Origin of the sequence: Paenarthrobacter sp. NPDC018779 (assembly GCF_044391085.1) — a bacterium.
Lineage (GTDB): Bacteria > Actinomycetota > Actinomycetes > Actinomycetales > Micrococcaceae > Arthrobacter.
The window spans coordinates 1-51652 of record NZ_JBIRZS010000026.1 but is presented as its reverse complement, the minus strand read 5'-3'; the positions used below and the strand labels follow the sequence as shown (position 1 = coordinate 51652).

52 protein-coding genes, 3 tRNA genes and 1 pseudogene are annotated in these 51652 nt (G+C 63.6%); 26 read left to right on the top strand and 30 right to left on the bottom strand.

The window, feature by feature from the left end; all coding sequences use genetic code 11:
* The first annotated feature begins 316 nt into the window (after positions 1–316).
* From ACH488_RS19645 to ACH488_RS19635, 3 genes are all read left to right on the top strand, one after another.
* A tRNA-Glu gene (locus ACH488_RS19645) sits at positions 317–389 on the top strand.
* A gap of 84 nt (positions 390–473) precedes the next feature.
* Positions 474–547, top strand: a tRNA-Asp gene (locus ACH488_RS19640).
* A 48-nt stretch (positions 548–595) separates the two neighbouring features.
* Positions 596–671: transfer RNA gene (locus ACH488_RS19635), tRNA-Phe, on the top strand.
* 112 nt (positions 672–783) lie between these two features.
* Here ACH488_RS19635 and ACH488_RS19630 read toward each other — a convergent pair.
* The 3 genes from ACH488_RS19630 to ACH488_RS19620 all read right to left on the bottom strand — a co-directional run bounded on the left by ACH488_RS19630 (position 784) and on the right by ACH488_RS19620 (position 4098).
* The gene (locus tag ACH488_RS19630; protein ID WP_397326238.1) at positions 784–2145 is read right to left on the bottom strand and encodes an ABC transporter substrate-binding protein; all 1362 of its coding nucleotides are present in this window, start codon (positions 2143–2145) and stop codon (positions 784–786) included.
* 76 nt (positions 2146–2221) lie between these two features.
* Positions 2222–3103 carry a carbohydrate ABC transporter permease gene (locus ACH488_RS19625; protein WP_397326237.1) on the bottom strand — a complete coding sequence of 294 codons (882 nt, stop codon included), beginning with the start codon at positions 3101–3103 and terminating at the stop codon, positions 2222–2224.
* On the bottom strand, positions 3100–4098 hold the full coding sequence (locus ACH488_RS19620; protein ID WP_397326236.1) for a carbohydrate ABC transporter permease: 999 nt from the start codon (positions 4096–4098) through the stop codon (positions 3100–3102). The genes ACH488_RS19625 and ACH488_RS19620 overlap by 4 nt, the downstream gene beginning before the upstream one ends.
* A 324-nt stretch (positions 4099–4422) precedes the next feature.
* On the opposite strand from ACH488_RS19620, the gene ACH488_RS19615 reads away from it, so the two are divergent.
* Both ACH488_RS19615 and ACH488_RS19610 read left to right on the top strand, forming a co-directional pair.
* Complete coding sequence (locus tag ACH488_RS19615) at positions 4423–5172, top strand: MgtC/SapB family protein (protein ID WP_397326235.1); 750 nt, start codon at positions 4423–4425, stop codon at positions 5170–5172.
* 29 nt (positions 5173–5201) lie between these two features.
* Positions 5202–6029 (top strand): glycerophosphodiester phosphodiesterase, encoded by an 828-nt coding sequence (locus ACH488_RS19610; protein ID WP_397326233.1) that lies wholly within the window; start codon positions 5202–5204, stop codon positions 6027–6029.
* Between the two features lie 154 nt (positions 6030–6183).
* Here the strand turns inward: ACH488_RS19610 and ACH488_RS19605 are convergent, their stop codons facing one another.
* The 3 genes from ACH488_RS19605 to ACH488_RS19595 all read right to left on the bottom strand — a co-directional run bounded on the left by ACH488_RS19605 (position 6184) and on the right by ACH488_RS19595 (position 8538).
* Entirely contained in the window at positions 6184–6483 is a 300-nt protein-coding gene (locus ACH488_RS19605; protein ID WP_397326232.1) for a DUF4193 domain-containing protein, read from the bottom strand.
* A gap of 368 nt (positions 6484–6851) precedes the next feature.
* Complete coding sequence (locus ACH488_RS19600; RefSeq protein WP_397326231.1) at positions 6852–7841, bottom strand: hypothetical protein; 990 nt, start codon at positions 7839–7841, stop codon at positions 6852–6854.
* Entirely contained in the window at positions 7825–8538 is a 714-nt protein-coding gene (locus ACH488_RS19595) for a DUF6318 family protein (protein WP_397326230.1), read from the bottom strand. Before ACH488_RS19595 ends, ACH488_RS19600 begins: the two co-directional genes overlap by 17 nt.
* A gap of 223 nt (positions 8539–8761) precedes the next feature.
* Here ACH488_RS19595 and ACH488_RS19590 point away from each other — a divergent pair, with 223 nt between their 5' ends.
* The 8 genes from ACH488_RS19590 to ACH488_RS19555 all read left to right on the top strand — a co-directional run bounded on the left by ACH488_RS19590 (position 8762) and on the right by ACH488_RS19555 (position 13112).
* Positions 8762–9223, top strand: coding sequence for a hypothetical protein (locus ACH488_RS19590; RefSeq protein ID WP_397326229.1), 462 nt, complete (start codon positions 8762–8764; stop codon positions 9221–9223).
* A 105-nt stretch (positions 9224–9328) separates the two neighbouring features.
* Entirely contained in the window at positions 9329–9775 is a 447-nt protein-coding gene (locus tag ACH488_RS19585; RefSeq protein ID WP_397326228.1) for an Asp23/Gls24 family envelope stress response protein, read from the top strand.
* The gene (locus tag ACH488_RS19580; protein WP_021471114.1) at positions 9772–9963 is read left to right on the top strand and encodes a DUF2273 domain-containing protein; all 192 of its coding nucleotides are present in this window, start codon (positions 9772–9774) and stop codon (positions 9961–9963) included. Before ACH488_RS19585 ends, ACH488_RS19580 begins: the two co-directional genes overlap by 4 nt.
* Positions 9960–10340, top strand: a complete 381-nt coding sequence (locus ACH488_RS19575; RefSeq protein WP_397326227.1) for a hypothetical protein — start codon at positions 9960–9962, stop codon at positions 10338–10340. Before ACH488_RS19580 ends, ACH488_RS19575 begins: the two co-directional genes overlap by 4 nt.
* Positions 10337–10987, top strand: coding sequence for a DUF6286 domain-containing protein (locus tag ACH488_RS19570; RefSeq protein ID WP_397326225.1), 651 nt, complete (start codon positions 10337–10339; stop codon positions 10985–10987). The genes ACH488_RS19575 and ACH488_RS19570 overlap by 4 nt, the downstream gene beginning before the upstream one ends.
* A complete protein-coding gene (locus ACH488_RS19565) occupies positions 10984–11595 on the top strand; it encodes a hypothetical protein (RefSeq protein WP_397326224.1) in 612 nt (203 codons plus the stop codon). The genes ACH488_RS19570 and ACH488_RS19565 overlap by 4 nt, the downstream gene beginning before the upstream one ends.
* Positions 11596–11769: 174 nt before the next feature.
* Positions 11770–12105: a hypothetical protein gene (locus ACH488_RS19560; protein WP_397326223.1), complete on the top strand. Its 336-nt coding sequence runs from the start codon at positions 11770–11772 to the stop codon at positions 12103–12105.
* A gap of 275 nt (positions 12106–12380) precedes the next feature.
* Complete coding sequence (locus tag ACH488_RS19555) at positions 12381–13112, top strand: DNA alkylation repair protein (RefSeq protein WP_397326222.1); 732 nt, start codon at positions 12381–12383, stop codon at positions 13110–13112.
* Here ACH488_RS19555 and ACH488_RS19550 read toward each other — a convergent pair.
* Positions 13109–13513, bottom strand: coding sequence for a multiprotein-bridging factor 1 family protein (locus ACH488_RS19550; RefSeq protein WP_397326221.1), 405 nt, complete (start codon positions 13511–13513; stop codon positions 13109–13111). The genes ACH488_RS19555 and ACH488_RS19550 overlap by 4 nt on opposite strands.
* 256 nt (positions 13514–13769) lie before the next feature.
* Between ACH488_RS19550 and ACH488_RS19545 the strand changes: the two genes are divergently transcribed.
* From ACH488_RS19545 to ACH488_RS19525, 5 genes are all read left to right on the top strand, one after another.
* Positions 13770–15062, top strand: a complete 1293-nt coding sequence (locus ACH488_RS19545; protein WP_397326220.1) for an ABC transporter substrate-binding protein — start codon at positions 13770–13772, stop codon at positions 15060–15062.
* An 86-nt stretch (positions 15063–15148) separates the two neighbouring features.
* Positions 15149–16168: a carbohydrate ABC transporter permease gene (locus ACH488_RS19540; protein ID WP_397326219.1), complete on the top strand. Its 1020-nt coding sequence runs from the start codon at positions 15149–15151 to the stop codon at positions 16166–16168.
* Between the two features lies 1 nt (position 16169).
* A complete protein-coding gene (locus ACH488_RS19535; protein ID WP_397326218.1) occupies positions 16170–17054 on the top strand; it encodes a carbohydrate ABC transporter permease in 885 nt (294 codons plus the stop codon).
* On the top strand, positions 17051–17326 hold the full coding sequence (locus ACH488_RS19530; RefSeq protein ID WP_397326217.1) for a hypothetical protein: 276 nt from the start codon (positions 17051–17053) through the stop codon (positions 17324–17326). Before ACH488_RS19535 ends, ACH488_RS19530 begins: the two co-directional genes overlap by 4 nt.
* 168 nt (positions 17327–17494) lie before the next feature.
* Positions 17495–18547, top strand: coding sequence for a LacI family DNA-binding transcriptional regulator (locus ACH488_RS19525; protein ID WP_397326216.1), 1053 nt, complete (start codon positions 17495–17497; stop codon positions 18545–18547).
* Between the two features lie 25 nt (positions 18548–18572).
* Here ACH488_RS19525 and ACH488_RS19520 read toward each other — a convergent pair whose 3' ends face one another.
* From ACH488_RS19520 to ACH488_RS19495, 6 genes are all read right to left on the bottom strand, one after another.
* Complete coding sequence (locus tag ACH488_RS19520) at positions 18573–18938, bottom strand: hypothetical protein (protein WP_397326215.1); 366 nt, start codon at positions 18936–18938, stop codon at positions 18573–18575.
* 867 nt (positions 18939–19805) lie between these two features.
* On the bottom strand, positions 19806–20705 hold the full coding sequence (locus ACH488_RS19515) for a hypothetical protein (RefSeq protein WP_397326214.1): 900 nt from the start codon (positions 20703–20705) through the stop codon (positions 19806–19808).
* A 37-nt stretch (positions 20706–20742) separates the two neighbouring features.
* The gene (locus tag ACH488_RS19510) at positions 20743–21549 is read right to left on the bottom strand and encodes an exodeoxyribonuclease III (protein WP_397326212.1); all 807 of its coding nucleotides are present in this window, start codon (positions 21547–21549) and stop codon (positions 20743–20745) included.
* 81 nt (positions 21550–21630) lie between these two features.
* Positions 21631–22197, bottom strand: a complete 567-nt coding sequence (locus ACH488_RS19505) for an HdeD family acid-resistance protein (protein ID WP_397326211.1) — start codon at positions 22195–22197, stop codon at positions 21631–21633.
* Positions 22198–22251: 54 nt separating this feature from the next.
* The gene (locus tag ACH488_RS19500) at positions 22252–22878 is read right to left on the bottom strand and encodes a response regulator (protein WP_397326210.1); all 627 of its coding nucleotides are present in this window, start codon (positions 22876–22878) and stop codon (positions 22252–22254) included.
* Positions 22879–22898: 20 nt separating this feature from the next.
* Positions 22899–24071 carry a sensor histidine kinase gene (locus ACH488_RS19495; RefSeq protein WP_397326209.1) on the bottom strand — a complete coding sequence of 391 codons (1173 nt, stop codon included), beginning with the start codon at positions 24069–24071 and terminating at the stop codon, positions 22899–22901.
* Positions 24072–24257: 186 nt separating this feature from the next.
* On the opposite strand from ACH488_RS19495, the gene ACH488_RS19490 reads away from it, so the two are divergent.
* Positions 24258–24833 carry a heme-binding protein gene (locus ACH488_RS19490; protein WP_397326208.1) on the top strand — a complete coding sequence of 192 codons (576 nt, stop codon included), beginning with the start codon at positions 24258–24260 and terminating at the stop codon, positions 24831–24833.
* 39 nt (positions 24834–24872) lie between these two features.
* On the top strand, positions 24873–25640 hold the full coding sequence (locus ACH488_RS19485) for an ankyrin repeat domain-containing protein (RefSeq protein ID WP_397326240.1): 768 nt from the start codon (positions 24873–24875) through the stop codon (positions 25638–25640).
* A gap of 78 nt (positions 25641–25718) precedes the next feature.
* Here the strand turns inward: ACH488_RS19485 and ACH488_RS19480 are convergent, their stop codons facing one another.
* Genes ACH488_RS19480 through ACH488_RS19470 form a run of 3 tightly spaced genes read right to left on the bottom strand, consistent with a single transcriptional unit; the run spans position 25719 to position 28385 of the window.
* Positions 25719–26933, bottom strand: coding sequence for an acetyl-CoA acetyltransferase (locus ACH488_RS19480; RefSeq protein WP_397326207.1), 1215 nt, complete (start codon positions 26931–26933; stop codon positions 25719–25721).
* The gene (locus ACH488_RS19475; RefSeq protein WP_397326206.1) at positions 26930–27640 is read right to left on the bottom strand and encodes a CoA transferase subunit B; all 711 of its coding nucleotides are present in this window, start codon (positions 27638–27640) and stop codon (positions 26930–26932) included. The genes ACH488_RS19480 and ACH488_RS19475 overlap by 4 nt, the downstream gene beginning before the upstream one ends.
* A gap of 28 nt (positions 27641–27668) precedes the next feature.
* Positions 27669–28385 carry a CoA transferase subunit A gene (locus tag ACH488_RS19470; RefSeq protein WP_397326204.1) on the bottom strand — a complete coding sequence of 239 codons (717 nt, stop codon included), beginning with the start codon at positions 28383–28385 and terminating at the stop codon, positions 27669–27671.
* Positions 28386–28652: 267 nt separating this feature from the next.
* Between ACH488_RS19470 and ACH488_RS19465 the strand changes: the two genes are divergently transcribed.
* A complete protein-coding gene (locus tag ACH488_RS19465) occupies positions 28653–29405 on the top strand; it encodes an IclR family transcriptional regulator (protein WP_397326239.1) in 753 nt (250 codons plus the stop codon).
* A 59-nt stretch (positions 29406–29464) separates the two neighbouring features.
* Here the strand turns inward: ACH488_RS19465 and ACH488_RS19460 are convergent, their stop codons facing one another.
* The gene (locus ACH488_RS19460) at positions 29465–30037 is read right to left on the bottom strand and encodes a GNAT family N-acetyltransferase (RefSeq protein ID WP_397326203.1); all 573 of its coding nucleotides are present in this window, start codon (positions 30035–30037) and stop codon (positions 29465–29467) included.
* A gap of 47 nt (positions 30038–30084) precedes the next feature.
* Positions 30085–30906, bottom strand: coding sequence for an endonuclease/exonuclease/phosphatase family protein (locus ACH488_RS19455; protein ID WP_397326202.1), 822 nt, complete (start codon positions 30904–30906; stop codon positions 30085–30087).
* Positions 30907–31183: 277 nt separating this feature from the next.
* Here ACH488_RS19455 and ACH488_RS19450 point away from each other — a divergent pair, with 277 nt between their 5' ends.
* The gene (locus tag ACH488_RS19450; RefSeq protein ID WP_397326201.1) at positions 31184–31873 is read left to right on the top strand and encodes a fasciclin domain-containing protein; all 690 of its coding nucleotides are present in this window, start codon (positions 31184–31186) and stop codon (positions 31871–31873) included.
* A gap of 85 nt (positions 31874–31958) precedes the next feature.
* Here the strand turns inward: ACH488_RS19450 and ACH488_RS19445 are convergent, their stop codons facing one another.
* The 11 genes from ACH488_RS19445 to purU all read right to left on the bottom strand — a co-directional run bounded on the left by ACH488_RS19445 (position 31959) and on the right by purU (position 46055).
* Positions 31959–32141: a hypothetical protein gene (locus tag ACH488_RS19445; protein ID WP_397326200.1), complete on the bottom strand. Its 183-nt coding sequence runs from the start codon at positions 32139–32141 to the stop codon at positions 31959–31961.
* Positions 32142–32173: 32 nt separating this feature from the next.
* A complete protein-coding gene (locus ACH488_RS19440; protein WP_397326199.1) occupies positions 32174–34189 on the bottom strand; it encodes a BCCT family transporter in 2016 nt (671 codons plus the stop codon).
* A gap of 260 nt (positions 34190–34449) precedes the next feature.
* Positions 34450–35256, bottom strand: coding sequence for an IclR family transcriptional regulator (locus ACH488_RS19435; protein ID WP_397326198.1), 807 nt, complete (start codon positions 35254–35256; stop codon positions 34450–34452).
* Positions 35257–35305: 49 nt separating this feature from the next.
* Positions 35306–36553, bottom strand: a complete 1248-nt coding sequence (locus ACH488_RS19430; RefSeq protein ID WP_397326197.1) for a molybdopterin molybdotransferase MoeA — start codon at positions 36551–36553, stop codon at positions 35306–35308.
* Between the two features lie 107 nt (positions 36554–36660).
* Positions 36661–37878, bottom strand: coding sequence for a formaldehyde dehydrogenase, glutathione-independent (gene fdhA, locus ACH488_RS19425; RefSeq protein ID WP_397326196.1), 1218 nt, complete (start codon positions 37876–37878; stop codon positions 36661–36663).
* 135 nt (positions 37879–38013) lie between these two features.
* Positions 38014–38430 (bottom strand): heme-binding protein, encoded by a 417-nt coding sequence (locus ACH488_RS19420; RefSeq protein ID WP_397326195.1) that lies wholly within the window; start codon positions 38428–38430, stop codon positions 38014–38016.
* 144 nt (positions 38431–38574) lie between these two features.
* Positions 38575–40896: an FdhF/YdeP family oxidoreductase gene (locus tag ACH488_RS19415; protein WP_397326194.1), complete on the bottom strand. Its 2322-nt coding sequence runs from the start codon at positions 40894–40896 to the stop codon at positions 38575–38577.
* A gap of 44 nt (positions 40897–40940) precedes the next feature.
* The gene (locus tag ACH488_RS19410) at positions 40941–41834 is read right to left on the bottom strand and encodes a bifunctional 5,10-methylenetetrahydrofolate dehydrogenase/5,10-methenyltetrahydrofolate cyclohydrolase (RefSeq protein ID WP_397326192.1); all 894 of its coding nucleotides are present in this window, start codon (positions 41832–41834) and stop codon (positions 40941–40943) included.
* Positions 41831–42457 (bottom strand): cyclodeaminase/cyclohydrolase family protein, encoded by a 627-nt coding sequence (locus tag ACH488_RS19405; RefSeq protein ID WP_397326191.1) that lies wholly within the window; start codon positions 42455–42457, stop codon positions 41831–41833. The genes ACH488_RS19410 and ACH488_RS19405 overlap by 4 nt, the downstream gene beginning before the upstream one ends.
* 141 nt (positions 42458–42598) lie before the next feature.
* The gene (locus ACH488_RS19400) at positions 42599–45091 is read right to left on the bottom strand and encodes an FAD-dependent oxidoreductase (protein ID WP_397326190.1); all 2493 of its coding nucleotides are present in this window, start codon (positions 45089–45091) and stop codon (positions 42599–42601) included.
* 46 nt (positions 45092–45137) lie between these two features.
* Entirely contained in the window at positions 45138–46055 is a 918-nt protein-coding gene (gene purU / locus ACH488_RS19395; RefSeq protein ID WP_397326189.1) for a formyltetrahydrofolate deformylase, read from the bottom strand.
* A gap of 135 nt (positions 46056–46190) precedes the next feature.
* Here purU and ACH488_RS19390 point away from each other — a divergent pair, with 135 nt between their 5' ends.
* Both ACH488_RS19390 and pdxS read left to right on the top strand, forming a co-directional pair.
* Entirely contained in the window at positions 46191–46871 is a 681-nt protein-coding gene (locus tag ACH488_RS19390) for a GntR family transcriptional regulator (protein WP_397326188.1), read from the top strand.
* A 34-nt stretch (positions 46872–46905) separates the two neighbouring features.
* Positions 46906–47631, top strand: a pseudogene (pdxS, locus tag ACH488_RS19385) (pyridoxal 5'-phosphate synthase lyase subunit PdxS); the annotation flags it as partial.
* Between the two features lie 127 nt (positions 47632–47758).
* On the opposite strand, the gene ACH488_RS19380 reads toward pdxS, so the two are convergent.
* A complete protein-coding gene (locus ACH488_RS19380; RefSeq protein ID WP_397326187.1) occupies positions 47759–48691 on the bottom strand; it encodes a LysR family transcriptional regulator in 933 nt (310 codons plus the stop codon).
* 159 nt (positions 48692–48850) lie between these two features.
* Here ACH488_RS19380 and ACH488_RS19375 point away from each other — a divergent pair, with 159 nt between their 5' ends.
* A complete protein-coding gene (locus ACH488_RS19375) occupies positions 48851–50155 on the top strand; it encodes an SRPBCC family protein (protein WP_397326186.1) in 1305 nt (434 codons plus the stop codon).
* Complete coding sequence (locus ACH488_RS19370; protein ID WP_397326185.1) at positions 50152–51561, top strand: ferredoxin reductase; 1410 nt, start codon at positions 50152–50154, stop codon at positions 51559–51561. The genes ACH488_RS19375 and ACH488_RS19370 overlap by 4 nt, the downstream gene beginning before the upstream one ends.
* Positions 51562–51652: the final 91 nt, after the last annotated feature.

Genomic DNA, 51652 nt, shown 5'->3' with positions numbered 1-51652 from the left:
CAACCCGTTACGACAAACTCGCCCTCACCTACCGCGGTGGAGCCGTCCTGCGAGCCATCAGCATCTGGCTGACATCTTTAGGAGACACGCCCTAGTCCTGCGGAAGACGGCTGGGCTGGCGGTTTTCGGACGCTTCACGGCAAGAAACTGCCAATGTTTGAAGGCTCCATTTGATGGGTGTTCGAGGTCACACCGTTCTCGATTTTGGAATATGGCCGTCCATGCTCTAAAGTTTTAGAGTCCAGTTCGGACGAGCGAGAACAGAAAAGAACGCGTAAAGCGTTGTTTCCTGTTGCGAAATTCGAATTGAGTTCAGGCCCCCATCGTCTAGCGGCCTAGGACACCGCCCTTTCACGGCGGCGGCACGGGTTCGAATCCCGTTGGGGGTACGCAAGGTAAGTGGTAAATCGGACTGAAAAAGTCTGGTAAGCTAGAAGCCTTGGAAAAAACGCGGTAGAGATACTGCAAAGCAAGGCCCTGTAGCGCAGTTGGTTAGCGCGCCGCCCTGTCACGGCGGAGGTCGCGGGTTCAAGTCCCGTCAGGGTCGCTCTGAGCGCCGGAAGGAATTCCGGTTCTCAAGGTGACTTGTCACCTAGGCTCTGTAGCTCAGTTGGTAGAGCGTTCGACTGAAAATCGAAAGGTCACCGGATCGACGCCGGTCGGAGCCACCACTGGGAAGCATCAGTTCTTCGGAACTGGTGCTTTTCTTCTTTTAACTTTCTGTTTCTGGGATTAAAGGGCGACGTCGGCACCCGCTCTGGATGCCGACGTCGTGCTTTATCCCTATGACTTGAGCTTCGGCTTCACGTCCTTGGTGTAGATGGTCTCCAGCGCTCCCTTGAGATCGGTGAGCGTTGCCTTGACGTCCGCCTTCTCGTTCATGATCTTGGTAGCGGCCTTCGCCAGTTCCTGGTCTCCACCCGGGAGGAAGGTGCGTGCGTAGTCCTGGGTCCTGGTGGCCCTCAATTGGTCCACCACGGTTTGGAACTCGGGTGTTTGAGCCAGGATGGGCGAGATATCGGCGCCCTCGGCCACGGGCGCGTAGCCTGTGGCTGCCGACAAGGTGGCTGTGCTCTGCGCATTGGTGACGAAGGTCATGAACAGTGCTGCGGCCAGTTGCCTCTCCGGAGAGGTCTTACTGGCGATGACCAGTCCGGAGCCGCCGGTGGGGCACACGGGGGACTGGCTCACCGAACCGCCCGGGAGGAAGCCGACGCCGATCCGCATGTTGGCCTCCTTCGCCGCCTTGAGCGTCGCGGCGAGGTCGGCGGACGAACTGATGGTGGCACTGACCGCGCCGGCCTGGAGGTCCGTGATGGCGTTCTTCGAGGAAACGCCGGCCCAGGAGTCCTTCACGATCGAGTCCTGCACCCACTGGAGAGCCTTGACCGAGGCTTCGGAGTCCGTGGTGATGTCCCACTCCTTGGACCACCCGCCGCCGAAGCCCCACAGGACGTTCTGCAGGGTCCACCCGGCGTAGCCTGCAATCGCGGGGTACTGGTACGCATTCTGGTAGCCGGCCAGGCCCGCGTTGGCGGACTTGATCTTGGGAGCCAACTGCGCGAACTCTTCCCAGGACTTGGGTGCCTCTTCAGGGACACCGGCCGCTTTGAAATGGTCTTTGTTGAAGTAGAACAGCGGGGTTGAGCGCGCGTACGGCACGGCCCACTGCTTGTTGTCGTACTTGTAGTCGGAAATCAGCCCGGCAACGTAGTCGGACGTGCTGGCCTTCGCCGCCTGCAGAAGGCTGTCGATGGGGAGGATGGCGCCGGACATTGCGTACCGGAACCACCAGACGTCCGAGGCCACTACAACATCGGGGACATCGTTGCCGGCCTGCGCTGTCTGGAACTTCTGGGCTACTTCCTCATAGTTCGCACCGCCCGTGATGAGGTTAACCGTGATGTCCGGATGCGCCTTCTGGAAGGCCTCGATGAGCTTCAACTCGGTATCCCGTGACTTGCCCGGGTGGCTGGACATGAAGCTGATGGAACTCGCGGGTTTGACCTTGGACCAATCGGTGGCCGCGGTGGTGCTGGTGGAACCGCCGCTTGTTGACGGGCCTGCGCATGCGGCGAGGGCCAGCGTTCCGAAGCTTGCTCCCGCGACGCTGAGGAATTGCTTGCGGGAAAGTGGAGTGGACATGCTGAAGCTGCCTTTCTGTTGGGTGATGGCTTTGTTATGTGATGGCTCTGTTGCGTGCTGCTGTGGGCCTGCTGTCTTAGCCGGTGACCGATCCTTGGGTCAGGCCGGAGACGATGTACCGCTGGAGCGCGGCGAAGATGATCAGGATCGGTACCAGGACAATCACTGCGCCGGCCATGATCATGCCCCAGTTCTGGGTGCTGCCCTCGCTGTTCACCAACTGGGTGAGGCCGACGGGAAGCGTCATCATGTCAGGGTGGTCGGTGACGATCAGCGGCCAGATGTACTCGTTCCATTCCGAGACGATGGTCACCAGTGCCACGGTGGCAATGCTGGGCACCGAGACCGGGACCACGATCTGCCACAACTTCCGCCAGTGTCCGGCACCATCGATTTCCGCGGATTCCAGGATGGCCGGTGGCAAGGTCAGGAAATGCTGGCGCAACAGGAACGTCCCGAATGCAGTTCCCAAGCCGGGAAGGATGATGCCCCAATACGTGTTCAGTCCGCCCATGCTGGCGATCAACACGTAGTTCGGCAGGACGGAAACCTGCGGCGGAACCATGAGGGCCACGAGGATCAGCAGGAAGATGACCCGCTTGAACGGGAACCTGATGAACACCAACGCGTAGGCCGTGAACACGGCCAGGACGCACTTGAGCGTTGAGCCGACGGCGGTCACGATCACGCTGTTGAGGAAGAACCGCGGGAACGGAACAGTGGATGTTGCTTCCACGTAGTTCTGCAGGTTCGGATTCTTGGGCAGAATCGCCAAATCCGTGGTGACAATCTCGCCGGGTGCCTTGAGCGAGGACAGCATCATCCACAACAGGGGGACGAAGACCACCAGCGTGGCAAGGATGAGGGGAACGTAGCCGGCAGCAATGGTTTTTCCGATGTTCTGCCAGGACAGAGGCTTGGTCCGTTCCTGGAAGACGTTCGCCGATTGGGCACTCATGAGTAATGGACCTTTCGCTCAACGAACCGCAATTGGACCGCCGTCATGACCAGCAGGCCGAGGAACAGGACTACGGAGATGGCGGCCGAATATCCCGCCCTGTTGTAAGAACCGAAGGCTTGCAGGTACGACTCGAAAATCAACGTGCTGGTGCCGTTTCCGGACGGCGTCATGATCCGGATGATGTCGAATGCCTGCAGGGAGCTAAGCAGCGAGGTGATCAGCAGGAAGAACGTTGTGGGGGACAGGAGCGGGACAACGATTGAACGGAAGCGTCGGAAACTCGAGGCTCCGTCCAGTGCGGCGGCCTCCATCAACTGGGGTTGGATTGACTGGAGCCCTGCAAGATACACCACGGCGCAGTAGCCAAGGTTCTTCCAGACGTACACCACGATCACCATGACCAGGGCCAGCTTGGGGTCGTTGACCCATTGCGGACTGGCCTGACCCAGGGAGCGGAGGAACCACGACAGCGCTCCGTAGGTGGGGTCGAAGATGAACAACCACACCAGGCCGACGCCCACACCGGACAGCACATAGGGAGCAAACACCACGGCCCGGGCGAACGTGCGCCCCTTGAGCCTCTGGTTGAGGGCCAGGGCGATCAGCAGTCCCAGGGCCATGGCCCCGCCGACCGTGATGGCGGTGAAGATGGCGGTGGTGCCCAGGACTGTTGGTGCGTCCGAGGACGTAAAGAATTCCACATAGTTCCCCAGGCCCGCACTGGTGGCGTTCGCTGCGCCCAAGGTCCAGTCCAGGGTGGAGAAATAGAAGTTGGTTAGCAGCGGGCGGTACGTGAACAGCACTATGAGGATCACGTTGGGGGCTGCGAACAGGACGAAAGTCCAGGCATCGCGGCGGGTGCGGCCATTCCAACGGCGGTTCTTCGGCGGGCTGGACGGCTGGACACCGGCTTTGCCGGGATCTGCCCTGCCACTTCCGCCGGACGACGGGGGCCCACTCTTGCCCCCGGGATTTGCGTCAACAACGCTCACCACAGACCTCTGACTTCATTGTCATTGCCGTCTGGGGGCAGCGTTCATTGAGGTTGGAAAGGATCAAAGGGGCGTTTGACCGGACAATCTAACCTTTTGTCTTGTGCCAAGGTACAGACTGCACGCTGGATGCGCAAGACACCAGAGGCACCCTTGCGGCTAAAGCGCTGATTGTAATGTGCTAATGTCCTTACAAATCTGCCGAGGGGTAGATTTGCAAGAACTGTGCGTGACCTCCTGGAATGCCCCAGCCCCGGGGCTCCGGCTTGGACGGTCACGCCACAGAAAAGGGCTCTTGGTCGATATGCCGAACAGGAGCAAAGAGTGATTTTCAGTGCGGAAACGCAATGGTGGCAGATGTGCGTGGCCCTCGCGGTAGCACTGCTGCTGTCCACCGCGATTGGTTTCGAACGCCAGAGCAAGAACAAGTCCGCAGGCATGCGGACCCACGCCATGGTGGGCTTGGGTGCTGCCTTGTTCATGGTGGTGAGCAAGTACGGGTTCAGCGACGTGCTGATGGTGGACCTTGTGCGGCTGGACCCCTCAAGGCTCGCCGCCCAGGTGATTTCGGGCATCGGTTTCATCGGGGCCGGCCTCGTGTTTGTGCGGCGCAATCAGGTGCGTGGACTCACCACGGCGGCTTCCATCTGGGTCACGGCCGCCGTGGGCACCTCGGCCGGGGCGGGGTTGGTGTGGCCCGCGGTCTTCGTCACCGCGGCGCACTTTGTCATTGTCTATGCCTACCCCGTCATGTCCCGGAAATTGCGCTTCGGTTTGCCGGGCCGTTGGGTCCTGCGCGTCACCTACCTTGATGGAGTGGGTGCCCTGCGCGATGTGCTCAGCACCTGCACGGAAGAAAGCTTCCAGGTACAGGGATTTACAACTACCCGCGGTTCCGGCGAAACGAAACGTGTTGTTGAGCGACTTATACAGCGGGACGAAGCAACGGTTACCGCCGAATTCATCGAGATTGAACTCGAAATCGAAGGCTCCGCGGCTTCGTCGACCATCGTCAGCAGGCTTTCGCAGCTCGGCTCCGTCACCGAGGTCTCCTTGGTTGACGAGGCCGAATAGCGGAATCCCTTCGGTCTAAGGAGAGACTCATGATTGAAATTCAAGGGCATCGCGGGGTCCTCGCGACGCGGCACGGAAATACCTTGGCCGGATTCGTCGAAGCGCTGCGGCTGGGGGTGGGCGCCATAGAGGTGGACATCTGGCTCACGGCCGACGGGCAATTGGCGCTCCGTCATGATGCTGTGGTCGGTTCCCTCGATATCCGGGAGGCCTTGCTGAGGGAAGCCGCGGTGGAGATTCACGCTGCCACCACAACTTCAGTTGACGTGGAGTCCAGGACACCCACCCTCGAGGAGTTGCTGGCCCTCCTGCGTTTTGCCGGTGCCGGGGGAGTGGTCCTGGATATCGAGGTGAAGACTGACAATGCCCCCTGGAACGAATACGGTCAGGTGATCGTGGCTGCCCTGTCCAAGGTGTTGAAGGCCCACGGGCATGAACAGGCACTTCGTGTCCGCAGCTTCGATCCGCAGATCATCCGTGCCATGGCCGCGATGCTCCCGGGCATCCCCATGGTGGCTCTGTGCCGGGAAGTCGCCGTTGCCTCTCTGGGGCTGTATCCATTTGAGCCCTTCGCCCTGATCGAGGCCGCGCTTGCGACGGGTGCCTCTGCGGTGGCACCGGAAATCGGGCTTCTCAGTTCAGAACTCGTGGCCCGGGCGCACACCGCCGGCCTCGCCGTGTACCCCTGGACATTGGTCACCGCCCAGCAGATCGTCGAGGCTGTGGGCCTTGGGGTGGACGGCGTGTGCGTCAACGACGTCGCCATGGCACGCGAATCCTTGGCCGGGCTGGGGCTGGAATTGCCGGTCTCCCGGCCCATCACGCTGCCCATGCTTGAGTCCGCGCGTCTTTGGTAGGGACTCGTTTTGTTTGGGGGAACTCGTTTGGCCTCGCCGGAAGGATCACTGGAAAGTGGGCGGCCGGTGGAGGGAACCAGCGTTGACTGGAGTTGGCCGGCGGCAATCATCGTCGGCCGGAAGTGTGCCTCCGGCCGATGGATCCGCGATCCGCCTAACCCTCGCACTCCGTGCAGTAGAGCAACCCGCCCTTTTCCCGCGCGATCTGTGACCGGTGGTGGACCAGGAAGCATGAAGAGCAGGTAAATTCGTCCTCTTGCGCCGGGATGACGTTGACGATCAACTCCTCGGCGATGAACTCACCGGCGGGACCGCTGGAGTCGGCCTCGTCGCTTTCCTCTACTTCCAGGACTGCGGTCATCGCCGTGGGGGCTTTCGCTGTCTGAAGTGCTTCGAGGGACTGTTCCTGGGCTTCTTTGACCTCTGGACGCAGGTCGTCGTAATCCGTTGCCATGACTGCGCTCCTTTTCAACGCTCGGGCGAGCCGATGTGTCGGCTCGGTGCTCTATTGTAAGCATGCTGATGATTTAGGCAAGTCCTGCTCTGGCCAGTGATGCGGCCGTGCGGGTGTCTCTGTCTCGCGTCAGGCCGGGTGGAGGTCCCGCATCGGTGTTCCTTCGCGACCTACTTTGGGCCCGGTTGGTGTTCCTTCGCGACCTACTTTGGGCCCGGTTGGTGGGCCTTTCCCGCGTTTTGGGCGTGTTTCGGGGTCAATGTTGGTGGTGGCGGTACGGGGTGATTGTGCGTGGTGCCTGTGAGTGGGCGCTTCCTCAGTTGTGCTGCCTCCTTCAGCGGTGCGGGCTTCCAGTGGTGCCGGCTTTGTTAGTGCCTGGGTGGGGTGTTTGTGCCGGGGCAGCCCCAGGAGTTGGGGTTTTGTTCGCAGGTGTCGGCGACGAGGGCTGTTTCTGTTTTCCAGACGTGGATGGTTTTGGGTGTGGTGGTGAGGTTGAGGGTTCCGTTGATGGGCAGGGGTGGGCCGTTGTTGACGGAGTAGGTTCCGGTGTAGGTGGTGGTGACTGTGGCGGGGTAGTTGCCGGTGGTGGTGTAGGTGTGGCTGGTGCGGGTTTCTGTGGTGAGCCAGGTGTTGGCGGGGGTGGGGTAGCCGGTGGCGGGGGTGGGTCCGAGGGTTTGTCCGTCGCCGTAGGTGTAGGTGTGGGTGGTTGGTGTGGCGGTGAGGTGGACGTGTTGGCCGAGGATGGTGGTGTCGAAGTGTTGTTCGGTGGTGGTGGTGTAGAAGTTGGTGGGTCCACCGGTGAGGGTGTTGGGGAAGGGTTGGGCTTCGAGGGTTCCGGGGTTGATGGGTAGTTGTTGGAAGTTGGTGAGGATCCGGGCTGCGATGTCGGCGAGGACGTTCTGGGGTTCAGCGGCGTAGAGACACGTTGGTTTCCCGGAGACAGGTTGCCAGTCTGTGTAGGTCGGGTTGGTGATTCCCTTGGGTGCTTTCATCCATATGACCGGCGAACCCTTTTCGCTGCCGGGCGTGATGGCAGGGCATTCGAGCGTGAGGCAGCCCATTTCCTTAGCGCCGGGACCACCAAGCTGACAGCGGTGGTCTGCCTTGTATTGATAGGGATCCTCGGCCCCGACTGAATCCGCGTCGGTCTGAATCGAAGAGGACAGCTGCCCGGTGACAGGATCGATAGTGAGCCGCGCAGCTACATCGACTCCGCCGTTGTGGGTGTTGTTTGAGGCCCAGAGATCGTCCGCTCCTATTGCACGCGTCGTACAGATTCCGCCTGCCAGCCACAGAGCAGTAAGGACGACGGCCGCGAGCCGCGTCGACGGCGAAGGCAGCCTAAGTGAGGAGACCAAGGTCCGTCACCGTCCAGCCGCTTACAGTGAACCTGGCAATGAGGGCAAAGGCATCATTGCTTGCTTCGTCGCGTGCACGGCCAACGCTTCCATCCGCGTTGTAGTAATTGATGGCTTGCTGGATCACCTGCACCTTGGACCACTGGGTGTCTTTCGAGGCTTGCCACTGGACTTCGATGACAGGAACGGTGATTTGTCCTCCCGCTAGCCAGCGGCCCTTTACGTAACCGTCCTCGCCGGATTCTTGCAGACGCAGACAAAGCCTGCACTCCTGCGCAAACAGGGGAAGCCAGCCCGACATGTCACCGGTCTCGTCGACGTAGGAGAGTTGTGCGTACCAATACCGGATAAACGCCTCCAGCCCCTCCTTCGTGTTCTCCTTCGCCAAGGCAGGCATCACAGGCACGGGCACGTTGCGGGCCTTGCCTGTGGCGTCGGCTGGTTTGTACGCACCGGACGGCGAGGGCGTGCCTGCAGCTGAGGCCCCCTCAGTACCGGGCGCCGGCGTTCCCGGCGACGAAGAGCCCGGCGCCGAAGAGCCTGCGGTGGGCGGCGCCGTCGTCGTGCTTGTTTCGGAAGGGGTGCTGCCGCTCTGGCAGCCGCCCAAGAGCAGCACTGCGGACACTGCCATGACGATGGTCCGGATCCACAGGGATCCTCGGACAGGCGGGAATTGGGCAAAGGAATAGCGTGGCATGACAGGCTCCCCAGCGGCTGTTGTTGCGTAGTGCTGGCCAGTCTAGGCAGGCCGCGCTCGGGGACTCATCCCGGAAAAGCGGGTATGTGGATAACCCGGCTCTGGTCAGTGCACGTGGGCGGGAGTAGTCTTGCCTCGCCTGTTCGTCATCGCACACATCCAAACGGGGGACACCATGGTTACGATCAGTAGGTCACGCACGTCAAAATTGCTTGGAATTCTTGTGGGGACTGCGCTGGCCCTGAGCGCCTGTGCGTTCCCGCTGCCCATCCCTACACCCACGCCGACCACCAGCGCGTCGGCCCAACCGAATGCTGCCCCGTCGGTGGGGGTTCCTTCCAACAGCCCAAGCACGGGCACCGGCATAGGCACGGGTTCAGCCAACGGCCCTTACGGTGAATTCACGTCATTGTCCGAAGCCTGTATTTCCGTCAGCGCAGCCATGTTGAGCGTGACGCTCCTTCCGCTGGCGGCCTTGGTTGGCGGCAAGCCGGAGGACATTGAAAAGGCCAAGCAGGAACTGTCCCAAATGCAGGACAAAGTGCCCGATGAACTGAAACCGAGTTTCGAAAAGCTGCGGGCTTTTACGGAGTCGGCAGGCACGGATTTCAGCAAGTACGGCGAACCCGAGTTCGAGGAACTGATGAAGCCGATCGAGGACTGGATGGATAAGAACTGCAAGTAGCTGCGCCGCGCACTCCCTTCTCTCACAAAGCGTCGGAGGCAGGCGCTAGGGTGGTATTCAAGAGAAGGGGAGTGCTCCGTGTCAGATCATTTGTCAGATCAGAGCGTGCCAGGTCAGGAGCTGCGGCTGGATCCTGTGCCAGAGGTGGAGGGCCTGGGAACCGGACGCACCATCATCTCCGAGGCCGCTGTTGCCAAAGTGGCGGGCATAGCTGCCCGGGCCGTTCCAGGTGTCTATTCCCTGGGATCGGGGCCATCGCGTGCCCTCGGCGCCATCCGGGACGCTGTTGGCAGTTCGGACCACGCTGCCGGCGTCCGTGCTGAAGTTGGCGAGACCCAGGTCGCGGTGGACATTAACCTGGTGGCGGTCTACGGACACCCACTCCACGGCGTCGCCAATCAGGTGCGGGCCGCGGTCTACCGCGCCGTCGAAGAACTGGTCGGCCTGCAGGTCATCGAAGTGAACATCGAGGTCACCGACGTCTACATTGCTCCGCCGCCAAAGCCGGCGGGAGCAAGGACAGGATCGGTGGAGAGGGAGGCACTCCAATGAGCATGACCGTAGTGGGCATCGCCATCGGCGCTTTCGTGGCGTTCATGTCCTTCCAGTTTGGGTTCTGGGGTTTCGTCATTTCCTTGCTCTTCATGGGCATCGGCGCACTTCTGGGACGCGCGGCGGACGGCAAGCTTGACCTCCGCAGCGTCCTCGACGCCATTACGGGCCGGCGCTCGTCGTCATGAGCGTGGCTGAGGCTGTGGAACCCACCACCAGCCTGGCCGGCCACAACCGGATCAGTACCCAGGCTCTGACATCGTTGGCCCAAGCTGCGGCCGCTGAGGCGCTTGGTGTCGCCCCCGGCGACATCCGCGCAGACTGGTCGGACGACGACGGCCTGCTGGCTTTGTCCATCGTGGCACCTATCAGCGTGCCTTCTTTGAGTGAAGTACTGCGCCAGCCCCAAAGGGTCCAGGGATTTGGTGGTTCGATCTGGGATCGTGCCGTGTCCGCCAAAGCGAAGGTGCTGGACACCGTTACACAGCTCAGCGGCTCCCAATTGAGCCGTGTGGACATACGGATCAGCGGCGCGCAGGTCACGGAAGGAGGCCGGGTCCAGTGACCCAGGACCAGGAAACAGGGCTCGCACCACAAGCCGCAAACCCAGTCGATCCGCGTCAGGCCGTGGCCGGTGAGGACCCGGCCATGGGCAGGATCCTGCGCCGGGAAACGCATTCGTCCCGCGCCGGCGCGGCAGGGATTGCGGCAGTCTTGGTGATCCTGCTGTGCGTCTATGCGCTCTTGGAATCCGGCGTGCGTGCGGTGGGGCAGCCTCCGTGGCTTATCGATCCGGGAACGGCCGCCGAACGTATCATCGCCCTCCCCGCTGGGATCCAGCCACTCCTCCTTGGTGCCGCCGGTGCCGTGATCGCCATGGTTGGCTTGTTCTTCGTCCTCCATGCCCTGTTGCCTGGCAGGCGGGCGAGGCATTTGCTCCGGGACCCGCGGATCGCCGTCGTGGTTGACGACGAAGTCCTCGCCTCGGCGCTGGCCCGCCGCGCGCGGGCGGCCGCCAACGTGACTCCTGAACAGGTGATGGTGGTGGTTTCGCAGCGGCTGGTTGTGGTGAATGTCAGGCCGACGTCGGGCAGCCGGGTCAGCGAGGAAGCGGTCCTCGCGGCGGTACGGGCCGAGCTTGAAGAAATGTCGCCGGTGCCCATGCCGGATGTCAGGGTGAATCTGGGAACCTCGGGGGTGATCGGCGCGTGAACGGAACACCGAGGGCCCTGAACCGGGTACTGCTTTTCATCATTGGAGCCAAACTTCTGGCCATTGGGCTGCTGCTGGTCCTCCTGGCCACGGTTCCTGCGGTGGCGTCATGGTGGCACGGCTGGGCGGCCTCCGCCTGGGCCGGAGCCGAAGAGGCCTTCCGCCAAACGCGGTTCCCCGGTCGCGAGGAAAGCTGGCTCTGGATTGTCGCTGGCCTGGTCCTCGTTGTGGTGATCGCGGTCATGGTCGCCTGGCTCTCGCAACAGGGCAAAGGGCGGGCGAACCTCCTGGTAACGGGCGACGACGACAGCCACGTTCCGGGGTCGGTCCGGATCGGCGGGGGCGTGGCGGAGCAGGCGTTGCGTGCGGCATTGGCGGAGCGCACGGACCTTGCAGGCTCTTCCGTGGCGACATATGAGGTGAAGGGCCAGCCTGGATTGCGGATCCGGATTCAGCCCCGGCAAGGGGTGGCTCCGCATATCCTTGCAGCGGAAATCTCCCAAATGGTTGATGCCTTAGACCTTGTCATCGGAAAAAAGACGCCCGTGTTGGTACATATGGTTTCCGGGGCGCGGGCGCGGTTTACCAAAGCAGAGCGGGTGCGCTGAGCCCGGCCAGGCAGACAATTGTTGCGTTGATGGGGTCCGGCGTTGCCAAGCCACTGTTTCTGCCCATAGTTTGAAAGGGCAGGGGGAAAGGCTCCCTTGGCACGTTGAGACCCGGCCCGGTGAGAACAGCAGCCGCGCGTGGTCCCCGTTCCAACCGTCACAGAGGAGAACACCATGAGTGAAGAAACCACGGGAGCAGGAGCAGCAGGAGACGCTGCCGAAAACGCCAAGGAATTCGCTGGCGAGGCCCTGGAGAATGCCAAGGAGTTTGCAGGCGACGCCGTAGAGAATGTCAAGGAATTCGCCGGAGATGCCGCTGAAAACGTGAAGGAATTCGCGACCGATGCTGCAGAAAACGTAAAGGAATTCTTCTCCGGCGATGTCGGCGAAAATGCGAAGGAACTCGCAGGCGATGTGGCTGAAAAGTCGAAGGAAATCGCTGGCGACGTAGCCGAAAACGTCAAGGGACTCGGCTCCAAGATTGCCGGACTGTTCAAGGGCGAAAAGTAAGCCGCACCAGCTGGAAAGTTGGCGGTCCATGGCCAACGGGAATCCCCGGGGCGCGATGGGCCGCCATCTTGCGTTGAGGGGACCTGGGCTGTCCCGTGGCGCAAAGCGTTGTCCGCGCGCCAGTGTGTTGACGAAGCCTCGTTGACTCGGTGCTTCTGCTGCCTGGGCGCTTCCGCCCCCGCAGCTTCAGTGCCTCCGCTCCCTCAGTGCCTCTGCCGCCTACCGGCGCTCCCAGTAGGCTGGGACCCACACACTTCATGAACAGGAGGCCAGGGATGGCCGGAACAACAGTGGCCGGGGCAACGTCGCCCGCACCCCGGGCGAAGGCCGCGTCCCCGGCGAGTGCCGCCGTCGTAGCCGAGCTCATGGCGGAACTTGCCGCGCTTGAGGATCCTCGATCACGCGAGGTCAATGAGAAGCACGGGGACGATCACGGCGTCAATCTCAGCAAGCTGCGCGCGGTAGCCAAGCGGTTGAAGACCCAACAGGACCTCGCGCGCGAACTCTGGGCCACGGACGATACCGCCGCGAAGCTGTTGGCGCTGCTGATTTGCCGGCCCAAGGCGTTCGAACGCGAAGAGCTGGACGCGATGCTGCGTGCCGCGCGGACGCCGAAGGTGCATGACTGGCTGGTCAACTACGTGGTGAAGAAGAGTCCCCACGCCGAGGAGTTGCGCCGTGCATGGTTCGAGGATCCGGACCCGGTGGTCGCCAGCGCAGGGTGGGCGTTGACTTCCGAACGCGTGGTCAAGTCACCTGGCGGTCTGGAGCTTGACAGGCTCCTGGACATCATTGAGCACGACATGAAAGATGCTTCTCCACGCCTCCAGTGGGCCATGAACACCTGCCTGGCCCAGATCGGGATCGAGCACGTGGAGCTCCGGGCCAGGGCGCTGGATATTGGAGAGCGGCTGGAGGTCCTCAAGGATTATCCGACTCCGCCGAACTGCACCTCCCCCTTTGCTCCCAGCTGGATCAACGAGATGGTGCGCCGGCAAGCGCTTTAGTCCCGGTTGCGCTGCATCATGCGGTAGGTCAGTTCGGCAAGGAGTTCCTCATCGCTGAGGTGGGCTGCCTTGGCGATGGGTGCTGCCGGTATGCCGATGTAGGGGTTGGCCAAGGGACGGGTGCCGTCGCTGCTCCGCATATCGTCCGGAGTGATTTGGTCCGGCGCGAACGTGGATTTGCCTTTGAGGACCTCGGACACTGAGCCCGCACGCCAACCCAGGGCGTGTTCAAGCTTGCGTTGGTTGATTTCCTGGGTGCGACGCGTGCCCGATTCAAGGGTGCGCACGGTCTTGATGGCGGTTCCGGCCTGCTTGGCCAACTGCACTTGACTCAGCCCCTGGGCCAACCGTTCTTCTTTGATGAGGCGGCCGATGGTCTGGAGTGCTTCGAATTCATCCACGCTTCCCACTGTTCCATAGGCAACCTTGGGCAATCAAATCGAACTTTGGCGTCACGGACTCGTTCGTACGCCCTCGACGGTGCTATCGCGCGGGCGTGCGCCTACCAAAATCCGCAATTATCAGGCTGCTTGGTATCGTTGTGATTAACTTCGGTGTAAGCGCTTGCATTCCGCCGGGGTACCTCGCTAGTGTGAGCCTCACCACATCAACCGCATCGCGGAAATTACCTGGTCCACTCACCGAGGAGTTCCCAGCATGAAATCGAAGAAGTACCTTCTTCCGGCAGCGATCGCCGGAGTCCTTGCTATGTCCCTCAGCGCATGTGGCGGCGGGGGCGGAGGCGGCGGCTCGAGCACCGGCGGTGCGAGCGGCGACGCAGCCAACAACCTCGACGGCCGCGGGCCGATCACGTATGTGCAGGGCAAGGACAACAGCAACGTTGTCCGCCCCCTCATCGATAAGTGGAACGCCGCACACCCGAATGAGAAGGTGACGTTCAAGGAGCAGTCGGACCAGGCTGACCAGCAGCACGACGACCTCGTTCAGAACTTCCAGGCGAAGAACGCCAACTACGACGTCATGAGCGTCGACCTCATCTGGGTTGCTGAATTCGCGGCAAAGGGCTGGCTGCAGCCGCTCAAGGACAAGACCGCCATCTCGACTGACGGCATGCTCGAATCCACGGTCAAGAGCGCCACCTACAACGGAACCCTGTACGCAGCACCACAGAGCTCGGACGGCGGCATCCTCTACTACCGCGGCGACCTCGTCACCACCCCGCCCAAGACCTGGGACGAGATGATGAAGATGTGCGATATCGCCAAGCAGAACAACATCGGCTGCTACGCCGGCCAGTTCGCCAAGTACGAGGGCCTGACGGTTAACGCGGCAGAAGCCATCAACTCCGCCGGCGGCAAGATCGTGGATGATTCCGGAAAGGCGGCCGTCAACTCTGCTGAAGCCAAGGCGGGCCTCAACAACCTGGTCCAGGCTTACAAGGACGGAAACATCCCCACCGAGGCCGTGACCTTCCAGGAAGAGCAAGGACGCCAGGCGTTTGAAGCCGGCAAGCTCCTCTTCCTCCGCAACTGGCCGTACGTTTACAACCTGGCCAAGACCGACGGTTCCTCAACGGTGAAGGACACCTTCAAGATGGCTCCGCTTCCGGGCAAGGACGGCCCCGGTGCCTCCTCGCTGGGTGGCCACAACATCGCCATGAGTGTCTACTCCAAGAACAAGGCAACCGTTGCGGACTTCATCAAGTACATAACCAGCGAAGAGACCCAGCGCTTCTACGCCACCCAGGGCTCCCTTGCCCCGGTCCTGACCAAGCTGTATGACGATCAGGAACTGGTCACCAAGCTGCCTTACCTGCCGGTCCTGAAGACGTCCATCGAGAACGCTGTTCCGCGCCCCGTGACGCCGTTCTACCCGGCCGTCACCAAGGCCGTCCAGGACAACGCCTATGCAGCGCTCAAGGGTGAGAAGACCGTGGACTCGGCCATCTCCGACATGCAGTCGGCAATTGAGTCGGCCGGAGCCAAGTAACCACCCCGGCCCTCGTCCGGCCGTCTGCCCTCACGGGCGGACGGCCGGACTCCGGCAACGGCCTTCTCCCTGACAGGAGTCTTGTCATGTCAACAGAATTACAAAAACCGCAGACGACGTCGGCTGCCGAACACAAGATGCCCGGGCGCGAAAGCGCGGACCGCAAGCAAGTAACACAGGGCCGCTGGGCCTCCACGCTCCTGGCCCCATCACTGATCCTCCTGGCGATCGTGATCATCTACCCGGTGGTCAACGCCATCATCATGTCTTTCCAAAAGGATTCCGGCCTGGACCCCGCCACCGGATTCTTCTCCGAAGGCGGTCCCGCCGGCTTCGACAACTACGTCCACTGGCTGGCGCAGCAATGTACCGCGCCAGGTGGCGGAGCGGTCGCGTGTCCTCCGGGCACCCTGGGCGCCCAATTCTGGGACTCCATGGGCACCACGTTCTTCTTCACCGTGGTCACCGTTGCCTTTGAAACGGTCCTCGGCTTCTGGATGGCCATCATCATGGCCCGCGCCTTCCGCGGTCGCAGCCTGATCCGTGCAGCCGTGCTGGTTCCGTGGGCCATCCCGACGGCCGTCACGGCCAAGCTCTGGTTCTTCATCTTCGCGTTCGAAGGTATCGCCAACAAGCTGTTCGGAACCCAGATCCTCTGGACTGGTTCTGAGTGGCCCGCGAAATGGGCCATCATCATTTCCGATGTCTGGAAGACCACCCCCTTCATGGCCCTGCTGATCCTGGCAGGCCTGCAACTGATCCCGGACGAGGTCTACGAGGCCGCCAAGGTAGACGGTGCGTCCACGTGGCAGCGCTTCCGCCTGATCACGCTTCCGTTGGTGAGGCCGGCGCTCATGGTCGCCATCCTGTTCCGTGTTCTGGACGCCCTTCGTATGTACGACCTTCCTGCCATCATGACCGGTGGCGCCAACGGCACCACTACCCTGTCCATCCTGGTGGTGCAACAAATCAGGCAAGGGTTCAATTCGGCGGCGGCGCTATCCACCATCACCTTCATAGTCATCTTCCTTGTGGCCTTTATCTTTGTGAGATTCCTAGGGGCCAACGCGGTCGATGCCGCGTCATCGTCCGGAAAGGCGAAGTGACATGGCAACAGCCACAGCAACAAGGGCTTCCACAGCTCCCTCGGAACGGCCGAAGCGTCCCTTCAACTGGGGTTCGTTCCGTACCTACGTCAGTGCAATCGTCATCCTGATCTGGTGCCTTGCACCGTTCTACTGGATGATCGTCACGGCTTTCCGCGATGTTGGATTCACCTTCGACACCACGCCGTTCTTCACGCACTTTACCTGGGACAACTTCGCCACGGTCTTCGACGAAAGCCTGGGCAACCACTTCGGCAAGAACCTGCTGAACAGCCTGTTCGTGGGTGCCGTCACCACGATCATCGCCTTGATCGTGGGTGTGTTTGCCGCGTATGCCTTGGCCAGGTTGAACTTCCGGTTCAAGTTCCTGGTGCTCGGTTTCATCCTGGGCGCCTCGATGTTCCCGGGCGTTGCGTTGGTGACCCCGCTCTTCCAACTGTTCACCAACATCGGCTGGATGGGTACCTACCAGGCGCTGATCATCCCGAACATCTCGTTCGTGCTCCCGTTGACGGTGTACACGCTGACCTCGTTCTTCAGGGAGATGCCGTGGGAGCTTGAAGAAGCTGCCCGCATAGATGGCTGCACGCAAGGCCAGGCCTTCCGCAAGGTAATCCTGCCGCTCGCGGCTCCGGCCACCTTCACCACGGCCATCCTGGCGTTCATCTCCGCATGGAACGAGTTCCTGATCGCGAGCCAGTTGTCCAACGACGACACCCGGACGGTCACGGTGGCCATCGCCTACTTCGCCGGCTCGCAGCCGCAACAGGAGCCTTACACCGCCATCATGGCGGCAGGCACCGTGGTCACGGTGCCGTTGGTGATCCTGGTACTGGTCTTCCAGCGCAAGATCGTTGCCGGCCTCACGGCAGGTGCAGTGAAGTGAGCAGCGCTGCAAGCCGACGCCAGCAAGCTGCGGCGGCCCGGAAAGTCGATCCGCACACCAAGCGGGTGCGCTCCGGCGAGGACTTCGACATCATCATCGGGCTCCTGGCTTTCTGGGCGTTGGTCCTGTTGGCCGTCACGGTGTACATGGAACTTACGGCCCAGCCCGCCTTGGGCTGGGCCCTGGGCCTCCTGGCCACCGTCCTTGCGTTGTGGGGCATGATCCGGCTTCGACGCAAACTCCCGGAAAGGACGTCCCGGCGCCTCAATTGACCCGGCGCCCCGCCTGACGCGGCGCCACAATCGAACAGCACCTCAACTTAACAGTGGGTCGACATCAAGCCGTGCGAAATCGGTGAAGGGCACACAGGCGGATAGGCTTAACGACGCCGTCTGGGAGGAGCCCTCGGCCTTCGGCATGCACCTAATGAGGGGGCTTTAGTGGCTAAAACGAACGAACGGTCCCAACGCGGTGGCCATACGGGCGTCAGCATCGAAGACGTCGCAGCCGCCGCCGGGGTATCCACAGCGACAGTCTCCAGGGCTGTGCGCGGACTGCCACGGGTCTCACCCGCGACCCGAGAAAAGATCCTTAAGGTAGCGGCCTCGCTGGGCTACGTCGCCAGTTCCTCCGCTTCAGGCCTGGCTACCGGGCGGACGCGAACCATCGGCGTGCTGGCTCCTTTCGTGAGCCGCTGGTTCTTCTCCAAGGCCATCGAGGGAGCAGACCGGGAATTGCATTCCCGCAAGTACAACCTTTCCCTGTTCAACCTTGGCGGCCACGGGAGCAACCGTGAGCGGCTGTTCAGCTCCACCATGGTCTACAAACAGATCGACGCCCTCCTGGTGCTCTGCATGGCGCTGAGTGAGGAAGAACTGGAACACCTCCACAAGATCGACATTCCACTGGTGGTGGTTGGCGGGCACGTCGAGGACTGCGCCTACATAGGGATCAACGACTACGACGCGGCTTCCACCGCCGTGCGCCACCTGCTGGACCTGGGGCATAAGGACATCGCTTTGCTGCACGGCGACGACGAAACGGACTTGAACTTCGATGTTCCCCGCGTCCGCATCCGCGCCTTCCAGGAAGTGATGTCCGACGCCGGACTGGACGTCCGTCCCGAATGGGACGAGTGGGGGGACTTCACCGTGGCCAGCGGACAGCAGGCCTTTAACCGCTTGTGGAGCCAGCCCGGACGGAAGCCGACGGCGATTTTCTGCTCGTCAGACGAAATGGCCATGGGCGTCATTTTCGAGGCGGCACGCCACGGGGTGCGGGTACCCGAGGACTTGTCCGTGATCGGCATCGATGACCACGATTTCTCGGCATCCCTGGGCCTGACAACGGTAGGCCAGCGGCCCGACAACCAGGCCGAGTTGGGCACCAGGATGCTGCTTGACGAACTCGACGGCCATGCCGGGGCCGTCCGCTCGCAGACGGCTCCCCACGAGTTGATCGTCCGCGAGACAACCGCCCCGCCCTGCCGGTAGGAGGCACTCGGGGACAGGCGCGACGTCAGGCTTTCTCTCTGTGGTGATACTTTCCGTACCTGTTCAGAAACCACATCATCATTGCGAATCCCGCGACGCCGAGCAACGGTATCGCCCAAAATGCGATTTCGGTGTCCCGCAGGATGGCAGCGACGGCGCCCCCGACCATGGCAAGCAGTCCGATACCCGGCGTCGCGGTGGAAAACCGCTGGTTCCCGCTGAGTACTTGACCATTGGCAAATGCGTGGACCACGATGAACACCACTGCCGCCAAGGGGAAGATCACCGGCCAAATTCCCTGCGCGAAACCGATAATTTCCAAGGACACACCGTAAACAAGGCTGAGAACAAGCCAGTAGCGTCGTTCAACGCTTTGCTTCGCCCGTTCCATTGCCTAACACCCCCTGTTGAAATCTATGAGTGAACCGCCCACGCCCATAACCAAGTAGCAACTGAAGGCGGTCCATGGTCCAAAAAATCCTAAGGCTTCACAGATCAGGGTGGAACTGGAGAACCACGCCCAGAACGCAGCCCATGCTGATCCGCACCTGGGAAGACTGAGGTCCAACGGCTGGACAGAATAGGTGTGGAGCCCGCCACCCTGAACTCTGATCATCGGACTCCCATGCGTCAGTCTGAGGGATGACGCGCCATGGAAGGGCCCTGCAGATTCCAATTTCAGTTCACCCGAGTTAGTGATCTCGATGAGGCCGGCAAGGGCGGAGGTAGGCATGGATGCCGCGGCAAATTCCTTCTGGAGATTCAGGTCGAAGCCTGGCGTGCTTGACAAGTATCGAGTCAGCTCCGGTGCTCTATCGAGCATCTGCATTCTCCGCTCAAATCCAACCGGGTCCGAATTTTTTGCTTGTTCCAAATTCCTCATTGCCACCAAGCGCTGCTCGGGACTGGGTTGCTCTAACAAAGACTTGGACGAATCGTGCGGGGTTGCTGTAGCCGCTGTCGCGGGACCAACGAGACCTACCATGAGGGACATCAGGGTGACAACGACCGCGATTTGCCTCGAAAGACGGTTGACAACGAGCCGTGCAGTCTGTGCATAGGAATTCAACAAGAAGCATCTCCAATCAAAATTCGAATTTCAATCGGAAGTCTGCCTCAGGAAATGGCGTCTAGGTGGCAAGAAAAAATCTCTAGGTGTTGGTCTCCCGCAGAAACATGCGGAGCAGGAACTCCAAATTTGTCAAAACCCAAAAATTAGGTGTTTTGAGAAACCGTCTAGGTGTTGGGGACACTCAATTCAGGAGGCCCGGGCCAGCTGGCGGATGGGGATCCAGCGCGAGGCCAGGCGCCGGTACGCCGCAGCGGCCCCGGTCATGTCGCCTTCGGCCAGGCACTCGATGCCCAGGCGCACGTCCATGGGGGATTCATCCGGGTACACCTTGTCCGCCACGGCTCCGTAATCCAGCTCCACCATGGACTGGACGTGGAACAGTTCCAGCCATTCGGTGAGCTGGGTGAGGTCGTCCAGCATGTCCAGGTCAGGTGCTGCCAAGGCAAGGTGCGCCACGGCGAAGCGTGCCCGGTCCAGGGCTTCGGTGAGTGGGGTCCACACCCGGACGGTGACAATGTGCCCGTCCGATTCCACCACGTCCTTGCGGTCCGACTCAGCGAAGAGCGAGAACCAACTGAAGGGGATGCCCCACGTCGAGGCACGGGTGTGGACGCGTTTGGCGTCGTCCCCGGCGTTGATGCGGTCAATCCGGACCTGGTGCTTGTCGCGCTGCGAGACCGGAATCAGCAGGTCCGCGAGCGGGCTGTGTACCCCGTCCATGAGGGCGTTTGCCGCCAAGCCGGCCCGAATCACCAGTTGGCTGGGGCAGTAAAGCAGGCGACCGGCGTCGTCCGCTGGCGTCTCTTCACCGGAGTCATCCAGTGCGGCGTGCCGCCCGTTGGGGACGCGCGTCATGCGCACAAGGTCGGTTCTTCCGGTCGGAAACGGGTCGCCGCCGGTGCGCGTGATGCGTCCCAGCGAGGCCTGCAGCTCCGCATTTTCGACGGCGGCCCGGGAACCGATCCTGCCGCTGTCCGCCACGAGTTGGCGCTGTTGTTCCGCGGGAAACGCCTCGAGCGGCTCGTAGATCCGCAGGGACGACGAAAAGGGCAGGCCGGCCTGGCCCCTGTACAGGTTTCCACTCATGTCCAGCCAGCCCCTTTCACTCCGAATCGTTGGGTGGTTAGTCGGCGAGTTCCACAATCACGGGAGCATGGTCCGAGGCACCCTTGCCCTTGCGTTCCTCGCGGTCGATCGACGCGCCCGTAACCCGCGCGGCCAATGGTGCCGAGGCGAGGCAGAAGTCGATGCGCATGCCTTCCTTCTTGGGGAAGCGCAGCTGCGTGTAGTCCCAGTACGTGTAAACACCGGGCCCCGGGGTGTAAGGGCGGACGACGTCGGTAAAGCCTGCGGTTTCGAACGCGTGGAAGGCGGCGCGCTCCGGTTCGCTGACGTGGGTGAAGTTGTTGTCGCGGAAGAGCTGGATATCCCACACATCGTCGTCGAACGGTGCAATGTTCCAGTCACCCATCAAGGCGATCTGGGCGGTGGGATCGGCCTTGACCCACTCGGCTGCCTGACCCTGGAGAACTTCCAGCCACTTGATCTTGTACGGCATGTGCTCGTCGTCGAGCGAGCGGCCGTTGGGCACATAGAGGCTCCAGACGCGGATCCCGCCGCATGTTGCCGCGATGGCGCGGGCTTCCTGGGCGGGGTTCTTGCCCGCTTTGCCGAAGGCCGGCTGGTCGATGAAGGTCCGCTCCACGTTTTCCAAGCCCACCCGGGAGGCGATGGCCACGCCGTTCCACTGGTTGACTCCGAAGTGGGCCACCTCGTAGCCCATGCGCTCGAAGAGCTCCCACGGGAAGTTGTCGTCCTTGCATTTGGTCTCCTGGATGGCCAGGACATCGCAGTCGCTGCGCTCAAGCCAGGCTTCCACGCGGTCGGCGCGGGCACGGAGGGAGTTCACGTTCCAGGTAGCTATCTTCACAGCCACTAACTTACCGAACTTGGGGCCGCGCGCATCCCCTCCGAAAGGATTGCTACCGCTGCGGACGCTGTGCGACCGGCGTCAGTTGGCGTAGACCAAGGGGCTTCGTGCACCCCGGCGGAGCCTGATGCCGCACACAATCAGGAGCAGCCCGGCAATCACGGCAAATGCGGCAAGGAAGCCCGCCATGGCAAGGAATCCGAGGCCCGGGTTGACGATCACCAGCAACCCGAAGAGGGCCGTCACCACCCCGGTGAGCAGCCAGACAGGCCAGCCGCTCATGGTGCTCCGGGCTGCGAAGGCCAGGATGATTTCGGAGACGCCCAGGATCAGCGCCCACAATCCGATCAGCACTGCCAGGGCGGACGCCGTCATGCCTGGCCAGGCAACGGCCACGAGGCCCGCGGCGATTGAGATGAAGCCGCCGATCAGGGACCACCGTGAATGGCGGGAGGGATCGTAGAAATAGTGGGCAACATTGGTGAGGCCGTCAACGATCGCGAAGACTCCGAACACGAACACCAGGGCGAAAACCGTGGACACGGGGAGTGCGGCAATGGCGAAGCCGAACAGCACAGCCAGGATCCCGCGGAACAGGAGTGCCGTTCCGGAATGCTTGAACATCTTGCGTCCTGAGGCGTCGGACATAGCGTCAGTTTAATCCAATGCAGTTCCCGGTCATATAGGGAAAGCAGGGGAAACTCAGCGCATCCCTTCCCGCCGGATCGCCGTGGCGATGGCGGCGGCGCGGGTTTCCACGCCGAGCTTGGCATAGATGTGGGCAAGGTGCGTTTTGACGGTCGCTTCGGAGATGAACAGCCGTTTGCCCAGGTCGCGGTTGCTGAGGCCCTGGGTGAGGAGGCTGAGCAATTCCGCTTCGCGCGGGGTGAGGATGTCGTCCGGATTGCGGAGTTGCTGGAATAGCCTCGACGCTACGGGCGCACTCATGACGCTTTTGCCCTGCACCGCACCGCGGACTGCGGCGAAGATCTCCTCCGGTGCCGCGTCCTTGAGCAGATACCCCATGGCACCGGCATCGACGGCCCGGACAATGTCCGCGTCCGAATCGTAGGTGGTGAACACTATGATCGCCTGCCGCGGATTGCCCTGCCGCACCTGCTTGATGGCCTCGATCCCGTCCATGCCCGCGCCCATGGCCAGGTCCATCAGGATCACGGCAGGGGAGTGCTCCTGGGCAGCCTGCAGGGCTTCCTCACCGGAGGCTGCCTCGGCGACGACGGCGATATCCGCCTGGGTGCCAAGCAGCGCCTTGAGTCCGCTCCGGACAACCGTGTGGTCGTCCACCAGGAGCACGGAGATGATGGTCACGGGGTCTCCTCCGCCAGCGCTCATGGGGTGTCTTCCGGCAGGGGCAACTGGGCCGCGATGATGGTGCCTTCGCCGGGTGTGCTTTCTACGGACAATTGTCCGCCCAACTGTTCCACCCGCTGCCGCATGGCCCGCAGCCCGTACCCTCCGGCTTCCGACGGCGGTGGTACCGCTCCGGGATCAAAGCCGCGGCCGTCGTCGTACACGTCCAAAGTGACCGCCCCCGGAAGGTACCCCAGTGTCACGCTGGCGTGCCGGGCACCAGCGTGCAGGCCGATGTTTGCCGCCGCGCTCTGGGTGACGCGGAGCAGCGTGTGCCGCACTTCGGCGGGAACGGTCCTGGGGTCACCGGTGACGTGGACGGTGATGGCTGCGACGTATTGCCGGGCTGCGTGTTCCAAGGCGTCTTCGAGGGGGCCGGACTCAAGGCCCGGCGCGGAAAGTTCATGGACCAGGCTGCGGGTATCGGCCAGGTTCCGGCGGAGGAGTCCGGTGGCCTTGAGCAGGTCGTCACGGGCTGACGGGTCCGGCCACGAACGCTGGGTGGCCTCCAGCAAGAGCAGGCTGCTGGCCAGGCCCTGCGTCACGGTGTCATGGATCTCCCGGGAAACCCGCTCGCGCTCGGCCGCAATTCCGGCAGCGCGCTCACTCGCGGCGAGCTGGTCCTGGGCCGTGGAAACGTCCGCCAGCAACTTCCGTTGCACGGCGGCGTCGCGCTCGATCTTGTCGTAGATCAAGGTCAGCAGCACGCCCGCGGCCAGCGGACCCAGCACCATGGCAACATCGGTCCAGTCGCTCAGGCGGAACAGCCCGACGGCGGTGGCCGCCGCCGTCGCGCCGCCGGCAACGTACGCGGGCCAGCCGCGGAAAACGCTACGGCAGAGGAAGAAGATGGCGAACGAGCACCACGCGAAGCTGGGCGCCACGATGACCAGCGCTGCCCAGGCGGCGAGCAAGGCGACCATCCACGGAAGCCATGGGCCGCGGTTCCGCCGGGCCAGGACGGCCGTCGCTGCGTAGAGGGCGCATACGGCCGCGGCCAGCGCGACGGTCCAGAGGTTGTCCGCGGGTGCGTGGCGCATGACGTACCGGACCCCCGAAGCGACCATGAGCACCGCGAAGCCAAGGTGGACCACCACGTCGATGCGGCCATCCAGGTGGCCGTCGGCCGGTGGCTTGGGGGCAGGTGTCATGGGTGGTTCCCGTTCGGTTGAGGGCGCTCTTTCCATGCTAGGTCTCGCGCAGTTGCAGGTCTCTCCACCTTTTGGCTGATACCGCCGACGGAAAGGATGAGGCCGGGACCGGCGCCTGGCCGATGTGGGCGCGGGGTGTCGGCCGGAAGCATGGAGCTGTACCCAAGAACGTGCCAAGGAGAAACCATGAAGATGTCCAACAAGATGATTGCCGCCGCCGCTGCCGGAGCACTGCTGCTCACCGGTGGGATCACGGCTGTGGCCAACGCTGTAGCCCCCGAAGCCGCCCCGGCCGTCGTTGCCGCCAAGGCTCCCGCCGAGGTCACACCCGCTGCAGAGAACGTGGTCGCCCAGAACCGTATTACCGTTGGTGCCTCCAGCAAGGCCGTCAATGCGGCACTCGCCAAATGCCAGGCGGACAAACTGCCGTTCGTGACCGTTGCCTTGGTGGACCGCTTCGGCACCGTCCAGGCCCTCCTACGCGGCGACAATGCCGCCGAGCACACCATCGAGGCCGCCAAGCAGAAGGCCTACACCGCAGCCGCATTCGGTGCTCCCACCAGCGAGTTGGCCAAGCGCGTCAACGGCAATGGTCCGTCCATCGCCGACCTCCCCGGGACGCTCTTCCTAGCCGGTGGTGTGCCCGTCAAAGTGAATGGTGTTTCGGTGGCAGGCATCGGCGTCGGCGGAGCTCCTGACGGTGCCCTCGACGAAGCCTGCGCTACCGCCGGTGCCGAGGCCTTGGCCGCCGCGGCGAAGTAGCCTTTGGAGATGAAGTCCCCCTCCGGAGCTTTTGAACGGATGCTGCGCTCTTGGACGCGCTCCAGGAGTGTTTCGTCCACAAAAACGCCGGTGGTGGGGTTGGGACTGCTGCTGATCGCCGGACTTGTGGCCGGCTGCGCCGCGGGTTCTCCTGCGGGCCCGGCCGGTTCGCCGACGGCCTCTCCGTCAGACACGACGGCGGTTCCCTCGCCTTCCAGCCCGGCCAGCACTCAAGCAGCCCCCAGCTCAGCGGCAGCGGCGAGCGCGGGGCCCGGTCCGTCGTCGTCCGTTCCGCCCAAACTGTCACCGGAGGCCCAATTGGAAACCGACCGGCTCCTGATCCTCGCCGCGAAAGCCAACGATCCCGCCCGGGTTCGTGAGCTGATCGCTGCCGGCGGGAACGTCAACGCGAAGGACGGGATCCAGGACTCCGCGTTCCTGTACGCCGGAGCCGAGGGGTTCAACGAGGTCCTGCAGCTGACGTTGCAGGCCGGCGCCGACGTCCGCAGCATCAACCGGTACGGCGGCACGGCGCTGATCCCCGCGAGTGAGCACGGACACACGGACACCGTGCGGATCCTGATCGCCGCCGGAGTGCCGGTGGACCACGTCAACAACTTGGGCTGGACGGCCATGCAGGAAGCGATCCTGCTCAACAACGGCGGACCGAACCAGCAGGACGTGGTCCGGCAACTCCTTGCGGCCGGGGCCAACCCGGACATCCGCGATCCCCAAGGCCGGACTGCCCTGCAGAATGCGGAGCGGCTCGGATTCACGGAGATCGCGGCGCTGATCCGGAACCGCTGACCCCGCCGGACCCAACTAGGGGACAGCACTTGCTCCACCGAGAGCTCAGTGGAACGTTTGCTGTCCCCCAGTTGGGTACTAGAGGGATTCGAGGATGCTTACGTAGTTCGCGATGCCCACGCCGCCCATGTTCTGGACTGCCCCGCGCCGTGCGTTGGGGAGTTGCATGTCGCCGGCCGTGCCACTGAGTTGCATGGCAGCGATGACGTGCTGCGAAACACCGGTGGCGCCGACGGGGTGGCCCTTGGCTTTCAGCCCACCGGACACGTTGACGGGCAGCTTTCCGTCCTTGTACACCCAGCCTTCCTTGATGGCCCGGGAGCCTTCGCCACGCTGGGTCAGGCCCATGGCCTCGTACATGATGAGCTCGGCGATGGTGAAGCAATCGTGGACCTCGGCGAAGTCGAGATCGTTGACGCCAACACCGGCCATGCCGAACGCCCGCTCCCACGACGCTCGCGTGGCGGCGAACTCGGTGGGGTCGCGCTTGTCCGCCGGGAAGAAGTCGTTGGCGTGACCGAACCCGGCCAGGCGCACGGCTGCGGTTGCGCCGTTGGTTTCCCTGGCTGAAAGTACGACGGCGGCGGCACCGTCCGAGACCGGCGAACAGTCAGTGCGGCGCAAGGGCTCGGCCACCATGGGGTTCTTGTCCGAGATGGTCCTGCAGAACTCTTCGCCGAAATCGCGGTGCATCTGGGCGTAGGGGTTGTCCATGCCGTTGCGGTGGTTCTTCGCAGCGATGGAGCCGAGGACATCGCCCAGGCCAGCTTCGAAACCGGTGCAGCTTATCCCTGTGCCGTAGCGCTTTTCGTAGTGCTTGGCGACTTCCGCGAAGAGGCCCGTGAACCCGGTGGTGGAGGGTTTCCCGGCCATCTCGTAGGAAGCGCCGAGGAGGGCTGCCCCCACAACATCCGCGCCGGCGTCGGTCATTTTCTCGGCGCCGATCACCAGGACGTTCCGCGCGGTTCCGGCGAGCACGGCTTTGACGCCCTGCTGGAAGGCTGCCGATCCGGAGGCGCAGGCGTTCTCCGTGCGCGTGGCGGGAACGTTGGCCAGATCCGCCGAGAGCTGCAATGCCAGCGAAGACGTGAAGCCCAGGGGCTGCATGCCGGAGTTGAACTGGCCCAGGTAGATCTCGTCGATGTCCTTTGGCTCGAGGCCGGAGTTCCGGATGGCTTCACCGGCAACCTGGACAATCAGGGCTTCCAGGGTGTCGTCCGTGAGCTTGCCGAACTTGCTGTGTCCCCAGCCCGTGAGCAGGATGTCTTTGCCGAACTGGTCCTTGAGGCTCATGCGTTGGCTCCTTCCAGTGTTTCTTCAGCGGCACCCTCTGCCAGCGCGGCCGTGAACTCCGCGTCGGTCTTGTCGCGCAGCTCTTCGACCGTGACGCCCGGGGCGAGCCGGGTCAGCAGGAGCCGCGTGCCGCCGTCGTGCGTTTCGCAGGTTTCCGAGTCGGGAACGATGTCGAAAACGGCGAGGTCCGTGATGATCCGGTCCACGCACTTGAGCCCGGTGAGGGGCAGGGTGCATTCGGTGACGATCTTGGCAGAACCGTCCTTGGCGTTGTGCTCGGTCAGGACCACCACGCGCGGGGTGCCGGCCACCAAATCCATGGCACCGCCCATGCCCTTGACCATCTTTCCGGGGATGGTCCAGTTGGCGAGGTCGCCGCTGCCGGAAACCTGCATGGCGCCCAGGATGGCGACTTTCACGTGGCCGCCGCGGATCATGCCGAAGGAGGTGGCCGAGTCGAAGATGCTGCCGCCGGGGTTGATGGTGACGGTCTGCTTGCCGGCGTTGATGAGGTCGGCGTCTTCCTCGCCCTCGTACGGGAACGGTCCCATGCCGAGGAGGCCGTTCTCGCTCTGCAGGACCACCCGCACGCCGTCGGGCAGGTTGTTGGCTACCAGCGTGGGGATGCCGATGCCCAGGTTGACGTAGTCGCCGTCGTTGAGTTCTTCGGCCGCGATGGCGGCCATCTGGTCACGTGTCCATGCCATGGTGTGTGCTCCTTTGCTTAGGCTTTGCTTAGGCCGGGACGGATTCGGGACGTTGCCGGACCGTGCGTTGCTCGATGTCCTTGACCCGGTCGCTTGCCTGCACCAGCCGCTGGACATAGACGCCCGGGGTGACAACGTGGTTCGGATCCAGCTCGCCCAGCGGCACGATCACCTCCGCCTCGGCGATGGTCACCTTGCCGGCAGTGGCGACGACGGGATTGAAGTTCCGCGCGGTGTAGCGGTACACGAGGTTGCCGTCGGTATCCGCGGTGTGGGTGTGGACCAAGGCAATATCCGCGGTGATGGCGCGCTCGCGGACGTACGTGACGCCGTCGAACTCTTCATGGGGCTTGCCCTCCGCCACCAAGGTGCCCACGCCGGTTCGCGTATAGAACGCGGGAATCCCGGCGCCCCCGGCGCGCAGCCGCTCGGCAAGGGTGCCCTGCGGGGTGAACTCGACCTCCAGCCTGCCCGCAAGGTACTGCTCGGCGAAAAGCTTGTTCTCGCCGACGTAGGACGCAATGACCTTCCGGACCTGTCCGGCCTCGATCAGGACGCCTAAGCCCTTGCCATCGATGCCCATGTTGTTCGAGACGATGGTGAGGTCCTTTGCGTCCGACTCGCGGACGGCGTCGATCAGGTCGGCGGGGATGCCGCTGAGGCCAAAGCCCCCGACGGCGATCGTCTGGCCGTCTGCCAAAAGGTCACGTAGCGCTTGGCTGGCGTTGGGATGCAGCTTCGACATTGGGCGGCTCCTCCTTGAGTATCCACTTTGTGGACTTGTTGTTCCCTGGCTACTGAGCCTAGGAGTGGTGCTTAGAGGGGGCAAGGCCGGCCGGACTCCCTCGCTCATGCTGTGGACGATAGAGTGGGAGGTGTCCATATTGTGGATGAATCTTCGGGAGTAACTATGGCTGACCAGAAAGCAGGGCCTGCAAAGGCGACGGCACGCGCAAAGGCGGTGCCGTCTTCAAAACCGGTGCCGTCGTCGAACCCGGTCCAAGGCGCCCAAGTGGTGGGCCGCGTAGCGGCGCTGCTTCGTTTGGTGGGGCGCAAGCCGGCCGGGATGTCCCTTGCTGGGGTTGTTCGCGAGTCCGGACTGACGCGGCCCACGGCCTATCGACTGCTCACGTCACTGGCGGCGGAGGGCTTGGTGGAACACGAGGAAGCCACGAGTAAGTGGGTCCTGGGGCCGGAGGTCTTCCTGCTGGGCTCCGTTGCCGCGGCCCGCTTCCCCATGGAGGAACTTGCCCGGCCGTCCCTGCGTCGACTGGCCGCGGAAACAGGGGAGAGCGCGTTCTTTTCCATCCGACGCGGCAACGAAACCGTGTGTGTGCTGCGGGAGGAGGGTTCGTTCCCGGTGCGGTCCTTTGTGCTGCATGAGGGGGTTCGCTTTCCCCTGGGCGTGGCTTCGGCGGGAACCGCGATCATGGCTTTCATGGATCCAGGCGAGCAGGAAAGTCTCTTGGAGGACTGGGCCGCGCACGCCGGGGAATTCGCCGACGGGCATCCTGCGGACGTGGTCCGGGACAACCTGGAACGGACCCGGCTGGCCGGCTATTCGGTGAACCCCGGGCTGGTCCTGGAAGGGAGTTGGGGGATGGGGGCCGCGGTTTTCGACCGGCAGGGCCAACCGGCGTGGGCGTTGTCCTTGACTGGGATCGAGCCGCGGTTCCGTGGGGAGCGGCAGGATTTTCTCGGCAAGTTGCTCATGGCCGAAGCACACCGGATGACAGCGCGTTTGCAAGGCTCCACGCCCATCTGAGGGACAGCAAACGTTCCACAGAGGCCCCAGTGGAACGTTTGCTGTCACAGTTGGGCACGTCAGGTGAGGTCCAGGCGCATCAGGACCCTCGGGAAGCCGTTGAGGACGGACGTGGTCTCGGCGACCTTCTTGAACCCGGCCTTCTCGAAGAGCCTCCGCGTGCCCACGTAGGCCATGGTGAGGTCCACTTTGCTGCCCCTGTTGTCCACGGGGTATCCCTCGAGGACAGGTGCGCCGTGCGCCTTGGCGAAGTCGATGGCGCCCTGCAAGAGGTGGTGCGAGATCCCTTTGCCGCGGTGACCGGGCTTCACGCGGATGCACCATACAGACCACACCTTGGAATCGTCCACGTGCGGGATCTTCCGGTTCGTTGCGAAACTGGTGTCCGCCCGCGGGTGGACGGCCGCCCACCCAACTACCTCGTCGCCGTCGTACGCCAAAACCCCAGGAGGCGGATCCTCGGCGACCAGCCCCTCGACGTACTTGCCGCGTTCCTGTTTCTGGAGGCTCTGGTTGAGCTTCGAGGGGATGCGGTAGCTCAGGCACCAGCACACGTTGGAGTCGGGTTTCTTGGGGCCCACCATGGTCTTGACGTCGTCGAACACCGTGGCGGGACGAACTTCGATAGCCATCCGCCCATCCTGACACCGGTCACTGCAGGTACGCCAGAGCGACGGGGTCAGTACCTGAGGTCCGCCTGGACGGCGTAGTGGTCCGAGGGATGCACGCCGGCCACGGCTCCGATGCCGAGAAGTGACGCCGCTACCGGATGACCGGCTCCTCCTCGCCGGGGCGTTGCGGAGAAGATGTAGTCGATCCGGCGGTCAGGCCACAACAACTGCCGGGCGGACGCGTTGGCGTTGGACCACGTATGTCCCGCGCCGGAGCCGGCAACTTCCCACCCATCGTAGAAAGAGAGTCCCTTGGCCGGTGGTGCGGTACGTCCGGTCAGCAGGCGCATCTCATCGCTGTCAGGATCGGCGTTGAAGTCACCGGCGAGGATCAGCGGAGTGCTCTCGTCTTGCGTTCCCCGGAGGTGGAGGCACAGTTCCCGGACGGCGTCCTGGCGTTCCTGGCTTTGATCCAGCCACCACGCGTCCATCACCACGCCATGGACGGAGAGCTCCCCGCGGGGTCCCTGAATGACCACGGAGAGCACGCGCAGCTCCCCTAAGGTACGGCTTGCGCTCGCCGTGATGGGCCACCGGGAAAGAATTCCGACGCCGGATAACGCGGCTTGGTCTTCCTGGGCGGCAACTCCTGTGAAAGAGTGATGCGGCAAGCCGAGCGGTCCTGCCAGGCGTCGGCATTGGCTGTCCAGGCCCTTCTGCCAGGACTCCGCGAGGACAACGATGTCCGGCTGTGCCTCTTTTAGGGCAGAGACAATGGCGGTTTCCCTCTGCTCCCATGGACCATAGAGTCCCCACACGTTCCACGTGACCACGCGGACACTGGAAGTGATGAGTTCGCCGTAGAAGTGCGGAGGGATGTCCAACGCCATCCGCCCATCCTGTCACCATTCCAACGCGAGGTCACTCAATTCCAACGCGAGGTCACTTAGGGCCCATTAGGAGGGCCAACATGGGCCGTAAATGACCTCGCGTTGGTTTTAGCGGAACGGGTTGGAAAAGTTTTTTTAAATCCCACCCATCCATGTGATCCAGCCCTCCGAATGGCTGGTGAGACACAAACCGCAGGTGAGGCAAAAGCGTCGCAGGCAAACCGTGTCCCACACCCACTGGATCCAACGCCCTGGTTCCACAAACAAGGAGAATGAGATGTTGTCCACAAAGCGCCCCGCCCTCGCCTTCGTTGGCCTCACTGCCGCCGCCCTTCTCGGACTCACGGCCTGTGGTGGTTCAGGTAGCTCCAGCTCTTCCGCGTCTTCGTCCGCCGCACCGTCGGCTTCGTCCATGGCGCCGTCGCCATCGGCTTCTTCCAGTTCGGCCATGGCCTCCAGCGCCGCCATGGATCCGGCCCGTGACCTGGTTGGCCCGGGCTGCGCCGGCTACGCTGCACAGGTTCCGGACGGCGCCGGTTCGGTTGTAGGCATGGCGCAGGATCCGGTAGCTGTTGCCGCTTCCAACAACCCGTTGCTCAAGACCCTCACCGCGGCTGTCTCGGGCAAGCTGAACCCGAAGGTGGACCTGGTCTCCACCCTGAACGGCAGCGAATTCACGGTCTTCGCTCCGGTTGACGACGCCTTCGCGAAGATTGACCCCGCCACGATCGAGGCGCTCAAGACGGACGACGCCACGCTGAGCAAGATCCTCACCTACCACGTGGTCCCCGGCCAGCTGACCCCGGACCAGATCGTTGGAACGCACAAGACGGTACAGGGTGGCGAAGTGACCGTTGCCGGCTCCAAGGATGCCCTGACGGTTAACGGCGCCAACGTGATCTGCGGCGGCGTCCACACGGCCAACGCCACGGTCTACCTCATCGACACCGTGCTGATGCCCAAGTAGGCCTCTGGTCCATCAGTCGCAATACAACGCAGCAGGCGCCGGATATCCGGCGCCTGCTGTTGTGTTGTCTGGGTTCTTCAGGAGGTCAGCGGCCCAGGTCGCTGTCCACGTAGGAGCCCGTCCGAGTGTGCTCGGAGCCGCACGGGCAGCCGCCGATCAGTTCAATCCGGACGGTCACCGGGTTGGTGCCGTCCACGGTGACGGACATCCGGTCCTTTGAATCGTTGATCACGCGGACGGGGCTTGCCTCTACGGGGGTTTGGGGCATGGCGGTTCTACCTAACTGCTGGGTGGCTGGGGTTAGTTGTTATCTGCCCGTGGGCTGTCGACTGTCGGAAGGCTGCCCGTGGGCGTGCCGCCGGGACAATCGGCGTCGGAGCATTTCTCGGCGCACTCGTGCTTGGTCACAAGATCGAACTGGACTCCGCGGTGTTGTTCCACGCCGGTGCGGATGGCCCGCTCCACCACCGAGGTGGCGAGCCGCCGGCGCAGGGAGAGCGGATCGCGCCGCAGGTCCTTGGCCAAGGCGAAGCAGAGCAGCAGCATCACGATGATGAACGGCAGCGCCGCCACAATGGTGACCCGTTGCAGCCCGGACAGGGCCTCGGAAGGTTCGTCGCCACCGGCCAAAAGCATGACGGCGGCAACGGCACCTGTGAGGCAACCCCAGAAGATGACCACGCCGCGGCGGGGATGTTCTGCACCGTTGGAGCTCAGGGAGCCCATGACGATCGAGGCCGCGTCTGCGCCGGTGATGAAGAAGATGGCTACGAGCACCATGGCCAGGACAATGACGGCTCCAGTGAGCCAGTCCGGCATGTGCAGGTTCTTCACGAGGTCGAAGAGGGCGCCATCGAAGTTGATGGACGGTGCGCCATCCACCATGGTCACGAGTCCGGGGGTTCCGGCCTTGTCTGCTTCTTGCTGGACGTTGAACGCGGCGCCGCCAAAGATGCAGAACCAGATGACGCTGACGATGCTCGGGACCAGCAGCACGCCGGTGACGAACTGTCGGATGGTGCGGCCCCGGCTGATGCGGGCAATGAACAGTCCGACGAAGGGCGTCCAGGAGATCCACCAGGCCCAGTAGAAGATGGTCCAGCTGGTCAGCCAGCTGCGCAGCGCGTCGTCGCCTACGGCTTCGGTCCGCGAAGACATTTCTGCGAGGTCACGGGCATAGTCGCCGATCGAGGACGGGATGAGGTTGAGGATGAACAACGTGGGTCCGGCGACGAACACGATGACGGCCAGCACCACGGCCAGGACCATGTTGATGTTGGAGAGCCACTGGATGCCGCGGCTGATGCCGGACACTGCCGAGGCCACGAAGCAGAATGTCAGGACTGCGACGATGACCACCAGGATCGGCGTCCCCACTTCACCCATCCAGCCGTTGGACGTCATGCCGCTGCCGATTTGCAGGGCACCGAGGCCCAAGGACGCAGCGGTACCGAACAGGGTGGCGAAGATGGCCAGGATGTTGATGAACTTCCCTACGGGACCCTCCACCATGCGGATGCCGAACAGCGACGTGAAGGCCGCGGAGACCAGCTGCCGGCGTCCCAGCCTGTAGGTGCCGTAGGCCATGGCGATGCCCACCACGGCGTACATGGCCCACGGATGGAGTGTCCAGTGGAAGATCGAGGTGGCCATGGCTGTCTGGACGGCTGCTGGAGTGCGGCCATCCACCGTTCCCGGCGGCGGGGAAATGTAGTGGTACAGCGGTTCGGCCACACCGTAGAACATGAGGCCGATGCCCATGCCGGCGGCGAACATCATGGCCACCCAGGACACGGTCTTGTACTCGGGCTTTTCGCCGTCCTTGCCCAGCGGGATGTTGCCGAACTTGCCCAGGGCAAGCCACAGCACGAAGATCACGAACAGCGAGGCGAGCACCATGAACAGCCAGCCGGTGTACTCCATGACCCAGCTGAGGGCTCCCTTGGAGGTGTCGGACAGGCTGTCACGGCCAACGAAGCCCCAAACCACGAAGGCGACGGCGATGGCGCCCGTGATCCCGAAGGTGACTTTGTCGAGGGTAAGTTTGCGGTTCCGGCGGGCAGAGACGGCCTGCTCGGTTTTGGCGTGGCGCAGTTCTTCCAGGATCTGCTCGTACTCTTCCGAATCGGGCAGGGATTCTGCGCCTCCGTCCTCAACGTCGAGGACTGCGGGGTTGGTTTCGTCAGGGGAGACGCTAAGGCTGTCCTTGGGCGTTTCCGTGCGGGTGCGGGTTTCTGCAGGGGGAGCATCGGCGGGCTGGTCGCCGGCCGGTAACTCCTCCGGTGTTAAGGGTTTGGTGCCACTGTTTATAGCCATGAGCGGGTCCTTTGCTCGGAATCATGGGCTTGCGTGTATGTGTGGATGCTTGGGCCTGGTTGGGGATCCCGGCGTTCCGCAGTAATCAACAACATTCGCGGTAAGCAACAGAGTGCGCTGCCTCACACTCAAAGTCAAGAGGTAACGGCTCTTTAATAGCACATTGATATATCAATTGGCCGCAGGCCGTGCTGTTGCGTATGGTGAAAAGCGTTGCGCCATGGCCTGCCAGGGGCGGCTGGCGGGGGCTGGCAGCGGCCTTAGCGGTGCCGGTAGCCCATCTTGGCGCTGATGCTCAGGCCTGCCTCGCGGAGGCCGTCGATGAGCCCCGGCTGGTCCTCGGGGGTAAAGCGGAACGCCGGGCCGGAGATGCTCACGGCCGCGATGACATTTCCCAAGTGGTTGAAAATGGGCACGGCAACGGCAGTAAGGCCGATCTCGAACTCCTCATGCACCACCGCGTACCCGTTCCGCGCGACGTCGTGCAGTTGCTTTTCGAGCACCCCGCGGTTGGTGATGGTCCGCGGCGTCCGTGCAGGGAGTCCCACGGCCTTGAAGACCTGGCTCCGTTCGTCGGCCGTCAGGGCAGCCAGGAGCACCTTGCCGCTGGAGGTGGCATGCAGCGGCGTCAGGCTGCCCACCCAGTCGTACGTGGCCAAGGTGGAGGGGCCCATGGCCTGGTCCACGTTGACTGCGTAATTGGAGCGCAGCACAGCCAGGTTGACGGTTTCCTTGTATTCGGAGGCCAGTGCTTCCAGGACTTCCCTGGCCTCGTGCACCACGCTCAGCCTGCCGGGGATGGAGGAGGCCAGGCGCAGGATTCCGAAGCCGAGCTGGTACTTGCCCCGCTCGCTGTTCTGCCGGACCAGTTCACGCGTAACCAAGGACCCCACCAGCCGGGACACGGTGGACTTGTGCACACCCATTTCGTCGGCAATCTCGCTGACGCCGGCGTCTCCCTCGCGGGCAAGGATTTCCAGGATCTGGAGGGCACGGTCCACTGACTGGACGCCTCCGCCCTGGGCGTCTGCGTCCTTGTCGATGTCAGGGTTGCTGGGTACGGCCATAATTCTCATCCTAGACCGGCCTGGACCGCCCCTCGGGAGGCTCAGCGGTTCATGCGGACCTCCCGCCGGGCTCAGTCCACGGCAGGGGCATGACGGGAACACCCTGGCCGGCCTCAACGCCTTCGGGTGAAACGGCCATGAATCCATCCGCCCAAGCCAGTCCCCGCATCATTCCCGGGCCGGTGTGCGGTACGGGGAAAGCGAGTCCGTGCTCGATCGTGCAGGGCACCAGCCGCGTCCTGCCGGGGTCGGCGTCGATGTCCGCGCCGGACGTCAGCTCCGTGGCAGCAGGCAGGTCCCGGTTTCCGAGGGCGGCAAGCAGCGGCCCGGCCAGGGTTATGAGGGCGATCATGGCGGCGAGTGGATTTCCCGGGAGTCCGATCACGAACCGTCCGTCCGGAAGCTCTGCCAGGACTGCGGGGTGGCCTGGCCGCATGGCTATTCCGTCAAGCAACAACCTTCCGCCCATCGCGGCAATGGCAGCACGGAAGTGGTCGGTCCCGGATTTGCCTGTGCCTCCGGTAGTGATGGTGACATCCGCCCACGGACCGTCGGGGCCGGAGAGGGCCCACAGCCACTCCTGGTACGAGTCCCCAATCCTGAGCTGACCGCCGGGCATTCCGCCCAGTTGGGAAATGACCGTTCCGAGCTGCGGCCCGAAGGTATCGCGGACTTGCCCGGGGCCGGGCTCACCTGAGGTGACCACTTCCGATCCGGTAAGTACGACGGCGACCATCGGCTTGCGCCGAACCTCCACCTCGTCGTGGCCTGCTACGGCGGCCAGGGCAATATGTGCCGGATTCAGGAGGGTCCCTGCGGGAATGAGGACATCGCCGGCGGCGGCTTCCTCTCCGGCGGGCCGGATATGGCGGCCCGGGAGTGTTTCTCCGGGCTTCGCGTCGGGTTTGATCGAAAGGTGTCCTGGCGCGCTGTCGGTTACCAGGCCGCTTTCTTTCCGCAGGATGCCCGAGGCTCCGGCAGGTACCAGGCCGCCGGTTGCGATGATGCTTGCGTGATGCGGTTCCAGTGGCGTTCCCGGCGTGGTGAGCGTCCATGGCCCGCTGCCGCTGATGGCCCAGCCGTCCATGGCCGAGGAGGCATAGTGCGGGATGGCCCGGGTTGCTGCCACGGCGGAGGTCAGCTCGCGTCCTATCCCGTCCCGAAGCGGTACCAGGAGGGAGCCCAGCGGCGCGGCGCAGTCAAAGGCAAGCTGGCGCGCCTGGGCCCAGCCAAGCGCGTGTTGATGGCCGCGTGGCGGGCTGGCGGTGGGAGGGTCGGCGACGACCTGTGCGAGCATGGCGGCCCACTTCCTGGTGCGGGGGTGCTGTTAAGTGCAGATGCCGGGGGGCGGCAGGGCCTTCCCGTGATGCTTACCCTGCCGCTCCCGGTATCTGTGGTTCCGTACTAGGCCTTCACGTATCCGTTGGGGTTCAGCACGAACTTTGTTGCCGCTCCGGCGTCGAACTCCGCGTAGCCGCGGGGTGCGTCTTCGAGCGGGATGGCCTTGGCGTTGACGGCCTTGGCGATCTGGACCTTGTCATGGAGGATCGCCATCATGAGTTGGCGGTTGTACTTCATCACCGGGCATTGACCGGTGGTGAAGGACAGGGACTTGGCCCAGCCGGTGCCCAGGGAGAGCGAGAGCGAGCCGTGCTGGGCTGCCTCGTCGATTCCGCCCGGATCACCGGTGACGTAGAGGCCGGGGATGCCCAGGGCACCGCCGGCGGCGGTGATGTCCATGAGGGAGTTCAGTACCGTGGCGGGTGCCTCGTGGGAGGCGTCCTTGCCGTGGCCGCGGGCCTCGAAGCCCACGGCGTCGATGCCGGAATCGACCTCCGGGACGCCGAGGATCTGCTCGATCTGGTCCTTCGGGTCGCCCTTGGAGACGTTGACGGTTTCGCAGCCGAAGGAACGTGCCTGGGCCAGGCGGTCCTCGTTCATGTCGCCCACAATCACGACGGCGGCGCCCAGCAGTTGGGCGCCGACGGCAGCGGCGATACCCACGGGGCCGGCACCGGCAACGTAGACGGTGGAGCCGACGCCGACACCTGCGGTGACGGCGCCGTGGAAGCCGGTGGGGAAAATGTCCGAGAGCATGGTCAGGTCCAGGATCTTTTCCAGGGCCTGGTCACGGTCCGGGAAACGCAGCAGGTTCCAGTCCGCATACGGGACCAGGACATACTCTGCCTGGCCTCCCACCCAGCCACCCATGTCCACGTAGCCATAGGCGCTGCCGGGACGGTCGGGGTTGACGTTGAGGCAGATGCCGGTCTTGCGTTCCTTGCAGTTCCGGCAGCGGCCACAGGAGATGTTGAACGGCACCGAGACGATGTCGCCCACCTTGATGAATTCGACGTCGGGCCCAACCTCAACCACTTCGCCGGTGATCTCGTGGCCAAGGACCAAATTCTGCGGTGCCGTGGTCCGGCCGCGGACCATGTGCTGGTCCGAACCGCAGATGTTGGTGGTCACGGTGCGCAGGATGACGCCGTGGGGCACCTTCCTGCCAACATTTGCAGGGTTGACGCCCGGTCCGTCCTTCAACTCGAACGTCGGATACTCGGTGTTGATGATCTCAACAACACCGGGTTCCTTGTAGGCGACTGCTCTGTTTCCTGACATGACACTCCTTTGGCCATTTGCTGATGGAAATGGGACTGGCCAGTTGCCCGAAAGCGGCGCTTCGGTGAGGAAATACCTCCCCAGGTTTCAGGCCACCGAAGCGCCGTTCACGGGCAACTGGACAACTTTTTGGCTTTAGGCGGCGTCCTGGAGTTGAACGGCCGCTCCTGCCGATGCCACCGTGTGGTCGTTCTCAACGGTGCTTCCCCTGACGCCGATCGCTCCGATGACGGTGCCGTTGCTGTCCTGGAGCGGGATGCCGCCGGGGAAAGTGATGAGCCCGCCGTTGGAGACTTCAATGTTGAACAGCGGTCCGCCGGGTTGCGACAACCCACCGATGGATCCGGTTGGCATATCGAAGTACCGCGCCGTGCGTGCCTTCTTGATGGAAATATCGATGCTGCCCAGCCAGGCCCCGTCCATGCGGGTGAAGGCTTTGAGGTTGCCGCCGGTATCAACGACCGCGATGTTCATGGCCGTGCCGGTTTCGCGTGCTGATCCGAGTGCGGCGGCCAGGACGGCCTCCGCGTTGGCTTGGGTGATGTCAGACAATGCTTCTCCTTTGATTCATGTCTTGTCACGGGCGTTTTCATTGGGAAGTCTGTGGGTGGCGTGAGTATGCCACTGATATCTTCCAAAGCATCGGAAAGATATATCAGTCACATACTATGGCACCGGTCACACTCTGTACAGGTCCTACGCGGCTTCCATCCGGATGATGACGGACTTCGACGTGGGCGTCCCGCTGGTATCGGCCACCGAATCCAAGGGCACAAGGACGTTGGTTTCCGGGTAGTAGGCCGCAGCACAGCCCTTGGGCGTCGAATAGGCGACAATCCGGAAGTTTTCCGCCAGGCGCTCGACGCCCTGGAACTCCGAGATCAGATGTACCAGTTGCCCGTCGGTGAAGCCGAGTTCGTCGATGTCGGCTTTGCTGACCAGAACCACGCGGCGGCCACCGTGGATGCCGCGGTAGCGATCGTCCTTGCCGTAGATGGTGGTGTTGTACTGGTCGTGCGATCGCAGGGTCTGCAGCACCAGGCGGCCCGGGGGGATCTTGATGTATTCCAGCTCGTTCCTGGTGAAAAGCGCCTTGCCGGTGGGGGTGTCGAACGCCCGGGCGTCCCGCGGGGGGTGGGGCAGCACGAAACCGCCCGGATGGGCAATGCGTTCCTCGAAGTCTTCAAAGCCATCGATCACTGCCTCGATGTGCTTCCGCACCAGGGAGTAGTCGTCCCGCAGGGAGATCCAGGATGCCCGGGGAGTGTTGGGCAACGGCCGTCCCTCGGCATCGGTGAAGAGCTTGTGCGCGAGGTTGCACACAATGGCCACCTCGGAATGGAGATGCTCGCTGGCGGGCTTGAGGCGGCCGCGGGAGGCATGGACGGCGCTCATGGAATCCTCCACGGTGACGCGTTGGTCGCCCGAGGCCTGGGCATCCTTCTCCGTGCGGCCCAGGGTGGGCAGGATCAGGGCCCGGCGGCCAGTGGAGAGGTGGGAGTGGTTAAGCTTCGTGGAGATCTGCACGGTCAGGGCAGTGTTGGCCAGTGCATCCTCGGTGACCAGGGAGTCCGGGGCTGCCCGGACGAAGTTGCCGCCCATGCCCATGAAGAACCGGACCTTGCCATCCCGCATGGCACGGATGGCCGCCACGGTGTCGTAGCCATGCTCACGCGGTGAGAGGAACTCAAACTCGTGGTCCAGTCGGTCGTGGAATTTCTCCGGCATCTTCTCGAAGATGCCCATGGTGCGGTCGCCCTGCACGTTGGAGTGGCCACGCACCGGGCACACACCGGCCCCGGGCTTGCCGATGTTTCCCTGGAGCAGGAGGACGTTGACCACGTCACGCAGGGTGGGCACGGAGTGCTTGTGCTGGGTCAGTCCCATGGCCCAGCACACGATGGTGGCGTTGGAGGCCAGGAGCCGTTCGCCGGTGGCGTGGATCTGTTCCAGGGTCAGGCCGGAGGCTTCAACAATGTCATCCCACTCCACCTTCTCCAGATGCCGGAGGTAGTCGTCCACGCCCACGGTGTGGTTGGCAATGAACGCGTGGTCCAGCACGGTGTCCAATCCCGGCGTGGAACGGTCCGCGGTTTCGGCCTCGAGCAGGTACTTCCCAAGGCCTTGGAAGAGCGCCTGGTCCCCGCCGGCGCGGATCTGCAGGAAGTCGTCCGTCAGCTCGGTGCCCACCAGCATGCCGGAGATGTTTTGCGGGTTCTCGAAGTGGAGGAGTCCGGCTTCGGGGAGCGGGTTGATGGAGACAATGATGGCGCCGTTTTTCTTGGCCTTCTCCAAAGCACTGAGCATGCGGGGGTGGTTGGTCCCCGGGTTCTGCCCGGCCACGAAGATCAGCGAGGCCGTCTCCAAATCCGTCAGGCTCACAGAGCCCTTGCCGATTCCGATGGTCTGGACCAGGGCCGAGCCCGACGATTCGTGGCACATGTTGGAACAGTCCGGCAGGTTGTTGGTGCCGATCCCTCGGACCAGCAGCTGGTACACGAAGGCGGCCTCATTGGAGGTGCGTCCGGAAGTGTAGAAAACAGCCTCGTCCGGTGACGCCAGGCCCCGCAGCTCCTCGGCCATCAGTTCGTAGGCCTCGTCCCAGTCGATGGGCACGTAGTGGGTGGCGCCCTCATCGAGGAACATGGGATGCGTCAGCCGTCCCTGCTGTCCCAGCCAGTAATCATCGCGGGTCTTCAAGTCAGCCACGGAGTGCGCGGCAAAGAACTCCGGGGTGACCCGGCGCCGCGTGGCTTCCTCGGCGACTGCCTTGGCGCCGTTCTCGCAGAACTCGGCGGCATTGCGCTTCTCGTGCTCCGGCCAGGCGCAGCCCATGCAGTCGAACCCATCCAGCTGGTTCACGGCCATCAGCGTCTGCACGCTGCGTACCGCGCCCATCTGCTCGAACGAGATCTTCAGGGCATTGGCAACGGCAGGGATGCCTACGGCCTTGGTCTTGGGTTTGGTGACGGTCAGCTTCGACTCGTCGATGTTATGGCGTGGTGCTTTGGAAGCCATGGTGGTCTTACCTCCAGATCAGGAACGGGCGGCGATGCCGCGGGTCAGGCGGCGCCGGCTGCCACGGGCTGTTCGGCGGAGGACGGAACCCCGGCCTGAAGGCGGGCGGCTTCTGTGGTGTGGAGCAGCAAGAGTGCGGTAGTCACTGAGCCTACGCCGCCGGGTACTGGCGTCAAGGCCGCCGCTACTCCGGTGACGCTCGCTTCGTCGACGTCCCCCACCAGGGTGCCGTCGGGCAGGACGTTGGTGCCGACGTCGATCACTACGGTCTTTTCGGTGACGTGCGCGCCCGTCAGGAGGCCGGTGCGGCCCGCGGCGACAACCACGACGTCGGCTGGCCGGGTGTACGTCTCCAGGGCGCCTGACTTGGAATGGCAGACAGTAACGGTTGCGTCCCGTTCCAGCAGCAGCAGGGCCAACGGCTTGCCCACCACGGCGGAACGCCCGACGACGGTCACGTTGCGGCCCGCTACCGGCACCTCATAGTGCTCAAGAAGCTCCACCACCGCGCGGGCCGTGGCCGGAGCGAAAGCCGGCCGTCCCACAGCCAAGCGGCCCAGGCTCAGGGGATTGGCGCCGTCGATGTCCTTTTCCGGAGCGATCAGCCCCACCAGGGTGTCAGCCGCAACGCCGGTTGGCAGGGGTGTCTGCAGGATGATGCCGTGCACCGAGGGCTCGGAGCTGAGGTCCTTCAAGACGCTCGCGAGGACCTGTTCCGTCGCATCGGGTCCAAGGTCCACGATCCGGCAATCGATGCCTGCCCTGTCTGCCGCCCGTTCGATGGAACGCACGTACCAGTGGGTGGACTCGTCATCGGTGGCCACCACCACGGCGAGGGTGGGGTGGATGCCTTCGTGCTGGGCCAGCCGGGCCTGGTCCTGGGCGCGCTGCTGGATAAGGGAGGCCAGGCGCTTGCCGGAGAGGGTGGTGGTGTTCATGCGAGGATCCTTTCGCGGACCCGCTTCACCAGGGAGTCGGCGGCGAGGACCACTTTGTCCTCGAACCCGTCGGTCTGCCCTGCGAGTTCGGCCCGGATGGCCTGGTCCTTGATGGCCACAACGTTGATGTCGATATTCACGCGGGCAGTGGTGGCTGCGGCGCGGGCGGCGTCGGCTGCGGCGGCGACGTCGCTGATGACGTTCATGTTGGCCACCTCGAAGAGTTCGGTGGCAAGGTCCACAATGCTGCCGGACAACTTGATGAGCTGCGCGGGGGTTTGGGCGGCTTCTGCCAGGGCTGCGTCAATGGCGGCCTTCTTGGCAGCCTTGAGTTCGTCCGTGCCGGCCGGAAGTTTGTAGGAATCGATGACGCCTTGGAAGGCGGTTTCGTCGGCGTCGGCGAGGCGCAGCGCCTCGAGTCTGTACTGGTCGGCGTCGTTGGTGATGCGCTCCACGAGTCCTGCATGGACGGCGTACTTTTCACCGGTGGTGTAGCGGGCAACCATGGCCACGAGGGCGGCGCCCTGTGCTGCGTGCAAGGCTGCTGCTGCACCACCGCCCGGAGTCGGCTGGCGCGCCGCGAGCCGGGCGAGATAGTCGTTGATGGTTTCTGAGCTGATCATGTGTCTTCCTGGGCGGGTGTCCGGAGTGGGGTCATCCCGGGTGGCGAAAGTGCTGGGTGGAGAAAGAGCGAAGGCAGCGCCCGGACCCGGTTGCGGGGTGAATCGGGTCCGGGCGCTGCCTGTGGCGGCTTGAGGGCCGGTTTAGCCGCGGAGCCTGCTCATGGTGGGGTCGTACAGCGGATCCTCGGTGACGGTGGCCTGGATCCGGCGTCCGAAGTACTCGATTTCCACCGAGTCGCCCAAGGAGACGGCCGAGGGCAGGTAGGCGTAGGCGATCGGCTTCTTGACGGTGTAGCCGAAGGCTGCGCTGGTGACGTAACCAACGGCCTGGTCCTTATAGAACACCGGTTCCTTGCCGAGGACGAGGCTGCGGCCGTCGTCGACGGTCAGGCAGCGCAGGCGACGTGCGGAGCTTTCTTCGCTGCGCCCTTCCAAAGCGGCCTTGCCGACGAAGTTCTCCTTGGCCATCTTGACCGCGAAACCGAGACCCGCTTCGAAGGGGTCGTGCTCGGTGGTCATGTCCGTGCCCCAGGAACGGTAGCCCTTCTCGAGACGGAGCGAGCTGAAGGCGGCACGGCCTGCGGCGATGACGCCGAAGGGCTGGCCGGCCTTCCACAGTGCGTCCCACAGGCGCTGGCCGTTGTCCGCGCTGGTGTAAAGCTCCCAGCCGAGTTCGCCCACGTAGGACAAACGCATTGCGGTGACGGGGATCCCGCCGATGACAACGTTCTTGGAACGGAAGTACTTCAGGCCGTCGTTGCTGAAATCATCGTTGCTGATGGTCCCCACCAGGTCCCGGGCCAGCGGACCCCAGAGGCCGATGCAGCAGGTGCCGCCGGTGGTGTCGCGGACCTGTACCCAGTCTTCGGCTCCGCCGTTTTCGGTCTGGTGGCGTGCTGCGCGGTCAAAGTAGGCGGTGTCGATGTTGCCGTTGGCGCCGAGCTGGAAGGTGTTCTCGTCCAGTCGTGCCACGGTGATGTCGCTTCGGATGCCGCCCGCGTGGTCCAGCAGGAGGGTGTACGTCACGGCGCCGGGCTTCTTGGCCAGGTCTCCGGTGGTCAGTTCCTGGAGCAGCTTCAAGGCGCCGGGGCCGGAAACTTCGAGCCGCTTGAGCGGCGTCATGTCGTACATGGCAACAGCGGTACGGGTCTTCCATGCCTCGGCTGCGGCGATGGGGGAGCTGAACATCGCGGACCAGGCGTCGCGGGCCGGGGGCTGCCACTCGTCCGGCATTTCCTTGAGCAGTTCGGCGTTGGCCTCGAACCAGTACGGACGCTCCCAGCCGGCGCCTTCCAGGAAGAAGCCGCCCAGCTGCTTGTGGCGGGCGTGGAACGGGCTGACGCGCAGGTTGCGCGGGGAGAGCTTGGGCTGGAGTGGGTGCAGGACGTCGTAGATTTCCACGAAGTTCTGCTGGGAGGTTTCGCTGACGTACTCCGGGGTGAGCTGGACTTCCTCGAAGCGGTGGATATCGCAATCGCCCAGGTCGATCTTGGACTTGCCGTCCACCAGGACCTCGGCCACGGCACGGGCAACGCCGGCAGAGTGGGTCACCCACACGGCCTCGGCCACGTAGAAACCGTCCACTTCCTTGGACTCGCCCACCAGGGAGCCGCCGTCCGGAGTGAAGGAGAAGATGCCGTTGAAGCCGTCTTCGATTTCGCTTTCGCGCAGGGCAGGCAGGATCTGCTTGGTGGCTTCCCAGGCCGGGAGGAAGTCCTCCAGGGTGAAGTCCAGGCGCGAGGGCATGTTGTGCTCGCTGATGCTTTCAGGGGTGTACTTGCCCAGTTCGTCCAGATCCACGGGCATGGGGCGGTGGGCGTAGGAGCCGATCCCGTAGCGGTCGCCGTGCTCGCGGTAGTAGAGGTCCTGGTCCTGGTGGCGGAGGATGGGCAGCTGGGCGCCGTTGGGCAGCTCGTTCTTGCCTTGCTGCGCCGGAACCGGGGTGGTCTTGACGTACTGGTGGGCCAGGGGGAGCAGCGGCACGGACATGCCGATCATTTCGCCGATCTTGGCGCCCCAGAAACCTGCACAGGACACCACGATGTCAGCCGGGATCACGCCGTCGGCCGTCTGTACGCCGGTGACCCGGCGGCCGGACTGTTCAATGCCGGTGACTTCCGTGTTGCCCTGGTACTTGACCCCTGCGGCTTCGGTGCGCTTGATAAGGAGCTGCACGGCGCGGGCTGCCAAGGCGAGGCCGTCCGAGGGGACGTGGAGGCCGCCCAGGATGTCTTCTTCATTGATGAGCGGGTAGAGCGCCTTGCACTCCTCGCGGGTGAGGATCTTGCCATCGATGCCCCAGGACTGTGCGTAGCCAAGCTTGCGCTTGAGGTCGGTGAGGCGGGTCTCCGTGGTGGCTACTTCAAGGCCGCCCACCTGGTTGAAGCAGCTCTGGCCGTCCTCGGTCAGGGAGAGCAGCTTCTCCACCGTGTACTTGGCGAACAGTGCCATGGTCTTGGACGGGTTGGTCTGGAAGACCAGGCCAGGGGCGTGCGAGGTGGAGCCGCCCGGCATGTTCAGGGGGCCTTGGTCCAGGACGGTGATGTTGTTCCAACCACGCTGAACGAGTTCGTCGGCGAGGTTGGTGCCGACGATGCCGGCTCCGATGATGACAATTCGGGGCGTCGATGCCATGAAAGTTTCTCCTGCTAGTAAGTCGTGCGGGGCAAGGGCGGGCTGGTTACCGGAAAACGACCGTGCTGGTCTGGTCCAGCAGGACGCGGTGTTCGCAGTGCCAGCGGACGGCGCGGGACAGGGCGAGGGCTTCGGCGTCCTGGCCAACAGTGGAAAGGGCCGTGGGACCGTAGCTGTGGTCCACGCGGATCACTTCCTGCTCGATGATCGGGCCCTCGTCCAGGTCGGCCGTGACGTAGTGGGCCGTTGCGCCTACCTGCTTCACGCCGCGGTCGTATGCCTGGTGGTAGGGGCGGGCGCCCTTGAACCCGGGGAGGAAGGAGTGGTGGATGTTGATCGCGCGTCCTTCGAGCTTGCGGCACAGGTCATCGGAAAGGACCTGCATGTAGCGGGCCAGGACCACCAGGTCCGCCTGGTATTCGTCCACCAGGTCCAGGAGCTTCTGCTCGGCCTCGGCCTTGGTGTCCGGGGTGACGGGAACATAGATGAAGGGCAGTCCGGCCGCCTCGGCCATGGCACGGTGGGTCTCGTGGTTGGAAACCACGGCCACCAGCTCGCCACCCAGGCTGCCTCCGCGCCAGCGGAAGATGAGGTCGTTCAGGCAGTGGCCGAACTTGGAAACCATCACCAGGACGCGCTGCTTGGTCTGGTCGTGGAAGCTGAACTTCATGTCGAAGCGGTCCGCGATGGAACGGAACTCGTCCTCGAGTTGCTCCGGCGAGTAGTTCGACGGGCCGGAGAAAGCAGTGCGCAGGTGCAGGGTCTGGCGCAGGCTGTCATCGAACTGCTGGTGCTCTTCGATGTTGAATCCACGGTCGAAGAGAAAAGTGGTGACTGCCTGCATGATGCCGGGCTGTTCGACGCACGACAGTGTGAGTACGAACTTTTGGGCCTGCTCTTCCTTGAGCTGGCCGCGTTCAGCCGGCAGGGTGCTGAGGTGTGAGTCTGAAGCCACGAGAGTCATGTGTCCTCCTTAGATGGGGTTTCCTAGATATATTCCTGAAATGCGTACTGATATATTAGGATTGAGATCAGCGTATACTGGACCTTGGAACGGGGTCAATAGGTTTTTTCGTCACTGCGGAAGGGGCTCGGCATCATGGCACTCGAAACTCTGGCACCTGCTGCGGACGCCGGCAGGAAGTCCTTGGCGGACATCGCCTACGAGAACGTGCGTGACCGGCTGCTGACCCTCGACATCAAACCGGGCGACCTCCTCAATGACGATCAGCTCGCCAAAGAGATCGGGATTGGGCGTACCCCCGTGCGGGAAGCGCTCAAGCGGCTGGAATTGGATCGGCTGGTTGTGACCTATCCTCGCCGGGGCACGTTCGCTACCCGCGTGGAAGTGACAGACCTGGCCTTCATCTCCGAGATCAGGGTCCAGTTGGAGCCGGTGGCGGCTGCGAGGGCTGCCCGGGTGGCGACCCCCGCCAGCCGGGAACACCTGCGGCGCGTAGCGGCCGAAGTGAAAGCCTTCGACCTCCGCGCGGCCACCGTGGTGGAAACACTTAAGCTGGATGCGAGCGTCCACCAAGGCATCTACGCTGCGGCGGCAAACCCGCACCTGGAAGACGTCCTGATCCGCTACGACAACCTGGCAACCCGGATCTGGTGCATGGTGCTGGACCGGCTGCCCAACCTGGAGCACCACGTCCATGAGCACGTGGATCTCCTGCAGGCCGTAATTGACGGCGATGAGGCGAAAGCGGCCGAGTTGGCCCGCGTCCACGTCAGCGGCTTTGAGCAAGCGGTGCGCCAGGCGCTGTTTGCCGCCTGAACAGGCATTCCCCCTATCTTTCTTTCTGGAGTTTTCACAGGGCGGCGTGTCCCGGATGTCCGATCCGGACATGATCGATCAGATCATCGCCGCAGTCTCCATCCCGGTGATGGCCAAAGCCCGCATCGGCCACTTCGTCGAAGCCCAGGTCCTGCAATCCCTCGGTGTGGACTACATTGACGAGTCCGAGGTCCTGACCCCGGCGGACTACATCAACCACATCGACAAGTGGAACTTCACCGTTCCGTTCGTTTGTGGTGCCACCAACCTCGGTGAGGCCCTGCGCCGCATCAACGAGGGCGCGGCGATGATCCGCTCCAAGGGCGAAGCCGGTACCGGTGATGTGTCCAACGCGACCGGGCACATGCGCAAGATCCGCGCCGAGATCGCCAAGCTCTCCTCCCTGCCCGAAGACGAGCTGTACGTGGCTGCGAAGGAGTTGCAGGCCCCGTACGAGCTCGTGAAGGAAGTCGCGGCCACGGGCAAGCTCCCGGTGGTGCTGTTCACCGCCGGTGGCATCGCGACCCCGGCTGATGCTGCGATGATGATGCAGCTCGGCGCCGACGGCGTGTTCGTGGGTTCGGGCATCTTCAAGTCCGGCAACCCCGCCCAGCGCGCCGCCGCCGTCGTGAGCGCAACCGCTTGCTATGACGATCCCGACGTGATCGCCAAGGTCTCCCGCGGCCTCGGCGAAGCCATGGTCGGCATCAACGTCGACGACATCCCGCAACCCCACCGGTTGGCGGAGCGCGGCTGGTAGGTCTGCGTCCGTCGGGCGCTGATCCTCTGCGTGCTATTCCCCGCCGCTGCGCTGCCGCTATTTTTGTGGGGGTTTGGGGCGGGGCCCCTTTTACGCACGCTGCCGGATCAGCGACCGCCGGTATTTGTTACGGCTCGTCCTCGGGGCGGGCCGTCAGGATCCATTGCGCCCTCTTTTGCAGGATGTCCAGTGACTCTTTGATCAGCGGAGACGACATGCTGCCCCTTCGTGCTGCGGCGACGATGCGGCGCGCCGGTTTGCCCTTGCCCGTGATGCGCAGCCGGACCACGTTTTCGGCGTTGCTCAGGGGCGCCAGGCGTGGCAGCAGGCCCACGCCCAGGCCGGCGCCCACGAAAGCAATCTGGGTTTCCCACTCAACCGCCTCATGCGCAATCCGCGGCGTCACACCCACGGCCGTGAAAGCGGCGGTGAACAGTGCGTGATAGGTGGACCCCGCGGTCTCGGTGATCCACGGTTCCGATGCCAACTCCTCCAGCGTCACGGTTTCCCGCGATGCGAGTGGATGGTCCGCCGGAATGATCACGTCCAAGGGATCGTCCAGGAGGACCGTCTGCTCGAAGCGGGGATCGTCCTCGCCGTAATTGTCCGATTGCATGGCGACGATCACCGCGAGGTCGATGCGCTCTGCCACCAGCAGGTCGAAGCAGCGGGACGGGTTGGCCTCGAGGACCTGCACTTCCAGTTGCGGACGCGTGGCGCGGAGCGTGGCGGCGAGCGGCGCGAGCAACTGGGCTGCCGCCGTCGAGAATCCACCGAGGCCGAAGCGGGACTGCACCTGGTCGCCGGCCTCCATGGCTGCGGCGCGGAGGCTCTCCCATTCGGCAAGGAGGGCGTCCGAGCCTTCCACCAGGAAGCGGCCCGTGGCGGTCAGCCGCACGCCCCGTCCGTCCTTGGTGAGCAGCTGCAATCCGAGGACGCGTTGGAGCTCGCGCAGTTGCGCTGACACGGCCGAGGGGGAGTAGCCCGTGAGCTCCGCGGTGGCCCCGACGGTGCCGCACCGGGCGAACACCCGGAGCGTGATGAGACGTGGATCGATCATGCACCTATTGTGCACGGTTATCTACTGAATCTTGCGCTTTTGTTGCAGTTCAAGAATCCCTAATCTCTTACTACGAAGACTTCGACAACGCCGGTCGCGACGACGCACCCGCGGTCCCACGAATCACCAGACACTGACCCAGCCTCCCGGGAGGAACCCATGACTGCTCCAGCGAACGCACCCCTGAACACCCGCGGAAAACTCGCCTCGACACTGCCCGCCGAACAGCTGGCGGAAATCTCCGCGTTGTTCGAGTTCCGTCGCACGGGTTATTCCCTCGACGCCCCGTTCTACACCGACCCCACCCTTTTCAAGATCGACATGGAAGCGATCTTCGGCCAGCACTGGATCTTCGCCGGAAGCGTGGCCGAACTGCCGGAGCCGGGCGACTACATCACGGTGGACTACGGCCCCTACTCCCTCATCGTGCTCCGCACGGACGAAGGCGAAGTCAACGTCCTGCACAACGTCTGCCGCCACCGCGGTGCGCGCGTCCTCACCGATGCTGCCGGCTCCACGGGCAACCTGGTGTGCGGATACCACTCCTGGACCTACTCGCCGGAGGGCAACCTGATCCACGCTTCGGCTCCCGGCGAGGCGAAGTTCGACAAGAACTGCTTCGCCCTCAAGCGTGCCCACAGCCGCGAGGTGGCCGGACTCATCTTCGTGTGCATCGCCAACGAGCCGCCCACGGACTTCGACGAGACCTCCAAGATCTTCGAGCCCTACCTCGCACCGCACGATCTCTCCAAGACGAAGATTGCCTACCAGCAGAACATCATCGAAGAGGGCAACTGGAAGCTCGTCATGGAGAACAACCGTGAGTGCTACCACTGTGACGGCCACCCCGAGCTTGCCTGCTCCCTCTTCCCCACCTGGGGCCTGACGGAGGGCCTGATCCCCACCCACCTCGAAGAAGTGTGGGAGCGCAACAAGGAAGCCCAGTCCTCCCTTGAAGAGCGGTGCCGCCGCTACGGCCTTCCCTACGAGGTGGTGGAAGAGTTGGACACGCGCATTGCGGGCATCCGCATTTCGCGGGAATCGCTCGACGGCGAGGGCGAATCGTTCTCGGCTGATGGCCGCAGGCTCTCCAAGAAGCTCCTGGGCGACTTGCGGGACTTCCGCCTGGGCCGCTGCTCCATGCACCTGCAGCCGAACAGCTGGTTCCACTTCCAGAGCGACCACGTCATCACGTTCGGTGTTTTCCCGATCAACGAACACCAGACCCTGGTCCGGACCACCTGGCTGGTAGCTGACGACGCCGTGGAGGGCGTCGATTACGACCGCGAGAAGCTCACCTACACCTGGGAGCAGACCAATATCCAGGACAAGGCGTTCGTTGAGCTGTGCCAGCAAGGTGCCGGCAGCCCCGCCTACGAACCCGGCCCGTACATGAAGAGCGAATACCAGGTAGAGGCCTTCATCAACTGGTACGTACAGCGCGTTCAGGAGCACTTGGCATGATCGAAGTCCTCACCGAAACGGCAATCCAGGAACCGCAGCGCATCCGCGGTCTTGAGATGCCGTGGAACCGGGTGATGGGCAGCACCGAGGCACCCGCCCGAGCTGCCCGCGCCCTGGGTCCATGGCACCCGCAGGAGTTCATGGCCGAATGCGTCGAGACCGTTCCCGAGGCCGGCGGACTGATGACGTTCGTGTTCCGTCGTACCGACGGTGCGCCGCTGGCGTTCCGCGCAGGCCAGTACGTCAACATCGCCTTTCCCGTGAACGGCGAAGACCAGGATCCGGTGGACCGCAGCTACTCGCTGTCCAGTTCGCCCACGGAACCGTGGACCTTCAATATCACCGTCAAGCTCGACCCCACCGGGCTGGTCTCACCATGGGTGCACCAGAACGTCAGGCCGGGAACCGTCCTTGAGATGCTCGGGCCGGTGGGTGCCTTCCACCTTCCCGACGCCGACCGCCGGGCACGGTATCTGTTCCTCGCCGCCGGCGCGGGTATCACTCCCATCATGTCCATGGTCCGCACCATCCACTCGCTGCCCGGGCATGCCGATGTAGTGGTGCTCTATCACGGAGCAGAAGCCGGGGGGTTCGCCTTCCACCGGGAGCTGGCCTACATCGCCTCCGTGGACTCGCGGATCAAGGTGTTCTACTCCCTGGGAGACCGCAACAAGCCCGAAGAGTGGGAGGGTCTCAGCGGACGGCTGACGGCAGCCATGCTGGACGAGGTTGCCCCCGACGCCAACGGCCGCCAGGTGTATGCCTGCGGTCCCGAGGGTTACCTGAACACCGCCACCGAACTCCTGCAGAAGGTGGGCGTGGACGATACCTCCATTTATATGGAGTTCTTCTCGGGGGACCGCCAGACACTCCTTGAATACGCGGCCGAGTTGGCACTTGCGGTGGACATCGCGGAGGAAATCGCCGAGGAGATCTCGGATTCCGCCGAGGACTACTTCGAGAGCCAGCCTGCGGCGTTCGGGATCTACGAACCCGGATACGACGCCGAGGGTACTTTGGAGGCGACCGGACTGCCGCTGGAAACCGTGGAACCGGAAGCGGGCGGCGCGGAAGCGCCTGCGGCCAGCCCGGAGCCGGAGGCCGCAACTCCGGATGCGTCGAATTTCGACACGGTGGGAACAGGCAGCCTCACCATGTCCTTCCTCCGTACGGGAATCAACGTGCGGATCGATCCTTCCGAGCACATCCTCGGGGTGGCCCAGCGTGCCGGTGTGCGGATCGGTGCCAACTGCCAGGAAGGCATGTGTGGTTCCTGCAAGGTGGTGAAGCTGTCCGGCGACGTGGACATGAACCACCAGGGCGGGATCCGGAAACGCGAAATCGACGCCGGCAAGTTCCTGCCCTGCTGCTCCACGGCGCAGACCGACCTGGTGATCGACGCCTAGGGCGTGTCTCCTAAAGATGTCAGCCAGATGCTGATGGCTCGCAGGACGGCTCCACCGCGGTAGGTGAGGGCGAGTTTGTCGTAACGGGTTG

What these genes read in the sequence shown, in the direction of transcription:
- ACH488_RS19630 (WP_397326238.1), bottom strand. Translation starts at nt 2,145, where the DNA reads ATGTCCACTCCACTTTCCCGCAAGCAATTCCTCAGCGTCGCGGGAGCA.
- ACH488_RS19625 (WP_397326237.1), bottom strand. Translation starts at nt 3,103, where the DNA reads ATGAGTGCCCAATCGGCGAACGTCTTCCAGGAACGGACCAAGCCTCTG.
- ACH488_RS19610 (WP_397326233.1), top strand. Translation starts at nt 5,202, where the DNA reads ATGATTGAAATTCAAGGGCATCGCGGGGTCCTCGCGACGCGGCACGGA.
- ACH488_RS19605 (WP_397326232.1), bottom strand. Translation starts at nt 6,483, where the DNA reads ATGGCAACGGATTACGACGACCTGCGTCCAGAGGTCAAAGAAGCCCAG.
- ACH488_RS19595 (WP_397326230.1), bottom strand. Translation starts at nt 8,538, where the DNA reads ATGCCACGCTATTCCTTTGCCCAATTCCCGCCTGTCCGAGGATCCCTG.
- ACH488_RS19580 (WP_021471114.1), top strand. Translation starts at nt 9,772, where the DNA reads ATGAGCATGACCGTAGTGGGCATCGCCATCGGCGCTTTCGTGGCGTTC.
- ACH488_RS19575 (WP_397326227.1), top strand. Translation starts at nt 9,960, where the DNA reads ATGAGCGTGGCTGAGGCTGTGGAACCCACCACCAGCCTGGCCGGCCAC.
- ACH488_RS19560 (WP_397326223.1), top strand. Translation starts at nt 11,770, where the DNA reads ATGAGTGAAGAAACCACGGGAGCAGGAGCAGCAGGAGACGCTGCCGAA.
- ACH488_RS19555 (WP_397326222.1), top strand. Translation starts at nt 12,381, where the DNA reads ATGGCCGGAACAACAGTGGCCGGGGCAACGTCGCCCGCACCCCGGGCG.
- ACH488_RS19545 (WP_397326220.1), top strand. Translation starts at nt 13,770, where the DNA reads ATGAAATCGAAGAAGTACCTTCTTCCGGCAGCGATCGCCGGAGTCCTT.
- ACH488_RS19540 (WP_397326219.1), top strand. Translation starts at nt 15,149, where the DNA reads ATGTCAACAGAATTACAAAAACCGCAGACGACGTCGGCTGCCGAACAC.
- ACH488_RS19535 (WP_397326218.1), top strand. Translation starts at nt 16,170, where the DNA reads ATGGCAACAGCCACAGCAACAAGGGCTTCCACAGCTCCCTCGGAACGG.
- ACH488_RS19520 (WP_397326215.1), bottom strand. Translation starts at nt 18,938, where the DNA reads ATGGAACGGGCGAAGCAAAGCGTTGAACGACGCTACTGGCTTGTTCTC.
- ACH488_RS19515 (WP_397326214.1), bottom strand. Translation starts at nt 20,705, where the DNA reads ATGAGTGGAAACCTGTACAGGGGCCAGGCCGGCCTGCCCTTTTCGTCG.
- ACH488_RS19505 (WP_397326211.1), bottom strand. Translation starts at nt 22,197, where the DNA reads ATGTCCGACGCCTCAGGACGCAAGATGTTCAAGCATTCCGGAACGGCA.
- ACH488_RS19495 (WP_397326209.1), bottom strand. Translation starts at nt 24,071, where the DNA reads ATGACACCTGCCCCCAAGCCACCGGCCGACGGCCACCTGGATGGCCGC.
- ACH488_RS19490 (WP_397326208.1), top strand. Translation starts at nt 24,258, where the DNA reads ATGAAGATGTCCAACAAGATGATTGCCGCCGCCGCTGCCGGAGCACTG.
- ACH488_RS19485 (WP_397326240.1), top strand. Translation starts at nt 24,873, where the DNA reads ATGCTGCGCTCTTGGACGCGCTCCAGGAGTGTTTCGTCCACAAAAACG.
- ACH488_RS19480 (WP_397326207.1), bottom strand. Translation starts at nt 26,933, where the DNA reads ATGAGCCTCAAGGACCAGTTCGGCAAAGACATCCTGCTCACGGGCTGG.
- ACH488_RS19475 (WP_397326206.1), bottom strand. Translation starts at nt 27,640, where the DNA reads ATGGCATGGACACGTGACCAGATGGCCGCCATCGCGGCCGAAGAACTC.
- ACH488_RS19470 (WP_397326204.1), bottom strand. Translation starts at nt 28,385, where the DNA reads ATGTCGAAGCTGCATCCCAACGCCAGCCAAGCGCTACGTGACCTTTTG.
- ACH488_RS19460 (WP_397326203.1), bottom strand. Translation starts at nt 30,037, where the DNA reads ATGGCTATCGAAGTTCGTCCCGCCACGGTGTTCGACGACGTCAAGACC.
- ACH488_RS19455 (WP_397326202.1), bottom strand. Translation starts at nt 30,906, where the DNA reads ATGGCGTTGGACATCCCTCCGCACTTCTACGGCGAACTCATCACTTCC.
- ACH488_RS19450 (WP_397326201.1), top strand. Translation starts at nt 31,184, where the DNA reads ATGTTGTCCACAAAGCGCCCCGCCCTCGCCTTCGTTGGCCTCACTGCC.
- ACH488_RS19445 (WP_397326200.1), bottom strand. Translation starts at nt 32,141, where the DNA reads ATGCCCCAAACCCCCGTAGAGGCAAGCCCCGTCCGCGTGATCAACGAT.
- ACH488_RS19440 (WP_397326199.1), bottom strand. Translation starts at nt 34,189, where the DNA reads ATGGCTATAAACAGTGGCACCAAACCCTTAACACCGGAGGAGTTACCG.
- ACH488_RS19435 (WP_397326198.1), bottom strand. Translation starts at nt 35,256, where the DNA reads ATGGCCGTACCCAGCAACCCTGACATCGACAAGGACGCAGACGCCCAG.
- ACH488_RS19430 (WP_397326197.1), bottom strand. Translation starts at nt 36,553, where the DNA reads ATGCTCGCACAGGTCGTCGCCGACCCTCCCACCGCCAGCCCGCCACGC.
- fdhA (WP_397326196.1), bottom strand. Translation starts at nt 37,878, where the DNA reads ATGTCAGGAAACAGAGCAGTCGCCTACAAGGAACCCGGTGTTGTTGAG.
- ACH488_RS19415 (WP_397326194.1), bottom strand. Translation starts at nt 40,896, where the DNA reads ATGGCTTCCAAAGCACCACGCCATAACATCGACGAGTCGAAGCTGACC.
- ACH488_RS19410 (WP_397326192.1), bottom strand. Translation starts at nt 41,834, where the DNA reads ATGAACACCACCACCCTCTCCGGCAAGCGCCTGGCCTCCCTTATCCAG.
- ACH488_RS19405 (WP_397326191.1), bottom strand. Translation starts at nt 42,457, where the DNA reads ATGATCAGCTCAGAAACCATCAACGACTATCTCGCCCGGCTCGCGGCG.
- ACH488_RS19400 (WP_397326190.1), bottom strand. Translation starts at nt 45,091, where the DNA reads ATGGCATCGACGCCCCGAATTGTCATCATCGGAGCCGGCATCGTCGGC.
- purU (WP_397326189.1), bottom strand. Translation starts at nt 46,055, where the DNA reads ATGACTCTCGTGGCTTCAGACTCACACCTCAGCACCCTGCCGGCTGAA.
- ACH488_RS19390 (WP_397326188.1), top strand. Translation starts at nt 46,191, where the DNA reads ATGGCACTCGAAACTCTGGCACCTGCTGCGGACGCCGGCAGGAAGTCC.
- ACH488_RS19380 (WP_397326187.1), bottom strand. Translation starts at nt 48,691, where the DNA reads ATGATCGATCCACGTCTCATCACGCTCCGGGTGTTCGCCCGGTGCGGC.
- ACH488_RS19375 (WP_397326186.1), top strand. Translation starts at nt 48,851, where the DNA reads ATGACTGCTCCAGCGAACGCACCCCTGAACACCCGCGGAAAACTCGCC.
- ACH488_RS19370 (WP_397326185.1), top strand. Translation starts at nt 50,152, where the DNA reads ATGATCGAAGTCCTCACCGAAACGGCAATCCAGGAACCGCAGCGCATC.